Below are 57,671 nucleotides of genomic sequence, written 5' to 3' on the forward strand. Positions count from 1 at the left end.
CAGCCGCAATTTGACCCACTTCAGGATTGGCACCTGCACCCAAGCCACGGGTGCTTTGTTCACCTAACTGAATTTTAAACGGTGCATTCATGCTATCCAACGCTTGCTTATCTGTATTGGCACAGACAAACTTTACGCCCTTAATATCGGATTGCACCATGTGCTGTACGGCATTACCACCACCACCACCAACACCAAATACAGTGAAACGGGCTTGTCCGTTACTATCGCTTAGTTCATCTTCTATAAATTCAAATGATGCCATGACCTTTAAGGTTCCTAATTTCAATAAGTGGCAGTCACTTCAGCCCGTATACTGCCTTAATACTTCAAAAAACAATAGATTTTAGAATGCTGTGCAATACTTCCCTTGTCAAGTATGACAATTTTCTCTTACAACTTCCAAACAATATTCCCAATAAATATATACATCTTAAAAAATAGCTTTTAACTTGCTATTCAAAGTATTCCAGCCATTGACTACACGATCCACAAATGTGCGGTCATTGACTTCATCTGCTTCTTCAACTGCATCTTGCAATTCGCTTTGGCTAAAAAGCAAAAGTCCCGCTGCTGTTGCATACATTGAGCGGCGTAATGCGGCTTGATGTTGATCATCAGCATACACCTGTAAAGGTGGATTACCCAAATGTGCAGAAACACCAAGCATACGTCGTGCCAGACTCACCATGCCTTCGATTTGGCAGGCATCACCGGTCAGTACAACACCATGATATAAACCACTTAGCGCGCCTGTACGTTCAAGCTCTTCACGTATCTGGGTAAAAATCTCTTCATACCGTGCAATAATGATTTCAGCAAGCTCAATGCGACTAATGGTTTGCGGTCCATCAATGGCCTGTACCTGAATCATATGATCAGGTTTGACCACACTCAAATCGACGCAGCCATGTAAAATCTTGATTCGCTCGGCTTCTTCAGTCGTCGTTTGTAACACGGCAGCGATATCACGTGTGACATTTTCTCCACCGCGCTGTAATGTTCGCGCCAAAGCCAAACGACCATCCAGATAGACCGCAATATTGGTGGTTCCTGCTCCAATATCCAGCAAGCAGACGCCATATTCTTTTTCGTCTTTGAGTAAACTGGCTTCCGCAGTTGCCAAACTAGATACCACCATTTTTTCGACACCAATATTGGCGCCTTTCATGGCACGATCCAGATTTTGCATGGTACTAATCGGCATCATCATCAGTTGATAATGTCCCGTCATACTATGCGCTGACATATTAATCGGGTTTTGTACCCATTCAGGTTCATCATCCAGTTCAAAACCCAACGGCACGGCACTGGCCAGATAATAATCTGGCGTCACATGACTGGCTTTAGCCAATTCTAATGCGCGCACCACTTCATTGGTACTGATCGTATGGTCAGCTTTGGCAATGGGAGTGCGACCTGAGGCATAAAAACTCTGTAATTCTGTACTTGGAATCGATACCCATGCAGTATGTACACGACATTCCGCCATATTTTCTGCTTCGGCAACGGCATTTTTAATTGCAGCAATCACCTTATCCAAGCTAACAATTTTTCCTTTATTCATACCTCGGTTCGGCGCGTTTGCCATCCCGATGACCTGAATATTATCCGGTGCGTGAACTCTACCAATTAAAACTGAAACTTTATGTGTCCCAATATCAATCGCAACAATCGAGGGAACAGCTTCACTCATTACTCACTACCACTTGTTCGTTGTTTAGTATGGGCAAAAATGCCTGTTATTTTAAAACCACATATTATGGCTTCGTGGTTATTCCACCTGCAACATTTGTGTCATCATTGGTTACAACAAACTGACCATTGACAATTTTGGGTGGTATAGCGTTCTTCCATTGTAGTGATAATCCATTTCGGTATCGCAAATCAATGGCAGAGATTTTAGGCCATACGGGTTTTAGGTCAGTTTGCGCAAGATGACTCAGGCGCTGCAACTTACTCATGGTTTGATCCTGATCCACAATGACCCTTAAACCTGAATCAAACTGCATAAACCAAGTCATTCGTTCAGTTAAATATAACTCTTTTAACCTTAGATTGACCGGATGAAATAACTGGTTAATTTCGTTATAACGACGCATCATGGCTTTGGATTGACTGAGCGGACCATGCAACATCGGCAAATTTGGATGATTTTGTGGATCTGCTTCGCTAAACACATCCCCGCCATCACTCAACAATCGTCCAGTGCCCCAACGCGCAATCGCATGACGTGGCAATACACGGACTCGAATACTATTGGGCCAAGCACGTGATACAACCACACGATCTACCCATGAAATCTCAAGCGCTTTATCTCGGACTTGCTCAAGATCCGAAGTAAAGTAATTATCTTTAACAATAGGCTGAATGTGTTGAATGAGTTGTTGTTGTTCTGTTGTCGAGTGAGTACCGACGATACTTAATTCAGCAATTCGCGCATCGGTAATAACTTTATACAAGCCAAAGATACCTAAACCGAGCACCACAAATGCGACCAGCAACAATAACCACCCACCCGCATTGACTAACTTTTGCTTAGGCGAAGGCGGTTTTTCGTGGATGGAAGTAATGGCCGCACGACGACGGCGCATGGATGCTGGAAGTTGAGCCATAAGTTAGTGAGCCGTACCTTGAAGCGTTTGTTCTAAAATCGCAACACATAACTCATCAAACCCAACCCCCACCGCTTTGGCGGCTTTAGGCACCAATGAGTGACTGGTCATTCCCGGCACAGTATTAATTTCTAATAACCAGAAATTCCCTTGTTCATCCTGCATAGCATCAACACGCCCCCAACCACTTGCACCTACCGCCTGAAAGGCACGTAAGGTGAGTTGTTGCAGTTGCTTTTCGTCTGATTCGCTAAGGCCTGATGGAATACCATATTGCACATCATTGCGTTGGTATTTGGCATCGTAATCGTAAAATGCCACATCTTTTGGAGGTTCCAGACGAATCACAGGTAACGCCTCACCATTTAACACCACAATGGTGTATTCACACCCCGTAATCCACTTTTCTGCCATCACAATCGCATCATGTTCAGTGGCTTTGGCAATCGCCTGCGCAAAGTCTTCTTTCTTCTCGACCTTGCTCATACCAATACTTGACCCTTCATGGACTGGCTTGATAATTACCGGTAATCCCAAGCTATCTACAATCTCATCAATATTGGAGTCTTTGCTGATAATGCGATACGGGGCTGTCGGTAAATCAGTCCCTTGCCAGATTTGCTTGGTTTTGATTTTATCCATGCCAATGGCTGAACCCTGAACGCCTGTGCCAGTATAGGGCACATCTAACCATTCCAGTGTTCCCTGAATTTGACCATCTTCACCGCCACGACCATGCAACACGATGAAAGCGCGATCATAATTCACTAACTCAGTGACACTACGATGTTTAGGGTCAAATGCTTCTGCTTGTACACCTGAACGTAACAAGGCTTCAAGTACCGCGTTGCCACTATCTAAAGAGACCTCACGTTCAGCCGATTTCCCACCGAACAACACGGCAACTTTGCCGAATTTTGAAGCATTTGACACGTTTATATCCTTAAACTTTTAAAGCACAATATTGAAAAGGGTGAACTGCATTATTTTAAATACAAATGATGCTGAGCCAGTTCGACTGAAATTGCTCCCACGTTACCTGCACCCTGTGTTAATAACAAGTCATTCGGTTGTAACACTTTTTGTATCACGTTTTGCAGGTTGCCTTCTACGGGATCAACCAAAATCGGTTCAACTTCACCGCGTAAACGAATACTCCGTGCCAGTGAGCGGCTATCTGCACCAACAATTGGTTTTTCGCCCGCAGGATAAACTTCGAGCAATAACAGTTGATCCACTTGCGATAACACATCAACAAAATCATCAAAACAGTCACGGGTACGACTAAAACGATGCGGCTGGAACATCATCACCAAACGGCGATCTGGATGACTTTGACGCGCGGCTTTAATGGTCGCTTCCACTTCTTTAGGATGATGTCCATAATCATCCACCAATTTGACATTACCTTCGCCCAACTCAAATTCACCCTGAACCTGAAAACGACGTCCCACGCCACTAAAGCCTTCTAGCGCACGACTAATGGCAGCATCCGATACACCTTCATCGGTTGCTACACCAATCGCCGCAAGCGCATTTAAGACATTGTGTAAACCCGGCTGATTAATCGTTAAACGTAATGGCTCACGGTCTTTACGAAGCACGGTAAAATGTGAGCGCATACCATCCTGCTCGACCTCAACCGCACGAATATCATTATCTTCACCAAAACCATAGGTCAAGACTGGACGACCAATACGCGGCAAAATTTCCTGAATATTAGCATCATCACCACAGACCACAGCCAAACCATAAAACGGCAATTTATGCAAAAACTGCACAAAAGTATCTTTTAGCGTGTCGAAACTGCCACCATAAGTGTCCATATGGTCGGCATCGATATTGGTGACAATTGCTGCCATTGGCTCTAGATATAAAAATGAAGCATCTGACTCATCAGCTTCAGCCACAATAAAACGACTTGCACCTAAAGCTGCATTCACCCCTGTACGATTCAGCAAACCGCCAATGACATAAGTCGGATCAAGATTTTCTTCAGCCAACATCGTCGTCAGTAAACTGGTGGTTGTGGTTTTACCGTGTGTACCTGCAACCGCAATACCATGACGATAACGCATCAATTCACCAAGCATTTCAGCGCGACGTACTACAGGAGTTCGGCTTTCTATGGCCGCTTTCACTTCTGGATTTTCAGGATCAATTGCGGTCGACACCACTAAGACATTGGCATTTTGAATATTATCCGCCGTATGTCCGATATAAACCTTAATACCCTTCTCTTCTAACTGGGCTGTGGTATTTGAGGCTTTAATATCCGAACCCGAAACTTTATAGCCCTGATTTTTGAGTACTTCGGCGATGCCACACATGCCCGCACCCCCAATGCCCACAAAATGAATGTGTTTGATGCGGCGCATTTCAGGGACTTTAATCAGTTTTTTAGCTTGATCAGCTGGTGTTGATGGTGACATAGCGAACTCGAAATTATAAAGCTTGAATAAGATCAGCGACGGTTTGAGTCGCTTGAGGTTGAGCGTGTTGACGCGCCTTGACTGCCATTTCAGACAATAACTGACGATTCATCAATCCACTCAAAAGAGTATGTAAATATTCTGGGGTCATGGCAGATTGTTGGCAAATCTTTGCCGCGCCAATATCTGCCAGAAATTTAGCATTGGCAGTCTGGTGATCATCTACAGCTATCGGCAGCGGTACAAAAACAGCCGCCACACCTGCGGTCGCGACCTCAGTCACGGTCAAAGCCCCTGCACGGCAAATGATTAAATCTGCTTCACTATAGGCTTTTGCCATATCTTCAATAAACGGCATGACCTTCGCAGTTAAATGTGCGGGTGCATTCGCATAACGTGCTGTGGTTTCATCGAGCTGTTTTTGACCACATTGATGAAACACATTCAGCGGCATATCTAATTTTTTTAAGGCTTCTGGCAACCGTTCATTTAAGGCTTGCGCACCCAATGACCCACCCACAATGAGAATATTTAAGGGCTGATTGTCTTGCGCTCGGATGTCATAACGCCATTTTGGGCTGAGGATTTCTGCAATTTCTTTACGTACTGGATTGCCCGTGGTGACCACTTTTTCACTGGCAGTAAAAGTGTTTGCAAAGGCCTCACAGACTTTGCTGGCAATACGCGATAGTTGTGAATTGGTAAAACCAGCCACGGCATTTTGCTCATGGATCAAGATAGGAATCCCCAAAATACGCGCTGCCAAACCACCTGGCCCGGCCACATAACCGCCAAAGCCTGCGACTGCATCGATTTTGAGTTGTTTCATATAGCGCATCGCGCTCAAGGTAGCTTTTAAAATTTTAAACGGAGCCAATAATTTGCGTACAGCACCATTACCGCGTACACCTTGGATATCAATTTGATAAAGCGGAATATTTTGATCTTTGAGTAATCGGTTTTCCATGCCTGCTGGTGTGGCGAGCCAAGAAACCTGACAACCTTGTTGTTGTAGTTCTTTGGCCACGGCCAATGCAGGAAATACATGACCGCCCGTACCGGCCGCCATCATCATGACATGTTTAGGTGTGTGCTGTGGTGAATCGGTCACGGTGTAATTCTTCAACTCAAAAGAAAATAGGGAAATCACATCTATTATTTTAGCGATCCATTTTAATCCTAAAGCAAGCAGAACGGAAAGCAAATTTCACGTGTTTGCAACATAAAGCGCTGCTTTTTTGCCTTATTTTCATTTTGAGGATGTGGCAAATGAGAATAAATATAAATTGATGAATTTTTTAGGACAGCATGGATGATATTCGAAAGCTGATGTCGAATATCATCTTGATTTTGGGGGATTAACAACCTGTTTCTAGCACATCAAATAAGGTATCTGCAATCGATGTGCCATATTGCGCATCAATCTCACGGATACAGGTTGGACTGGTGACATTAATTTCAGTGACATAATTGCCAATCACATCTAACCCGACAAATACCAAGCCCTTTTCACGTAGGAATGGTCCGACTTTGGCAGCAATCATTTTGTCATTTTCAGTGAGTGGGCGTGCTTCACCCAAACCGCCTGCTGCCAAGTTCCCGCGCACTTCACCATTTTGAGGAATACGTGCCAAGCAATATGAAATCGGTTCGCCATTGACCATCAAGATGCGTTTATCGCCATCGACGATTTCTGGAATATAACGCTGCGCCACGATGGGACGTGTGCCCATTTCGGTCAACATTTCCAGTGTCGAACCAATATTCACACCATCTTGGTACAAACGAAAAATGCCCATACCGCCCATGCCATCCAGCGGTTTTACAATCACATCACCATGTGTTTTGATAAATTCACGAATCAGGCTTTGTTGAGACGTGACCAAAGTGGGTACTTGTAACTCTGGAAACTGCGTAGCAAATAGCTTTTCGTTACAGTCGCGCAAGGATTGCGGTTTATTAATAATCCATGCGCCTTCACGTTCTGCTTGTTCTAAAATATAAGTGGTATACACAAAGTTCATGTCGAATGGTGGGTCTTTACGCATTAAGACCACATCGTAATCAGCCAATGATTCTTTGAGCTTCTCACCTAATTCGTAATAATGGTTGTAATCTTCAAATACTTGAAGTGGTGAGATTAGACCAAAGGCTTTGCCTTGATCGATATATAAATCGTGCTGTAATGCATAGCCCAATTCATGTCCGCGACGGCTGGCTGCCCATAACATGGCCATCGTAGAATCTTTCTTGAGATTCACTGTTTCAATTGGGTCCATCACGACAAGTACACGCATCACCAGCTCACTCTTTATTTTCAATTGGACTGATTATAAACGAGCTTTGCGCGTGACGTTTAGTATTTGAGTGAATAAGTAGAGCATGCTTTAGTGCATACTGGAAATAAGACGAGCACTTTATCCAACATAGGCATCAACAGATCACACTATGGGTAGCAGCAACTGCAAAATGCATCTTCTAAAACTGGGCATTTTATTTTGGAGAAATCTGATATGTCTATTTGGGACTTATATGCGGAGTTCGTCACCGATGGACTATAATATAAATAGAAGCGTTGCCTTAAATTCAATATTGCTAAATTAGACATTACCAAACAATGACTTGACGAAAGCAAAATCAAAACAACTGCGATTTAATAAACATACCCTTGCATTAGACTTCTTTTATTATTGTTTAAACCCTATTTATTTTCTCCTATAAAGAGAAATAAAAGGCACTGATGAAAGATGGACTGATTCACTGAATTAAAAAAATCATTTGAGCAGTTTAAATGGGTTGAGTAGAAATCACCCTTTAAAATAAAAACATAGTATTGAATTAAATTATTTTTTATAAAAAATTGATTATTTATAAAAAAAATAAATATATATATTTAAAAACTTGATTATTTCTATTTTTAGTGTATAGTCAGCTTAACTAGAAAAAAAGTCTTGTTTCGGTAGATCTTCCTTAAGTATCGCAGTTTTAGTCATAATCCTTCGTTGTTTAGATTTTAAGTCTCATTCTTTATTATTTCGAAGTTATAATCGGTCAATAAAACGACTCAATTTTTTTTAAATTAGTAGGATATATTATGTCAAACTCAGCTATTGTTAAAGGTACTGTGAAGTGGTTTAACGAAACTAAAGGTTTTGGTTTTATTCAACAAGAATCAGGTCCAGACGTTTTTGCCCATTTCAGCGAAATCGCCAGTTCAGGTTTTAAAACCTTAGTTGAAGGTCAGCAAGTTGAATTCAGTATAGCTCAAGGTCAAAAAGGACCGACTGCTGTAAATATTGTGGCTATCTAAAATATTTATAGCTTCATAGTAAAGTAATAAAAAGTACTTATACGTATTTTTTATTACTTTAACTTCTATTTTCAAAATTAAAAATCTCTAAAAAAGGATATCAATTGTTAAAAATAAATAATTTAATTGCAAAATCTAAAAATGGCACTGAAATTATTGTTTCATTAATTCCCCTCAATAAAATGCAAAATACACGTCAAGGTTTTAAACAAATTGAAGTCGGTAAAAGAGTTTTGCTAGAATCTGGTATCGAAGTTGATTTAAATTTGGATGGTCGTACCTTTTACACCTCTCCAAATCAATTATTTAAATTAGACCAGAAAGTTTCTTACAGATAAAATTAATAAACATCAATCAATAAGTTTTTACCATTTTGATTTCATCATTTTTCAATCATTGTTAACCAAAATTCATGAACTAAACTCAATAAAAAAGGAAGCCCTCGCTTCCTCCCACCAGCATCCAAAAATTAGATGCCATACTTCACACGATAATCTTCCATATTTGCCAAAGCCTCTTTTTCGCCTTTGGCATCCAAAAAGTCCATCAAATCTCTCATGGTAATCAAAGCATGTACAGGGATTTCTAATTCTTTTTGTACTTCTTGAATCGCAGACAAATCACCTTGCCCTCGTTCCTGACGGTCTAAAGCGACCAAAACCCCTGCAATGGTTGCGCCCGCATTTTTTAAAATAGTCACCACTTCACGAATTGCAGTCCCTGCCGTGATCACATCATCAATGATCCAGACTTTTTGACCCGCCACCGCAGCACCGACCAACACACCACCTTCACCATGGTCTTTGGCTTCTTTACGGTTAAAACCCCATGGTACGCTTTTAGCATGCACTTGAGACAATGCCACAGCCGTTGCCGCCACAAATGGAATCCCTTTGTACGCAGGGCCAAAAATCACATCGACATTTTGACATTGTACAAGTTTATCGGCATAGCCTTGAGCCAATAGCGACAATGCTTCACCATCGTTTAACAAACCTGCGTTAAAAAAATACGGACTGACACGTCCTGATTTTAGGGTAAACTCACCAAATTTAAGCACACCGCGTGATAACGCGAGTTCAATAAAGGCTTGCGGGTTAAAAGACGATGGCGTTGTCATAGGTGCTCCAGATTCATCAATTGAGGTCAAACTTGCGCATGATACCAAAGGATCGCTATCCAAGTGATGTAAAAATTCTACGTGTGGTTTCAATTAACGTAAATGGCTTACGTTCATCTGTGACCAAAGGGCTACTTGAATGGCTCGAACAGTCTGAGGCAGACGTGGTGTGTATGCAAGAGAGTCGCATTACCCACGCACAGTGGACTGACAAATTTAAACCAGAGGGTTGGTACACCCACCTGTTTCCTGCCGAACGTGCAGGCTATGCAGGCACCGCAATTTATAGCCGTATTCCATTTAAATCTGTGCAGGATGGATTAGGGTTTGAACTGGCTGACTCACAAGGGCGTTTTATTGCTGCTGAATTTGATTTAGGACTCGATCAATCAGCCTATATCTGCTCACTCTATTTGCCATCGGGTTCTTCTGGTGATGAAGCTCAGGCACGTAAAGATGTGTTTTTAGAGCAATATGCCCATATTTTAAAACAATGGCGTACTGAGAATAAATCGATCATTGTCTGTGGTGACTATAACATCGTGCATAAACGCATCGATATTAAAAACTGGTCAGGCAATCAAAAATCCTCTGGCTGTTTACCCCATGAACGTGCATGGCTCGATCATATCTATGATGATTTAGGTTATGTCGATACATTCCGTGAAGTCCGTCAAGAAGCAGAACTGTACTCTTGGTGGTCAAATCGCGGGCAAGCCCGTGCTAAAAACGTCGGGTGGCGTATTGATTATCATGCCTGCTCACCTGACTGGAAAGAACGCACAGTCAATGCTTGGGTATATAAAGAACAATGGTTTAGCGACCATGCACCTGTGATTATTGACTATAAAATCGGCTAAAAATAAGTACACTTGTACACTCAATTAATGGTTATTACCTACAATTGTTGTGGAAATTGTATATTTTTCTTACAGCCGTTTAAGCGCATTATAGCTGCACGGCACAGGGACATGTCAGGATGACAAAAGGATAGGACGCCGTAGGAAGGAAAATATAACCTAGTTTGGTTATTCAGGGATGTGACAATGGACGTTGGACTGAGACCCGCATGATCAGGATGATTAAATGCGGGTTTTCTCTTTTTTGCATCCAATGCATTATTTATATTTTTTCTTAATTCTTTGATCACCATCATAGCCAAAACATATGTCAATATGATGACATTGGTTCTATTTTACAAGTCTTTGGGTTTTCACATTTTCTGATATTGTTATCTTCAATATTGACCAGCTTCAACACAGACTAGAGCTTTGTGTGTTTTTTGGGTAGGCTATGACGCATTGTCATTGATATAGTTCAAGTATATGTTCAAAATTTATGGAATCAAAAATTGCAACTCCATGAAAAAAGCCTTTGATGCACTGAATGAAAAAGGCTTAAGTTATGAATTTCATGATTATAAAAAGCAAGGTATTGACGCCGAAACACTTAAGGTCTGGCTGGAAAAAATTGGTGCAGACACCCTCTTGAATAAAAAAGGTACGACATGGCGCAAGTTATCTGCCGATGAACAACAAGTTGCGCTTAGCAGTGAAGCGAATTTGATTGAGACATTAATTGCCCATCCAAGCTTGATTAAACGTCCTGTTTTGCAAACCTCTACAGGTTATCTGGTCGGTTTTGATGAAAGCGCTTATCAACAACTTGCCACGTCTTAAAAACTGAAAAAAAAATAGCCGAATCTTAATTCGGCTATTTTAAATCATGTAGCGAAGATTGGATCAGTTAGCACGGATCCAAGTCTGATTACGACCAAGCGCTGAAATGCCGATATAACCACGAATATTCAGTTTTTTACCACCTTCAGCCAACTCACCTTTGAGCTTATAGGTTTTACCGGTTTTAGGATCAAGAATTGATCCACCATCATAGCTTGTACCGCCTGTATTTTTCAGGTTATGTACAATGGTGACGCCTTTAAGTGATTTGTTCTTGTATGGACCTTCACACTTGGTACAAGAATTTTCTTCACCTGGGGTTAATACATTTTGAATCGTCGCAGACAACGTGCCATTTTTTTGCTCAGTGAATTTCACAATCGCTTTTGGCTGTTTCGTTTGATCATCAATCGTCTTCCAAACCGTACCATTCAATGGATCAGCAGCATTTGCCAAAACTGTCGCACCAAGTAATCCAATTGCCAATGCAAATTTTTTCATTTTTGTTTAGTATCCCTAAGTCTTTATTGACCTCTTTAGTATTCAAAACTCACAACAATATTGCAATTTTTGTCTGTGACTAATTAGTGTAGCCTTGTAACTTGTTTAGTTAATTTCGCACGATTTTTAGAATTAGACCTCAACTATGAAAAAATGATGAAGATAAATACCATGTGGAAACAATATATTACCGAAGCTTTTTTAAAAACAGTCATTCGCACCCCAAGCCAGTTCAGTTTACCGCCCAGTACGACCAGAACAGCATTAGACCAACTCTGTCGAATTTTTCCAGTCAATAAAGAAGTACATATCCGTCCGATTCGTTTGGCAGGAATCAAAGCAGAGGAAATCAAACCGCAATCGTCTTCTACTCAACTTATTTTTCATATTCATGGTGGCGCGTTTTTTTTAGGTAGTTTAAACACACATCGCGCTTTTATGACGGATATCGCCGCTCGTACTCAAATGCAGGTGATCCATGTGGATTATCCTCTTGCACCTGAAAGTGGCTTTCCCGATGCTTTAGACGCACTGTATGATATTTATCAGTTGTTATTGGATCAAGGTATCCAAGCCAAAGATATTATTCTGTCCGGCGACTCCTGTGGCGCCAATCTGGCTTTGGCACTTTGTTTACGCCTGAAAGAAAATCAGGATGAACAGCCTAGTGGTTTGATTTTAATGTCGCCATTTTTGGATTTGACCCTGAGCAGCGAGTCATTACGTTTTAATCGAAAACATGATGCTCTACTCTCGATTGAAGCATTAGAAGCAGGTATTGATTATTATCTCGGTAATCGTATTGCGACCGACAATCCCCAAGTTTCTCCATTATTTGATGATTTATCAGGATTACCACCGACATTGGTACAAGTAGGTTCTAAGGAAATTTTACTGGATGATGCCAAGCGTTTTCGCGATCAGGCAAAACAAGCAGGGGTAGATGTAGAATTTAAGCTCTACACAGGGATGTGGCATAATTTTCAAATGTTTAGTGCTTGGTTTGATCAAGCCAAGCACGCTCTAACGGATATTTCTGAATTCGCCCATCAATTAGACAAAGATTAATGTGTAAAACATTTCATTGAATAAGGTCGTTTTATTCAATGAAATGTACTTTTTAAGATCTTATTATTTCAACCAAATGATCAAAATTAACATAATATAAGTCGCCATAAAATACATGAACAATAAAATATCAATATGAATTTTATCAATTTTTTTAGATAAAGATCAATTTTCATACAGATCTAAGTATGTTATCTTAAAATACAAAATCGAAGATACACCCAAAACATCACAATAATTAAAATTTTAACGACTTTAACACGGCACTTCATTTTTCGATGATATTGCCAAAGGTATATGCAAATGAAACAACGACTGATCAAAGCTGTTTTTGAAGATAATGTCGTCATGAACTGGTCGACTGTGCAAAAATGTAGCCTGATTTTAATCTTGGCATGTGGCATGCACCTCACCTGGATTATCTGGAAAATTTATATTCTTTTGCAGCCCCAATACTGGTTCATGATCAACATGTCATTGTTCAACATCAGCTTTTGGGTTGATGTGATTGGATTGGCTCTGTTTGTACTTCTGCTTTTTCCCACCCTTTATTACCGTGATCGGAATTGGGTGCAACGGTTCATCCCATGGTTAAGTATTGGTCTGTTTACCTTAAGCTTGTGCCATGCGAGTTATTTAGTCGGAACACTCAGTCCTGCAACCATGATTGGTTATGTGAGTATTGTTGGGGTAGGTTTGGTTCTTTTTCAGCGCCGTCTAATTTATGTGGCAATGATTCCTGCAAGTATTATGTTGTTCGGCTGTACCTATTTATCGAGTCAGGGTTTGATCCCCTATGCACCACTTTTCCATGTCGTGTCTTCTGGGGAGTCTATATTTATCCAGCCTTTCTGGGTCAATACCATGTTATTTTTTAGTGCTCCAGTGTTTCTGACATGTTTGTTGTTATTTGAAATTTTACTCACCCAATGGCGTAATCGTGAAGAGTATATTGAACGTCTCAGCCAAATTGATCCGTTAACCTGTGTACTCAATCGGCGCAGTATCAATCTTTGCCTGCAAACATTGCATCAGAACTTACTCGACTCGAAATCCTGCTATGCTGTTATTCTGCTCGATCTTGATCATTTTAAACAGGTGAATGACCGTCACGGTCATCACATCGGCGACGAGGTATTGGTCAAAGTTGCCAATTGTCTATCGAGTCATTTACGGCATCAGGATTATATTGGACGCTTCGGCGGAGAGGAATTCATTTTATTGCTGCCCAATACGCCTTTAGCACAAGTACAAAGTGTTGCAGAACGTTGCCGAGTCGCGATTCAAAAATTATCGATTCGCCTGAAAGACCAAAGCGAAATTCGTATCAGTGCAAGCTTCGGCATCGCCATGTCTCAGTTCAACGCCGACCCAAAAGAGATTTTAAAACAAGCAGATCAGGCGTTATATGCAGTCAAAGCGACAGGGCGTAATCAGGTACAATGCTTTTTTGATTTACCCCAACAGATCAGCTAAACATTAACCCCTGATAAATTGTTCGCCATGTTGGCGATATGGTTCCTGATTTTGTACAAATTGACGTTCTGCCTGAGCCTGCATAACCCATGCATTGACCGCAGAATTTGCCAATATATTCTGCATATATTGCTGGCTTTGCTCTGAAACAGGCAAACCATAACTGAGTAAACGCATGACCACAGGCGCATAAAAGGCATCTGCAATGCTAAACTCGCCACATAAAAAACCATTTATTTCAGGTCGCTCTGCCCATATTTCCTCTATACGCGCAACCTCAGCACGTAATGTAGGTAGATCGTTCCAGAGTTTAGTGCCAATAAAGCGTAGATCAGCTTCAATATTCATGCTGCAATATTGTCTTAACGTGGTAAAACTACTGTGCATCTCTGCACTGATGCTACGTGCGCGGGCACGTTGGGTTTTATCAATCGGCCACAAATGTTTTTCAGCAAAACTCTCTGCCAGATATTCACAAATCGCCAAAGAATCCCATACCACCATTTCCTGATCGATCAAGGTTGGCACTTTAGCGGTCGGACTCATGACGGACATGGTTTTTTTAAACTGCCCATCTGCGGCAAAATCATCAAATGCTACCAAATGTTCATCCATAGGCAAATCAAAATGTTTCATGACCAGCCAAGGACGCATCGACCAAGATGAATAGTTTTTATTGCCAATATAAAGTTCCATCAAGGTTGACTCCTTAAATTTTTTAAAGCCTGTAGATGATCGAGCAATTCCGTTTTACTAAAGGCACCCGTCAGACGTAAACGGCGTAATTCCTGTCGTTGCGGATTTAAAAACAGATAAGTTGGTGGCCCTAAAATCTGCCATTGATTCAGCAAAGCTTGATGAGAATGATCATACTGGCTTAAATCCAGTTTAATCAGATAATACGGTTGTAAAGCAGTTTGAACTTCCACATCTTTTAATATGCGATGTTCAATCGGTTGGCAAGCCACACACCAGTCTGCATATACATCAATGATCACGACACGATCATGCGGTGCATGATCCAATAATTGCTGAAACTCAGTTGCCGTATGTGCAACATGCCAAGTATTTTCGCCTTGTTGCTGATCAAGCTGATACCGTTGAAAATGCTGGTACTGATCGAATAGCACCGCAGGAATGGCAAGTATTAATAACACAAGATACAGCCAACGTAACCGATCATGATGTTTGATCAGACGATAGCCTGCATAACCAATAAAACTCAGCCCTAAAAGCAAACTTAAAATTTGTACCACGATAGCTGGCAATAAAGGCCGTATAAAATACAAACTCAGGCCAAGCATGATAAAGGCAAAAATCACCTTGATCTGATGCATCCATTGCCCTGCTTTGGGTAGCACTTTTGCACCTAAAATCGTCGCCAACAGCAAAGGAATACCCATCCCAAAGCCGAGACAGAATAACAATAATGCCCCTTGCCACTGATCTTGCGTTTGTGAAATAAACAGCAAAGTGCCTGCTAGCGGCGCGGTCATACACGGTCCAACCAATAGCGCAGAAACCATCCCCATGACCGCAGCACCGAGCAGCGTTCCACCACGCTGAACCGATTGAATTCGATCCAGATGATTCATGATACGTTGTGGAAGTTTGATCTCAAATAAACCAAATAGATTTAAAGCGAACAGCACAAAGAGCAAACTAAAGGCAATTAAAGTCGCGGGCTGCTGTAACCAGCGCTGAAAATTCAGCCCTGCCGATGATGCAATTAAACCCAAGATTGCATATACCATTGCCATACTACAGACAAAAGTCAGTGCCACCATCCACGCGCGTAGACCTTTACTGTCCCTGACGATGAGTGAGGTTAAAATAGGTAACATGGGCAATGAACACGGCGTAAAAGCCAACAACATACCTAAACCTAAAAATAGCAAAATACCATAGCCTAATGAATGTTGTTCAAGCTTCGAGCTCCAGAATTGATCCTGAGCAACTTGAGTATCTCGATTTGGTTGAGCAAGATTGTTAGGAGCCGTATTGAGTTGTGAGGTTTGAGCAGGTTCAGGAACAGAATCAAGCTGTGAATTTGAGTTTTCTGATGGATTGATGTCCTTTGCTTGATCAAAACTGGATGCTTTGGCGACATCCAAAAAGGTTTTTTTGCTCTGCCCTGTATTTTGGATATTGATCAGACCATCCAAATCCGTCTGAAATTCAATGCTTTGTGGAGGATAACAAATTCGGTCTTTGGCACAGCCTTGCCACGTCACCTGATAAGTTTGCGAGGGCTGAGTTTTAATCTGAAATTGAACCTGTTGATAATAAACCTGACTCTGACCAAAGTTATCATCAAATTGCTCTACAGCCTTCGGCAAATCTAAGGGCAAACGATGGATGCCCTGTTTGACCTCAAATTTATGCTGATATAAATAATAATGTGGCTGAATCGACCAGTGTAAAACTGCTGTTTTTTGATCAAGTGATTCAACAGAAAAAGAAAACGCATCTTCAGGACTCAACAATGCCTCATTTTTGGCATAAAGCTGTGTCGCAACAAAACAAAGTGACAGGATTAAAAAGTAAAAAAAGCCACTGCGACTTTGAAAATGCGTCATTACTTCCTCAACAACTTAGACTCAATCACTTAGAATAGGTAAGAGAAACCAAAACCACCCTTGTAGTTTTTATCATCTCCATTTAAACCGACACCGACACTGGCATCTAGCTGTGCACGATCATTGATAGCATAAATCACCCCTGTTCCCAGACCATACTCATAGTCCTGACTTTCTGCTTTGCGATAGACAAATTCAGAATAGCCTGACCATTTTCCAGTAATCTTATAACCAATCGTTGGAATTGCAGTCACTGCCCAGTCGCTATTTTGCACTTCGTATTTCATGGTAATCGAGGTTTGTAGCAAATCGCTGTATTGATAAGCCACAGCAGAACTTAAACTATAAATATCATCATGTTCTGTAAACTCATCATTGCCTGTTGCAATCAGCGCTTGTGCCAAAATTGCCATTGAAAGACGATCATCATCCAGATCGATGGCTTTTTTCAAACCTATACTGATATCCCCCAAGCCATTGTCATGGACTTTTTTACCATCGCGCTTGGTCTGATACCATGCTGGTCCTTGCCAACCTAACTGTAATTCTAAATCTTTGGTTAGACCTGTGCGTAATAACATATCTTCATTCAAAGTGACGGTTTTTTCTTTGACACCATCCACCGTCGTTTCGTTATAAGTCGCCGTCGGTAAACCTTGTTCCCACGCTAAGTGACCCACAGGGGTAATCCCTGTACCAAAACCTGAACCAGGACGATCAAAGGAAAAATCAGCAGCAAATGTAGGTACAGTTGCCCCCGCAGCCAAAATAAAAGTTAGTGTTTTAAACATGTTCATGGGTACACTCAAAATTCAGTTCATTTTTTAATTCATCTGATTTTTTACAAGATCAGATTTATTCTTTAGACATTTTTGCACCGCGACTGCGCAGTAGCTCAAGTGTCTGTTTCTCTTCTGGCAATGCTTCTGCCCAATTTATTTGATCAAACTCACAATCAAAAAATAAATCACTCACCGAAGATAAAATGGTAAGCCCTTCATCATCGCGAGTATTTGGATCAACTTTCGCATCGAGTAAGCGCTGCACCACAGGCACGCAGGCAGAGCTTGCGGCATCCCAAAGTGGGCCATACAGTTCTTCCGAATCCCATAGGTGTAAATTGGCTTTGGCTTTAATTAACTCATCCAAAATATCCAAGTGCACTTTTAAGGCTTGTTGTTTTTCTTCTTCGCTTAATGGTTGATTAGCTTCATAGGCTTCACAGACCATTTCCCACCATTTGAATAGACCATCACTAAACACTGAAATCGGTGGGCCTTTCTCAGGGTCAATAAAATTTGGATCAAGACCTGATGCTAACAGGCGCTGTACCTGTTCAAGGTCTAACTCTTCAATGGCCTGAACGAAGGCTTGTTGTTGGGCTGTTAGCATGGAGGATCTCACCACTTGAAAGGGATTTGGCTACTATTATGCCGAAAATCGAGCGCAAATTGATGTTATTTTGAGGTAAATTCATCTCATTTTTCAGATGAGTAGATCACTACTCATAAAAAAAGCCCCGAAGGGCTTGTTTTAGTACTTATTCTTCATCGGCAAATTCGACACGACTACCACGCGATGGTTCTTGTTTTTCAAAGGTGTGTTCCAAACTACGTTTCAGTTTTTCAATCGCACCATGAATGGCCAAATCGATATTGCCCGCTTTATGGCTGACTGCAATGGGTTTTAATCCTGCTGGACGTACTTCGATCATGCACCGAATATCATCTTCGCCATTCTTTTTTTCCCCGTTTTCATCACTCAAATGAACCGAGAAGTGAGTGATGCGTTCAGCATGGCGCTGAAAGGCATTTGCAAGTTCTGCACGAACATATTCAATTAAACGTTCACTATTATGGATGTTTTTATCTGTGCGGATTTCAATATTCATGATTCCATCCTCTTTGTATCAGTATTTCTATATAACAATCTATGCAAAACTTAATTGGCATACTTTGAGCATGCTGTAATTCAGTGTTGTTGTACATCTCAGTTATGTAATTGGTTGTTATCTCCTTTTACGCTTTATAAGTATTTTGAGTGAATGAAGATCTTCTCTATCTTCAATATCTGTCTATACTCAGAAATATGCAAGCTGATTTTTTAACTTTTCATGACATTTTGATCAAAAAGGATGCATCATTGTGAGTTCTTCATATTTACGCGGCCAAGATCTGATCGATCAAATCCAAAGTGCACCATATTCACGCGATTTGATTGGTTATCACGGTCAGCCGCCGCAGGTCGAGTGGCCCAATCAAGCACGTGTTGCTGTGCAGTTTGTATTAAATTATGAAGAAGGCGGCGAAAATCACATCGAACATGGTGACTTGGGTTCAGAGCAATTTTTGTCGGATATTATTGGCGCAGCCAGTTTTCCCGCCAAACATATGTCAATGGATTCGATGTATGAGTATGGCTCACGTGCAGGCTTTTGGCGTATTCATAATGAGTTTCAACGTCGTGGCTTACCCATGACGATTTTTGGGGTAGGAATGGCATTAGCTCGTAATCCCTATATTGTGGAGGCCATTAAATCTGCCAATTATGATGTAGTGTCTCATGGTCAGCGCTGGATCCATTATCAGGATATGGATATTGAAACAGAGCGCATGTATATGGATCAGGCGATTTCAGTACTTGAAGCCTTGTTTGGAGAAACTCCAATCGGTTGGTACACCGGACGCGATAGCCCGAATACTCGTCAACTTTTAGCCGAGTTTCCACAAATTAAATACGACTGCGACTACTATGGCGATGATTTACCCTTTTGGACAACGCTCACCAATATCGATGGTGAAACACGTCCTCATTTGATTATTCCTTACACCCTTGAATCCAATGATATGAAATTTTGCTCTCCGGGCGGTTTTAATAGCGGGGAACAATTTTATCAATACTTAAAAGACGCATTTGATGTACTTTATGCCGAAGGTGAAAGTGCACCAAAAATGATCTCCATCGGTATGCATTGCCGTCTTTTAGGGCGCCCAGGTCGTTTTAAGGCTTTGCAACGCTTTTTAGATTACATACAATCACACGATAAAGTCTGGATTTGTCGTCGTAATGATGTTGCCCAACACTGGTATCAACATCACCCATATGCAGGCTAGTTTTTTAAATTTTCACTTGTTGAAAGTTAAAATAAATGAATAGATATCTACATTATTTGATTTTGTAGATATCTATTTCTCTGGCATTGTAATTGCTCGATTTGTTTTATCTTTTGCTTTAAATACTGGATGAATATGGTGCATTTTTCCGAATTTAACCATGCCGCAGCCCATCAAGTAACGCCCTTATTGAGTGCATGTGTACATATTCCTTCTTGGATCGACACTTTGAGCCAGCAACGGCCATATGCCTCTGCGCAAAACCTTATGGATCTTGCTGCGCAACAAAGTCAAAACTGGACATGGACTGAAATTGAAACCGCATTGGCAACCCATCCACGTATTGGTGAAAAAAAAGCCAAAGTTGAATTGACGGAACAGGAAGCAAATTTTTCGGATCGTGAACAGTCTGGGGTCAAACAAGATGAATACACCCAACGCGCACTTTTCGAAGGCAATGTTGCTTACGAACAAAAATTTGGCTTTATCTTTTTGATTAAAGCGGCAGGACTGAGCAGTGAGCAAATTCTCTGTGCATTACAGCAACGTTTACAGCATGATCTGGAAACTGAGAAAAAAATTGTTCATGAACAACTGGCTGCCATCGCATTATTACGCTTGAGTCAAGGAATACAAGCATGATTAGTACCCATATTTTAGATACACATTTAGGCAAACCCGCCCCTCAGGTCGAAGTCCGTCTGTATGATGCCAAAACCCGTAATTTATTAGGCAATGGATATACCAATGATGATGGTCGCCTAAAAGATTTCGGCTTGGAAGAGTTACAAAGTGGCGCCTATTTACTCGAATACGATATTGCACCTTATTTTGCCAAACACGATTTAAAAACCTTTTTCCCACAGGTCACTATTCAATTTTTTATTGAAAATGCAGATGAGCACTATCATGTGCCTTTGTTGATTAGTCCATTTGCCTATTCAACCTATCGTGGCAGTTAACGCTATTTTGAGTTGAGAGAGTCTTTTTAAAATTCTTTCAACTCAAGCTTGATCGGATTGATCAGATCGATGGTTATCTGCATAAAATGAAATCAATCCAATTTAAATCTTTCACACAGCGCTACTACTCTTAGACTTCGAGACTTCTTTGATCAATTCCTTTTCTCCCTATGGAAAAAAAGAGGGTTTAAACCATGATGAAAGAAGTCTATTTTCCCCCAATTTATAACAAATAATTAAGTAATTTTTAACCTTTGATCAAATTTGACTTTATTTTTAGCAAAGAGCCTGTATGCTTTACTCGCTTTTTATCTGGGGAGATATTTGCGATGAAATTTCAATTTGGGGTACTTGCAGCCACACTCTTATCCGTTACCAGCATGGTTCAAGCGAAACCAGTCTGGCAAGATTTTAGTATCACGGGTTTATATGGTGAAAATTACGAAGTTGTGGATAAAGAAGAAACAACGGTTACTTTAGAATACGCCGCTAAAGTTAAATACGCGGATGTTTTCTTTTTCATGGATCGCATGCGCGGCGGTGATGATCATAAAGTCACGTATTTCGAGCTTTCACCACGTTTTAGTTTGAGTGAAATCTCAGGACAATCACTGTCTTATGGTCCGATTAAGGATGTCTTGATTTCAACCACTTGGGAAAGCAATAACGACGACTTTAGTAGTTTCGATAACTTCCTTTACGGTTTTGCAGTCGATTTAAATGTCCCGTATTTTCAGTATTTCAATTTGAACTTTTATCGTGCAAATAACGAAAATACGGATGATGACTACCAAATGACCGCAGCCTATGCATTGCCATTTAAAGTTTCATCAGAAGAATTTTTAGTCGATGGTTTTCTGGACTGGTCAACCGCAGAAGGTGATCACGCTAGCGAACTGAACTGGACGACACAATATAAATGGAATCTGGGTAAACATATTTCACCAGATACCCGCTTATATCTTGGTGTTGAGCATTCGGTCTGGAACAACAAATTTGGTATGAAAGGTCGTGATGAACACAATGTCAGCGCCCTGATTAAATATCATTTTTAAAAACTGGCTGATCGATATTCAGCGTTTATAAAGCAAGTCTTCGGACTTGCTTTTTTCATATCTGAAGTAAGCATTATCGCTGGTTTTCGACGTATAATTTTTATGATTTTATACTAGGTTATCAATATGGATTTTCAGTTGCGCCCCGCCACCCAAGATGATTTAGAACAGATTCTTGCGATTTATAATCACGAAATTATGACAGGTGTTGCCAATTGGAACGATCAAGCCAAATCGCTTGAAACCTATATGCACTGGTTTGAACAATTACAGCAGGACCAGTACCCAATGTGGATTGCCTATGATCCTGTGCAACAGCGTGTCGCAGGGTATGCTTATTATGCAGCGTTTCGCACGATTAGCGGCTATAAACACACCATTGAACATTCGGTCTTTATTTCACCTGATTACAAACGCCGCGGACTTGGGAAAACCTTAATGCACAAGCTGATTGAGCTGGCAACAGCACAAGGTTTTCACATCATGATCGGGGCGATTGATAGTGAAAATACGGCATCTTTGGTGCTGCATCAACATTTAGGTTTTGTCCAAACGGGCTATCTGCCACAGGTCGGACAAAAATTTGGACAATGGCGTGATCTGGTGTTGATGCAACGTCAGTTAGATGAAGCCTGAGTCATATAATATACATCTGACATAATTTGCTTACTTTGCAAGCTGATCACCGCATGATTATGTTGCTTTGCCAGCTCATAAAAATTTTTAAGCTGGCCAAATAACATCAGTAGTTCACGCTGCTCTTTATCGACATCTTTGCCCCATTGAAACGGGAAAAGCTTGTGTTGGTTTAACCACGCTGGATCATAACGATGTTTAAAATCATCCATCGAAATCTGCTCTAATGCTTTGGCAATCTCATCAACTTCAATCACAGGATTGTATCGTACATGAGCCACACTCAAAGAAGGATGAGAAAAAGCATATTCGGCTTCTATCGCAAATTGAAGCGCATGTTGTTGGTCTAGATCTTTGGTTAAGAGCGCATGGAGTGCCTGCCATGTTTCGCCCAGATTCAATTTTGAACGAATCGAGGTCGCATGATAAATCTCATCTAAGCTTTCAGCTTCAATCATTAAAATTTCGAGATCATTGGGTTCTATTGCAAGCAAGATCGCATTCATTATTATGTACTCATATCATCGTTATTTGTCTTTAGCTTAACGTGACTGAAATACGAAGTGCTTAACGATTTGTCATACGATAATTACCAAATGTAAAAAAGACAGCCGAGGCTGTCTTTAAAATTTATTTTAAAATGAATCTTCAAGAGACTTCTTTCATCAGCCCCTTTTATTTCTCCGTATCGAAGAGAAATCAACAGGATTTAAACACGGATGAAAGAAGTCGAATCACAGCGCATTAATCCAGCGGATTACCTACAATATTATTAATAATACCGCGCATGATATGTGGACCTTGTTCCTGACGCAGTTCTTCATACCAAGACAATGTCACCTGTTCATCTTTCATATGGGTTACATCACAACGCTTACGTGCACGCAAAACTAGCTCATTGGCACGTTCATTACGTTTGTCCTGATAACGGCGTAATGCATCGGTTACTCCCAATGTATTGATCTGGAGCGAACGCGCCAGATAAATCGCATCCTCCATCGCCTGACCCCCCCCCTGACCAATATCAGGCGTGGTGCTATGCGCGGCATCACCAACAATGACCACACGCCCTTTATGGTACTGGGTAAACGGTTCGATATCACAAATCTCAACGCGATTGGTTTTTTGCGGATCCAAACGTTCAATCAACTGTTGAACAGGTGCGCACCAGCCTGTGAAATAGCCCTTTAAAGTTTCTTGATATTGGGCTTTATTATTTTCAAGCCCCGCATCTAATGGCACATCTAAAAAGAAATAAAAACGATTATTTGCTACAGGCATTAAAGAGGCCCGTTTGCCTTCCCCTACAAAGGTGGTCCATTGATCAGCAGGGGCCAATTCTTCCGAAATTTCAACCAAGCCATTCCAATTGACATAACCTGCATAACGGCGTTCTACCTGATCACCCAGCACATGGGCACGGGTGATTGAATGCGTTCCATCAGCACCCACTAACAAGTCCGCGCTGATATTTGAACCATCGGCAAACTGGATCACGACCTGTTCGCCCTGATCCTCCAGTGCGACCATACGTTTGCCCAAATGAATGTCTTCACGACCAAATTCATCCATCAGCATATTTTGTAATTCGGCACGAGAAACGGGATAAGGACGCTGTCCGACTTCATCAATCAAAGGCTGCAAGCTAAACTGGGTCATCACTTCGCCAGTCAAACCATCGACATAAGCCAGTTGATCCATGACCCCACCAAGCTTGGCCACTTGCTCACCCAGCCCTAAATAGTTCAGGCATTTTACGCCATTTGACCACAATGAAATTGCAGCACCGACAGGAAGAATTTGCTCGGCTTGTTCATAAATCGTGACCTGATGCCCAAATTTTTTCAATGCGATTCCAGTCGTCAAACCGCCCATACCTGCACCGATAATAACAATATTCATTGTGTAATCCCCCTTATGTATCCTGCAACATTATCCGTGTTATAGCTAAAACCATGCCATGTGTAGGGAAATACAGCCTATTATTGGAATTGGCATATACCCTGCATAGCAAAGTGCAATGATGATGCACTTTTTCTCATTCTGAGGTAAAAATGCACCCGTATTCAATTAAACTTTTATCATCTCATTGCAAATAATGGTATATCACTTATGGCTACGCTTCTCGCTCCAGCATTTGAACTTCCAAATCAACTGCATTCCCTAACCAATCTGGCAGATAGCCGTATTGGCGCACAAATTGTTGAATGTTCAGATGAATTTTTTGCAGAAGCAAAACGTATGTTGCAATTTGAAGCACCTATTTTTGTCGAAGATAAATTCGATGATCATGGCAAATGGATGGATGGATGGGAAACCCGCCGTAAACGTCATTCTGGTTATGACTGGTGTATCGTAAAACTGGGCGTTGCAGGTAAAATCAAGGCAGTAGATGTCGATACCACGTTTTTTACAGGAAACTATCCTGCTTCTGCTTCATTAGAGGGCTGCTATGCACCAAATGATGACACTCAAAATGCACTATGGCAGCCCATTTTAGCCAACAGTATTTTGGGGCCGAGTCAGCATCATATTTTTGATATTGAAAACCAAACCGTGTTTACCCATATCCGTATTAATATTTTTCCAGATGGCGGTGTAGCACGTTTACGCATCTATGGTGAAGTACAAATTCAAAGCACGAATAGCACAGAAACGCTTGATTTGTTAGCTTTGCAAAATGGCGGACGAGTGATTGCCTACAGTGACGCACACTTTGGTCATCCCCGTAACCTGATCAATCCCGGACGTGGCATCAATATGGGTGATGGCTGGGAAACCAAACGTCGTCGTGCGCCAGGCTTTGACTGGTGTATTTTGGCGTTGGGACAAGCAGGAAAAATTGAGAAAATTGAAATTGATACCGCCCACTTTAAGGGCAACTATCCTGCGCAAGTATCGATTCAAGCAGTTTATATTGAAGATGCAACCGACCCGCAACTGATTCCACAAAGTATGTTCTGGCCATTCCTGCTCAATGCTCAGGATATGCAAATGGATCATATTCATGACTATATCAATGACATTTTAGCGCATGAAAAAATCTCTCATATCCGTGTCAATATGATTCCAGATGGCGGAATTAGTCGTATTCGTCTTTGGGGAAAACGGGCTTAAGCCGAGAACAATATGTCAAAAACTGTGATTAAAATTTTGTCGCTGACCAATGAAAACTTTGCCCCTTTCGGCGAAGTGATTGGCTGTACAGGGCATGAATTTTTCCATATCAATGATGCCCATACAGAACGTTATCATGGTCTGGTCGAAACTGAAATTCAGGGTGAAGCCAAGGCAGGGATTAGTATTTTCCGCAATATTAAAACCACCACGCTACCATTGACTATTCAGATGTTAGAGCGCCATCCCCACGGATCTCAAGCTTTTATTCCCATGCAGGGACAAGCATTTCTGATTGTTGTTGCGCCCAGTTTAAATGCACAGCAGCCCGATATTGATCAGATTCATGCTTTTATCAGCGATGGTTCTCAAGGTGTCAATTATCGTGCGGGAACTTGGCATCATCCATTGCTAACCCTTGAATCTCCGAGCGATTTTGCAGTGATTGATCGGATTGGCTCAGGACCCAATTGTGATGTTTATACTTTCCCTTATGCTGTGAAGATTGAGGCTTAATCTTCTCGCATGAAATCCTTATCCACTGCCTTGTACTGGTTTACAGAGCAGTGGTTTTCTTTATAAGCAAAGAATTTTAGAATAAATATTTAAACGACACTTGCTCAACAATGAAAATAAAATATTCTCTTTTTGCATGCTTAACCTGTGGCATTTTGGTTTCACCGCTTAGTTTTGCCGAACTCAGTTTTGAACAGGAATTACAGCAAGGCTGCGCCAAAGTCAAAAGTGATGCGCTTTTAGGTAAAAAATACTACGACCAAAAGCAATACGCCAAGGCTATTGAATATTTTGAATATCAGGCCGCATGGACACAATTTTGCCAGTTAAATGCTGAAGATGACAAAATCACATTTTCCGACCGTGATGTTGAACTCGCCAATAATAATGTTGGTCTGAGCTATGCCAAACTTGGTAAACCTTTATGGGCTAGAGCATGGTTTCTACGGACACCAGACTCCAAAGTCAGTCAATACAATTTAAAACAGCTCACCTTGCCAAAAGTCAGCAATACAATTGAAGGCGAATATGTTACATCGGCTGGCTTTGGACAATGGAGTAGCATCACTGTTTCAAAAACCGCCAAGACTTATCGCATTGCATTTGATGGTTATTATTTTGGTTTACGTGGTTTGATTTACGGCCCTAATATGGGTTCTTTTGAAACCCGTATGCCTTTGTCTGCTCATCAGGCTCAGTATCGTTATGAAGATTGTAAGATTGACCTCAAATTCGGTCAGGATCAATATGGTCGAAAAATAATTGTTGAGCAAAATGACAATAATTCTGGCTGCGGTTTTGGACACAATGTCTATGCAGGTGGCACTTATTATCAAGTTGAAAAATAAAAGCCATTTAAATTGTGACCTCGTTTTTAATCACTGAAATACGAGCTTGGCTCTTTAAAAAAAATAAATGAGCCAGTAAAAATGCGATGCTAGCAACAATATTCGTCTGAAACTGAGCGACAGTGAAGCGTATTTGTTGCATACTTTTTTCAAGTAGCTGACACAATCAAAATATGAAGCTGCGGTATTTATAACAATGACTCAAAATGAGAATAACGAGATGGATATACGCTTTATTCCAGTGCTAGATTTGGATGATCGTCAGCAAAGTTTGCAAGCTGATGGATTGAAGAATTCGTCTCAGCCTTTAGCAACTGATTGTTTGTTCTATGCCATTCAAGATATTTCTGATGCTTATCTGAGTAAAATTCTAAAAGAGACCGTTTTTAAAAATACCTCTTTGAACGGTGGCTATGTATTGCTTGATGCCGAACAGCGACCGATACTTTTACCGCGCTGTTGCTCAGATTTAAATGATATTCATGCTTGGGAGCAACTGGCTCAAGGTAATCTGAAACAGTTCTGGATTGGACATCCTCAAGTGTTATGTGAATATCAGGGAGATATGATCAAATTTAAACCAGATGCCAGTCAGGATCATACTGGCTTTGAAGTGCCTGTTACATCATTAAAACAGGCAGTACAGGCTTTAAAAGATGAACTTCAGCAGATTCATCATCGTTTTCAACGACTCGCACATCTGGAAAAACTGAAAGTTGAAAAAGTGTTAAAACTGATACCTCAGCTGCTTTAACCAGCTTTAGAACCCCTATATGCATGCACATATAGGGGTTCTAAGAAGTGGTGTTTAAACTCAATCTTAGATAGGAATATCCGCCAAATTACCTTTTTGCTCTAACCAATGTTTTCGGTCGCCAGAACGTTTTTTGGCAAGAAGTTTATCCAGTAAACCTGCGGTCAAATGGGTATCGTCCAGATCAAGCTGTACCAAGCGGCGCGTATTCGGGTCCATCGTGGTTTCACGTAATTGACCTGCATTCATCTCACCCAATCCTTTAAATCGGGTAATTTGCGGATTTTTGCTTTTAACTTTAGACAGAATCGCCTCTAACTCAGCTTCATCCAGTGCGTAAAATACATCTTTGCCTGCATCAATACGAAACAGTGGTGGCATCGCCACAAACAAATGTCCTTCTTCGACCAATGCAGGAAAATGCTTGACGAATAAAGCACATAGCAACGTCGCAATATGTAAACCATCCGAATCGGCATCGGCCAGAATACAGATTTTGCCATAACGAAGTTCTGACAAATCATCACTGCCCGGATCAACGCCAATCGCAATCGCAATGTCATGTACCTCTTGTGAAGCCAAAACCTCATCGGAGGACACTTCCCAGGTATTCAAAATTTTACCGCGAATCGGCATGATGGCCTGAAAGTTCTTGTCGCGTGCCTGTTTGGCACTCCCCCCCGCAGAATCACCCTCGACAATAAATAGCTCAGATTCTTCACGAGTTTGTCCAACACAATCAGCCAGTTTTCCAGGCAAAGCTGGCCCCGACACAATCTTTTTACGCTCAACTTTTTTGGCGGCTTTTAAACGTCGTCCCGCTTTAGAAATCGCCATTTCTGCCAGTTGCATGGCAATTTCAGAGTTTTGATTGAGCCACAAAGCAAACGCATCTTTGGCAATATTAAGCACGATCCCTGAGGCTTCACGGCTGGAAAGTCGTTCTTTGGTTTGACCTGAAAATTGCGGTTCCTGAAATTTAAGCGACAGAATGAAATTGACACCATCCCAGACATCTTCGGCAGACAGCTTTAAATTACGCGGCAATAAATTGCGAAGTTCACAAAACTCACGCAGTGCTTCGGTGACACCAGAACGCAAGCCATTAACATGGGTTCCGCCTTGCGCAGTTGGAATCAGGTTGACATAACTTTCCTGAATTTGCTCACCACCTTCGACATTCCAGCAGATTGCAAACTCACAACTGGCGCGTTCGGCTTGACCCTGACTGACAAAAGCAGGCATCGGGACAATCTCACGGTCTTCCAATTCATCCATCAAATAGTCGACCAAACCATTTTCAAATTGCCATTCGATTTTTTCATCATTGATTTGATCGATGTAGCTAATTTTAAGTCCAGCCGCCAAAACTGCTTTGGCTTTTAGATTATGCTTAAGTGCTTTTAAGGCAAATTTTGGACTGTCAAAATATTTGGTTTCTGGCCAAAAATGTACGGTAGTGCCTGTTGCTCGTTTTGCGACTTTTCCTTCAAGCACCTCAAGCGGTGCGACAGGTTCACCCTGCTCAAAAGCCATCTTATAAAGATTGCCCTGACGCTGAACTTCAACCTCAACCCGACTGGACAAGGCATTCACCACCGAAATCCCGACCCCATGTAAGCCGCCCGAAAACTGATAGTTATCGGTGCTGAATTTACCACCTGCATGTAATTTGGTTAGGATAATCTCAATGCCGCTTTGACCATATTCAGGATGAATATCCACTGGCATCCCGCGACCATTGTCTTCAACTGACAATGAGCCGTCTTTATAAACCGTCACACAGATTTTATTGGCATGTCCCGCCAGCGCCTCATCCACGGCATTATCAATCACTTCCTGTGCAAGATGGTTTGGACGTGTCGTATCGGTGTACATGCCTGGACGACGACGTACAGGATCTAAACCCGATAAAACTTCAAGTGATTGAGCCGTATATTGTGACACCTTGTACGATTTCCTTATTTAAGCGAATAGGTTAAAAATTCAAGAATCAACGGTATTTTTTGTTCAAAATCATCCATTGCATGGTTACCATGCGCATCCGATAAAATCAAGGCGCGATGTGATGGCTGACTATAATAACGCTGTGCCTCACGATAATCCAAAGTTTCATCGCCCTGCTGAAGCAACACGAGTATTTTCTCGGCAGGATCAGCATAGGGTACAGCCATCTGCTCAAGCTGATCCAAATGCTGTTCGGTGAGTGTCCAACGATCACCCACCCAGTAAGGAATCTGATTGATACCAAATAAATCGCGAAACAGTTGCCATGGTCGCACAGCAGGATTGATCAATACAGCAGGCAAAGCATATTTGGCGACAAACTGAGTCGCATAAAACCCACCAAAGCTACTACCTACTAACACCACCTGATCCAACTCCTCTATCAACTGCTGAATCACGTCTACCACGACCAACGGCGGTAAATTTAAATCAGGTAAATGTACCTGAATTTCAGGATGGTGAATTTGACAATAGTGTTTAAGCTGTTGCCCTTTGATCGAGAAAGGGCTACTTTGAAAGCCATGTAAATAGACCAGATTCATGCGCAGAAGCACCATTAATAATGTGATATTCATCACAACTATGTTTTAATTTGTACCTATGCCTAAATTGTTAGACAAAAAAATAAAAATAACTGGTCATTCATCAGTATTTTTAAATAGTTGTGAATGCAACACCTAATAAGATGAATATAATCGTTTTATCGCCTGAAGCAAATGAAAAATAAAGTAACAGGTGCGTGCATGAATCAAGGATTTGGATATGCCAAGTTTAACGCCTTTACACGAGACCTATTGTAAATGGGATCGTACGCCACCGAGTCAGGCCGATGTGCTTGAGGGTTTGGCACAACTGGTGAGTACCAGTTTATTGGGGGTTCACGATGTTGTTCAGATTATCCATCGTGAAGTATTACAAACGACCTTTGGGATGAGTGACCAGCAATCCCGTCGTTTTTTAAAAATTCCACGAATTGAACGTTTGCAGCAATGGTCATATAACACCTTACAAAAATATGGTCGTTATTTTCTTGCCCCGAGTTTACGTCGTATTATTGAACAATTTCCAACCCTACACGACAAACCCTTAACTCCTACCCTGCACTTTTTGGTCGGTGCATTAAATGGGGTGTTAGGCGATTATCTGCTCAAACATCAAAATCCAATGGCATTACCTATGGTGTTATATGACCATTATGGTGCATTGCAACAAGGCGACATTGCAGGTCGTGTGGTGATTTTTGTACATGGATTATGTATGAATCATACGGACTGGACCAATCGTAATTTTGGTGGCATTGGAGAACGTTTACTGGCGCAGCGTGATCACAATATTATGCTGTATCTCAACTACAATACTGGACGTCGAATTTCAGCCAATGGCCGCAGCTTGGCCAATACACTTGAAGATTTGATCACCCGTAATCCTCGCATTACTAGTATCGATTTGATTGGGCATAGCATGGGCGGATTGGTATCACGTAGTTCGTTGTTTTATGGCAAACAAAATATGCACCAGTGGACACATATGGTGGGCAATCTGGTCTGTATCGGTTCGCCACATCATGGAGCAGTGTTGGAGCGTTTTGGATTCGCGCTACAAGATCGACTAGGCAGTTTTCCTTTCGTGAAATTGATTGGCCATTTGGTCAATATCCGCAGCAACGGTATTTTGGACTTACGTCATGGCAGTGTGCGTGATGATGACTGGGAACATTTGGAAGCCCGAATTGGACTAATGGATGATAACCGTAAACCTGCTCCACTACCTTCACATATCAGTACGTTCTTTGTTGCTGGTACGGTTGAACATGAAAATCAGAAAAAAAGTCTCAAAGCCTTGTCGATTATTGGCGATTATCTGGTCAGTGTAAAAAGTGCCTTAGGAGAGCATCCAAATCCACGTTTTCAACTCAAACTCCCAGATTCGCATAAAGCCGTTTTTCATGGGTTAAATCATTTTGAAATTCAGTATCATTCCAGCGTTTCTGAACAAATTACCCGCTGGTTTTATCCTGAACATGATGACTATGCATGTTTGGGTGTGCAAACTCATATGATTAACATGCAAAATTATGATCCTACTGATCTTACTGGGATTGTGGAGACTTGATTTATTTTGTCCGCGGTCAAGTCATCATGCTCTTGTCTAGTTCTGAAATAAATAAAGCCAGCAATTGCTGGCTTTATTTTTGGTTCTTACATTATTTCTTGTAAGCTTTTTTCGCAACGGGATATGTTCTGAAAAGTTGCCATAGACAGATCAGCAATAACACACTAAAGAAAACCAACGACCAGACAGGTAGCGATTGCCCCAAGAAAGTCCAGTCAATTGCGGCACATTCACCAGAACCAGTCAGCACTTCGTTCAATACTGTTTTGAGAGGCAGCGCATCAATTAAATAATTCAGTCCAGGACCACAACTTGGCACTTGATCAGGTGGCAAAGTCTGTAACCAGACATGACGTGCCGCTACACCGACAGACCAACCAATCGACAAGGTTGCCAGTAAAGCATACATACGCTTCATAAGATTTGAAGCAGGATTATGCAAAAAAGCAATCAAGGCGAAAATCCCCATCGCCATCAGCCCAACACGCTGAAACACACATAATGGACAAGGGTCCAGACCTTTTACATGTTCCAGATAAAGTGCAAATGACATGCCGACAATACTGGCCAGTACCAATAATCCATTGATAAAGCGATAATTACGCCATTGCATGGATATACCTCTTGTTTTTATCGAAATTGGGCAAGATAGCCATCAAAACTCATCACGCTTTCTTGTTCCAGTTGATGTTGTTGTTGCAAGGATTGTTGAGCCAACTGCTCAAAATAAGCGGTTTTTTCAACACTTAATTCATATTGATCGTACATCTTGGCATAGTCATGTGCCAATACACTGCCAAAACTCCAGGTACCCCCATGTGCCAACGTATCCGCGACTACTTGAGCTGAAAGTGTCTGCTCAATCTGTTGCGCACGTTGTTGCATCACCTTCAAAGCATCACTGTACAAATTGCTCTGATAAAGTTCATCCAGTAGCTCTGCACATTTTTGTATCTGCTCAAGATGCTGTATGACCCAGCTTTGCACCGACTGCTCACCTGTTAGGCTCATGATTTTGGCGACGGTGGAACGCCCTTCATTCACAACCGTATTTTGATTGCGTTCTATGAGATCCTGTTCATCATCATGAATTTCAGGGCTTTCTGATAATAAGCAATATAAAGCCAACGCTTCTAAAAAACCTGCTGTCGTTTCATCAATACCAATCGGACTATAAGGATTGACATCTACTGCGCGTAATTCCACATAGCCGACCCCACGATTTTGCAAAGCCTGTGAAGGCGTTTCGTCATTTTGGGGAACTTGTTTGGGGCGAACCAGACTGTAGTATTCATTTTCAATTTGTAGGACATGGTCATTAATCTGAATCGGTTCACCCTGTTCATCATTTAAACCAAGCTGGGTAAAGGGTGGATACGGCGTTTTCACTGCCTTTTGCAAACCTTCGAGATAGGCCTGAATATCGTTATAATGAATACCCAGTTGTTTCTGTGCCGAGTTCTGATACCCCAAACGTCCCATGCGTAATGCGGTGGCATCAGGTAAATACATGGTGCCTTTAACTAAAGGCTGTAGATGATGCTCACGCCCTGTTAGAAAACAACGACATACCGATGGACTGGCACCGACCAGAAAAATCACCAAAGGCGTTAAACGAATAAAATTACGAATTAGACCAAAATAGCGATGGCTACGATAATCCTGCGCATTGAGTTGTTGTAATGCAGGATCGGTTTCGTGTTGCTGTAGTGCGGCAAACAGCGTCTCAGGAAACGATAAATTATAATGAACCCCTGAAATGGTTTGCATCCGACGACCATAACGGACTCCCAGACCACGGCGATACAGCGTCTTAAAACGCCCAATATTGGATGTACCATAATAGGCTAAAGGAATATTTTCTTCCTGATCATCCAGCATACAGGGCATCGACAGCGGCCACAGTTTTTCACCGGGATTTAAATGACGATGCACCACTGCATGAATATCTTTTAAATCTTCTAAAACCGCAGGAATGCTGTCTTTCGGCGGGGTGATAAACTCCATCAAAGCTTCAGAATAATCTGTCGTAATCCGCGGATGAGTTAAAGCAGAACCTAATGCTTGAGGATGCGGATTTTGCGATAAAAAGCCATTGCTCTGCATACGCAGACTTTCGCGTTCAATTCCCCGCAACATCCCTTGTAAGAGTGAAGAATCTACCCACGTCGGCACGACAGTTGGAGAAGCTGATTTGGGTTGACTCATGTACACCTGCTCGCTGATTTAAAGAACGATGAAAAAAATCATGACTTTAGTATAACGCGAAATCTGCCAGACCGCGCAGGACTTGATAGGATTTGCACAAACTGGCCGTTTCACTTTGACAATTTTTTATCACAAACTTGGTCTATAAGACATGTTTGATTTGTGATTTTATTGAAGAATAAATTAAAAGAGTGAAAATAAATGAATCCACAAGATGTCCTGAATTTTTGGTTTGCTCCTGAACAAGAACCGTTATGGTTTAAAAAAAGTGATGATTTTGACGCAAAAATTCATCGCCAATTTGCCGAAGTTCACCATCAAGCCACACAGGCAGAGCTATGGTCATGGCGTCAGGATGCCGAAGGCCGTCTTGCGGAAATTATTGTATTGGATCAATTTTCCAGAAATCTATATCGGGATCAAGCACAGGCTTTTGCCCATGACGCAATGGCGTTGGCACTGGCGCAGGAAGCCATTAGTCTGCAACTGGATGCAGAACTGAGCCCACCACAGCGTTCTTTTCTCTACATGCCGTTTATGCATAGCGAATCCAAACTGATTCATGAGTTTGCGCTTAAACTCTTCCAACGCTTAGGCAATCCAGTCAATCTGGATTTTGAGAAAAAACATAAAGCGATTATTGATCGTTTTGGACGCTATCCACATCGTAATGACGTGCTAGGTCGTGAATCAACAGCTGAAGAACGTGAATTTTTAACTCAACCCAACAGCAGTTTTTAAGTAATCTTTGTTTTACTCCGTGTATGTCTGATAAAAGGAGTTCGCGATGAAATATCTCTCACTCGGTGCCGCGCTTGCAAGTGTCTTGATCCTTGCGGGATGTGCCACAACACCACAAAAACCCAAAACCTTTGATCAATTAGGGCAATTTGCCACTTATCCGTTAAATAATCAGATTTACCGCATCAGCTTTAAAGCTGATCCCAATATGAGTTATGGTACAGCTGAAGAAATCACACTGGTTAAAGCCGCACAGACCACGATTCAGAACGGTTTTCGCTATTTTAAAGTGATGGATGATCCAAGTAATCAAACCCAAAAGCCGCCTCGTCAAGCGGTGGTGTATTCATCACCGAATTATTATCCGTATGGTTATTATCGACGTTATCCTGGTTTTTGGCCGGATCCCTTCTATGATTCACCACGTGTGGTCAATATCGATCCTGTCGAAGTATCGTATAGTATAGAATGTTATAAAGATCAAAAAACTGCATCCAAAGATGCCTTTGATGCAAGCTTGATCTTACAGTCATTAGGGAAAAAATATGGCTTAAGTCCGTCTGGTGCAGTGTTATTGCCTCAACCAGTCAACGCTCAACCCGCGGGCAGCAGCAACAACAAAAATTAAGACAGGATGCTTGCATGCAGGTTGAAGATACATCTCATTCTCCAAGTTTAAGTCGCAGTAAACGCTATGCCACGATTGCGCTACTCAGCGCAGTGGTGGCATGGATTATCCTCATGGTTCTGGCAAAATTCTGGCCTGAATATGCATGGATCATTCACATTTTGATGCTTTCTGCCGAAGCTGGCGTGGTGGGGGGACTGGCGGATTGGTACGCCATTACCGTGTTATTTCGTAATCCTTTTGGCAAGATCCCCATTCCCAAATTTTTACTGGATCACACTGAAATTATTCCGCGTAATAAGACCCGTATTGCCGAATCCATGGGGCGTTTTGTACAGGAAAATTTCCTGTCACCACAGGTGGTCGAGCGCAGTTTAAACAATACTGATCTCAGTCTGGCGATTGGACAATGGCTGGCCAATCCTAAAAATAGCAATCAGATTGTACAATTGATTCAGCAAACCGTTCCCAAACTATTTGAGTTTGTCAGTCAGGAACAAATTGCACGTTTTATACAGACCAATAGTGTGCAATGGGTCAAAAACACCCAAATCAATTCTCTTGCCAGTGAAATGTTACGCGCTGTACTGGAAAATGATTTTCATCAGGATGTATTGCAACGTGGACTGGATCTGGCGCATGAATGGATTGTGACTCATCCTGATCAGGCACGAGAATTAACCCGTACCTTGTTTAAGGAACTTGGTGTGTGGAAACTGGCCAAAGGTGCAAGCTGGATCGGGATTGATGTGCAACAACGCACCATTGATTCACTGATTGAGAAAGTCGAGTCGATGCTCGCCGACCCAGAACATCCGTGGCGACAAGGCATCGAGCAAGGTGCACAAAGCATGATGTTACAACTGGCAGATTCAAACAGTGAAGCCAGTCGTCGTTTAAATGAAGGTAAAAATGCCCTACTCGATAGTCCGCAAGTGCTAAACTTTATCAGTGGCGCAGTGGTGATCTTTTGTAATGCGATTAAGCAGGATTTACTTAAAGAAGATTCAGGCATTGCCCAAAATTTACGTATTGCGATTGAACAAATCGGCCAGAGTCTGATACAAAATCGTGCAGTGCGTGAAGTGCTCAACGAAAAAATGACGGGACTCGCGATTAGCTTTAGCGATCAATATAGCGATAAAATTATTCGTTATATCAGTGAGCGAATTCATGAATGGGATTCACGTGAAATGATTGCCAAAATTGAAAATGAAGTTGGCGGCGACTTGCACATGATCCGCGTCAATGGCGTGGTGGTAGGTGCGTTTATTGGTCTGGTATTAGGCATCATCCGCGCATTGGTCGATTATATGCTATAAGATTATTTTTCCAGATGAGAACCGATTGAGCCATGCAACTGTTATCCAAATTGCCTGATCAGGGCGTGACTATTTTCAGTACCATGTCTGCGTTGGCTCAACGTCTCAATGCGCTCAATCTCTCACAGGGTTTTCCAGATTTTGCGGCACCGCCAGATTTGATTGAAGCATTATGTGAAGCCACTCGAAATGGACATAATCAATATGCCGCAGGCGATGGCTATTTACCGTTACGCCAACAAGTCGCGCTACAATTTCAACAACGTGATCAGATTACACTTGATCCATTCACTGAGATCACCATTACCCCTGGCGCAACCATTGCCTTATTTGCCGCGATTCAAGCCACCATTCATCCGGGCGATGAAGTCATTATTTTTGACCCAAGTTACGACAGTTATGATCCTGCGGTACGGGTTGCAGGCGGTGTTCCTGTGCATATTGCGTTAGATGCCCCTGAGTTTAAGGTCGATTGGGACAAGGTTGCAGCGCAGATTAGCTCACGCACCCGTATGATTATCGTCAATACCCCACATAATCCAACAGGGACGATCTGGTCATATCAGGACTGGCAACAGTTAATTGCGCTGGTGGAAAAATATGATTTGCTGGTTTTGTCAGATGAGGTCTATGAACACCTGATTTTTGAGGGTGCTCGACATTGGAGTGCATTACATTTTCCTGAGTTACGTGAACGTAGCTTCGTGGTGGGTTCTTTTGGTAAAACCTTTCATGTGACCGGCTGGAAAACAGGCTATTGCGCTGCCAGTCCAACACTGATGCAATTATTTCGGCAGATTTATCAATATGCCAACTTTTGTGGCAATACCCCTGCACAAATCGCATTAACCCAATACATGCAGCAGCATCCCGAACACATTGCTGAACTGGCCGATTTTTATCAACACAAACGAGATACGTTTAATCTGGGTCTACAACAATCCCTGTTTGGCTTTACTCCTTGTCAGGGAACCTATTTCCAGACCGTCGACTACACTGAGATTCGCCCTGACCTGAATGATGTCGAGATGTGTTACTTTTTAGCCGAGGAAAAAGGGATTGTGGCCATTCCACTGTCTGTGTTTTATCAACATCCGCCTAAGGATTTGCGTTTAATCCGTTTCTGTTTTGCTAAAACAGAACAAACTCTACAACGTGCTGTACAGTTACTGAATGCTTGTTAACTCAGGTCAAGTCTTCGCGTAAAATAACAATCTTTTTTAAAGCAGCATGTTATTTTGTTAGTCAAGGATATCCATCACAATAACACTGACAAATTCATGGAGAATGAATGCCCCCTCACCGTCCACTGATTCAGCAACAAAAGCTCTGGAAGACCTTTCTGGTGTTTTTACTGCCGTTGATTGCCACCAATATCCTGCAAAATCTTTCAGGTACGATTAATACCGTTTTTGTCGGACAAATGATGGGGGTCAATGCGATTGCTGCGGTTGCTGTATTTTTTCCCATTCTATTTTGTTTGATGGCATTTGTGATTGGATTATCGGCAGGTTCTACTGTTTTGGTTGGACAGGCATGGGGCGCGCAAAATTTTGAAAAAGTGCGCAGTGTAGTCGGTTCAACCCTATTTATGACCCTGATTGGCGGCAGTATTATTGCCGCCTTGGGTGTATTTTTTGCGCCTCATATTTTATTGGCTTTAGGTACAGATCCAAGTGTTTTACACCTTTCTTTGCCCTATGCCCGCTGCATGCTCGCAGGTAGCCCTTTATTATTTGTGTATATTATTTACACCTCTATTTTACGTGGTGTCGGCGATAGTATTACACCGTTGGTGGCGTTATCTTTAACCAGTTTGATTGGTTTGGTGATTACGCCTGTGCTGATTGCAGGCTATTTTGGTTTTCCCAAACTCGGCATTATTGCGCCTGCCATTGCGACCATTACAGGTAATGCATTGGTTATTTTGTTTTTAATCATTTATTTGAATAAAAAAAATCACCCACTCAAACCCGACTTGGCTTTGCTCAAACATATCCGTTATGACGCGGAACTCACACGACTCATTTTACGTTTGGGGATTCCAACAGGTATTCAAATGGTCACCACCTCTGTAGCTGGACTGGTCGTAGTGGGACTAGTCAATCGTTTTGGCGCACATGCAACGGCGGCCTATGGTGCAGTCAATCAGGTCTTGAACTATATTCAATTTCCCGCTTTATCGATTGCGATTGCGGCTTCAATTTTTGGTGCTCAAGCGATTGGAATGGGTAAATCAGATCTACTGGCGCGCGTCACTCGTACAGCTTTGTGGATGAATATCATCATTACTGGAACCTTGGTGATATTGGCGTATTTATTTTCAAAATATCTAATGGCGTTATTTATTACAGATGACAGTGTGGTACAACTGGGACAGCAGCTCTTATTTATTGTGTTATGGTCCATTTTATTTTTTGGCGCCAGTGCTATTTTCGCCTCGATTATGCGCTCAAGCGGTGCCGTGACTATGCCTATGTTGATTAATATTGCCGCAATTTTATGTATTGAAGTGCCGTGCGCCTATTGGTTTAGTAGTCTCTGGGGATTAAAAGGCATCTGGTATGCTTATGCTCTGGCTTTTGTCAGTCTGTGCATTTTACAAGCTGGCTATTATCAATTTTTCTGGAAGAAAAAAGCCATTAAAGCGCTCATTTAGTGGCATAAAAAAAGCCCACTTTTTTTGGTGGGCTTTAGAGCATCTTTGTATTACATTTTATTGGTCAATTTGGTACCAAATTCGCTAACACGTTGATATCCTGTCGGTAGGAAACGCTGCATCAGATCCAGTACTTTTGCATCATTACCAATTAATAAACGGCGTTTATCTTTACGCACTGCCGCTAAAATTTGACGTGCCGCTTCTTCTGGCGGACAACGCAATAATTTATTAAATGCCTTGATTGATTTTTCAGGATGCATTCCCAGTGTTTTTAGGCTTTCATTCATTTTTGCTGAATTGGCAATATTGGTACGAATACCACCTGGGTGTACACAAAGTGCGCTCACCCCACAATTTTGCATATCCAGTTCTTGACGCAAAGATTCAGTAAAACCGCGTACCGCAAATTTGGTAGCGTTGTATGCCGACTGAGTAGGCTGCGCAATGAGCCCAAACAGACTGGAAATATTTACAATATGTCCATCTTTGCTTTGTTTGATAAAAGGTAAAAATTCTTTGGTGCCATACACCACACCCCAGAAATTAATATTCACAATCCATTCCAGTTCTTCATAGCTCGCACCCTCTACAGTCGAGCCCAATGCCACACCAGCATTGTTAAAAATCATATTGACTGAGCCATGATTTTGAACGGTTTGTTCAGCCCATGCTTTTACAGCATGACGATCCGATACATCCAGTTTTTGTGTAGTGACACGAATATTATAAGGTTTAAGCAGTTCTACTGTAGCTGCAAGTCCTTGTTCATTGATATCACTCAGTGACAAATGGCAACCTTCTTTTGCCAATAAAACAGCAAGTTGCTGGCCTATACCTGAACCTGCTCCCGTAACCGCAGCGACTTTATTTTTAAAATTTTTCATTGCCTGACCTTTTCCCTTAAATAGGTGTACACAAACCCATGCTGATGTACCTGATTCAATCACTATATTTTTGACAATACGTATTGTCAATACAATCTATCCGATCTAGAGTAAATACTCAAACAAATGACTGACGCGGTTATTTTGTTTAAAACTTGCTACACTCTGCATAACCAACGAGGATGCCTGTGATCAATGACCACCCCCGAAACTGATTCAAATACGAGACCAAAGCCGACAAAGGTCAATAAAGAACGTCAATTTAAAGGACTGTCTTTAACCGAACGTAAGCATGCGCGTCGTGAAAAACTCATTGAAGCAGGCATTGAAACTTATGGCATACAGGGTTTTTTTTCGGTCACAGTCAAAGACGTCTGTAATGAAGCCAAGCTGACCGAGCGTTATTTTTATGAATCCTTCAAAAAAAGTGAGGATTTATTTCAAACTATTTTCTTAAAACTGATTGAAACCTTACAACAGAATGTCATGCAAAGTGTCATGCAAGCGGCTCCCGATCCAGCCAAAATGATCGATGCAGGTCTGGGCGCATTGTTACGTACCTTGAAAGATGATCCTCGTTTGGCCCGCATTATTTATATTGATGCCATGCTGGTACAAGAGCTGCATAATCAGGCCACGATTCAGGAAACCATGCTGCGTTTTGACCGTATGATTCAAGCTTTTGTCATGCTGATGATGCCGAATTTACAACGTTCAGAACAGGAAGTTTCGTTAATTGCAACGGGATTAAACGGTTATGTTACCCAGATTGCAATTCGCTGGGTGATGGGTGGTTTTAAACAGTCTCAGGAAGATGTTCTATTTGCTTGCCGCACGGTATTTTTATCCCTTGTACAAACATTTTCCCAGAAACAAAAATAAATTTACTGTTCATTAAAGCCATTAAAAATTGAGTCTTTGTCATGAATTGGTCATCAGCCACGCAATTTTTTGTCACAATTCATGTTAAAAAAACCCGTTCTGATGAATTTTGCAATGATACTGTCATAATTAATCTTTGTAATAAGCCTGTCATAAATAAAACGGTCCGCCGTTCAATAAACTAAATAGGGTAATTGCGTTGTGAAAGATGACTATATTTTAATCGTCGATGACGAACTTCCCATCCGTGAAATGATTCATACTTCACTGGATATGGCGGGCTTTCAATGTTTACAGGCTGAAGATGCCAAACAAGCACACCAAATGATTGTTGATCAGCGCCCTGCCCTGATTTTACTGGACTGGATGTTACCGGGTGGCGTAAGTGGTGTTGATTTGTGCCGCCGTTTAAAACGCGATGAAACCTTGTCTGAAATTCCTGTGATTATGCTCACTGCACGCGGTGAAGAAGACCATAAAGTACAAGGTCTGGATGCCGGCGCAGATGACTATATGACCAAACCTTTTTCGACACGTGAATTGGTCTCCCGAATCAAAGCTGTATTACGCCGTGCCAATGCATTAAATGGTGAAAAAGCTATTGACGCCAATGGATTGATTTTAGATCCTGTCAGTCAGCGTGTCAGCTTTGGAACTCATATTTTAGAGATGGGGCCAACCGAATACCGCTTACTGGCTTTCTTCATGACCCATCCTGAACGTGCCTATACTCGTGCGCAATTGCTGGATCAGGTCTGGGGCGGTAATGTTTATATTGAAGATCGTACCATTGATGTACATATTCGTCGTTTACGGAAAGTCTTAGAACCTTTTGGCGCAGATCGATTTGTACAAACCGTGCGTGGTACAGGTTATCGTTTTTCAACACGTGCAGATTTAGCACTAGGTTAAAATACCCTTTATGTACGAACCCTATCCCGTCCCCGATCTTGCCCGTGAACATAAACGTTTTCGCTACAGTAGTTTATGGACATTTGCCAAACAGGATTTAAGACTGCTGGCTTTTTTGCTGATCATTGCAGCGTTTGTGGGATTTGGTCTCGACCTTTTAGGTATTTGTATTCTGATCGCCTTTTTGATCTTTTTTGTGCTGCAACTACGTTCACTGTACATCGTCAACGAATGGATTTCCAATCGTCCTTACGACACGCCACCTAACCTGAATGGGATTTGGGGTGCCTTATTATTTAACGTATATCGTGCCCAACGGCAGGAACGCGTAGTTCAAGCAGAAATGGTGGGACTCATCGATCGCGCTCAGTCTTCATTGGTTGCTTTAAATGAAGCTGTGGTTTTGATTGATGATTTACAACAAATCGAATGGTGTAACCCTGCGGCGCAGCATTTGCTGGGCATCAGTCTGTTGGATCGCGGCACCAATGTGTTAGGGATTTTAAGACAGCCCAGTTTCATTGAATACTTTAATCATATTGATCAGGCACCTGATGGTATCAAGCTTAAATCCTCGATACTGGACGATCATTACGTACAAATTAAATTGACGCCTTTTGGGGGCGATAGTGTATTGCTGGTCGCTTACGATATTACGCGTATGCATAATCTGGAGCAAATGCGTAAAGATTTTGTCGATAATATTTCACATGAGCTACGCACACCACTGACAGTCTTGAGTGGCTACATTGAAACCTTTACCGATCAGGAAGATTTAAATCCGCGCTGGAAACGTGCCTTTGATCAGATGCAATCACAGACCAAACGGATGAATGCTTTGGTCAATGATTTGCTCTTGCTTTCAAATCTGGAAAATAACAAAAAAATTGCTAAAAACCAGATTATTGAGATGCCAAGTCTGATGAATCAACTGTTTGACGATGCACAGGCGTATAATGCCGATTATGGACATACGCTCAATCTGGATATCGATAGTCACTGTGATTTGATTGGTTCAGATATGGAAATTGCCAGTGCCTTTAGCAATCTGATTACCAATGCGATTAAATATACCCCCAAAGGTGGCATCATTACCATTGGTTGGCATGATGATGGTGAACATGGTTATTTTACCGTTCAGGACAATGGTATCGGTATCGATCCCAAACATTTACCACGTTTAACCGAACGGTTTTATCGGGTGGATAGTGCACGAAGCCGTGCCACAGGCGGAACGGGACTCGGACTTGCGATTGTTAAACATGTCTTGATGCAACATGGTGCTTATCTGGATGTAGTATCCAAAGAAAATAATGGTTCTTTATTTAAAGCTGTTTTCCCTAAAGAACGCTTGTATCAAATGGTTTAAATTTGGCTCAAAAACAAGATTACAATGAACTTAACGCATCGACACCAAAAGCATTCAAACAAATAAGAATGTACCTGAAACCGACTACATAATAACTGCCCATTGTTTTTTATATTAAAACTCCAATCTAATAAAACAAATCGTAAAGTCCATATGAATACGATTAAAACGGTGAATCTGGATATTGCACAGCAATTACTGGATATCGGCATATCTAAAGCAAAAGAGCTTCAATCTCCATCTAATATCGCAATTGCGGATGCTTATGGCTATCTTCTCGCACATGTCCGTATGGATCAGGCTCAACTCCCGAGCATCGAGCATAGTATTAATAAAGCTTATACAAGTGCTTTATTTCAAAAGCCAACCCAAGAATTAAAAGAACCGAGTGAACCCAACGGTGAGCTTTATGGCTTAAATAATACGCTGAATCAAAGAGTGATTGTTTTCGCAGGTGGTGTTCCACTCTTTTTGGATGAACACGTAGTGGGGGCTGTCGGTGTCAGTGGCGGTACAGCCGAGCAAGATCAAAGCATTGCTCAGGCGATTGCAGATCATTTTAATCAAACCAAAGAAAAATCCATTTAAAAGGTGATAAACACATGAGTAAAAAGATATTAATTACAGGCGCAGGTTCAGGTTTTGGCAAATCAGTTGCTTTTAAATTAGCAGAACTTGGTTATGAGGTGATCGCAACTGTTGAAGCCGTTGCACAGATTCAGACCTTAAAAGACGAAGCACATCAACAAGGGTTAAATATCCAGTTTGAAAAACTGGATATCACCAATGATATTGATCGTGAGTTTATTTCTAATTTTGAAATTGACATTTTACTCAACAATGCAGGAATTTCAGAAGGTGGTGCTGTGGTTGATATTCCTGAATACCGATTGCGTGAGCAGTTCGAGGTGAATGTATTTGGGACAATTTTACTGACCCAAAAATTTGCCAAACAGTTTGTTGAACGTAAATCAGGAAAAATTATTTTTATTTCCTCAGTCGCTGGCTTGACCACTGATCCATTTACAGGTGCATATTCTGCGTCTAAACATGCCATTGAGGCTTTTGCAGAAGCGCTAAATAAAGAATTGCATGAATACAATGTCAAAATTGCCACAGTAAATCCTGGCCCTATCTTAACCGGATTCAATGACCGTATGTTCGAGACATGGAAGCATTGGTACCCAGAAGATCAAGCCAATACTGTATTTAACTATAGCCAACTTGCCTTTCCGCATAAACAATACGATCCAGAGCAAGTCTCTGACATTATTGTCAAGGTAGTAACAGAAGAGCAAAAAACCTATCGTAATTTAGCACCCAAAGAGATTGAAGCAGATGCAAAAAAACAAATGGCTGAAAAATGGGATCGACTCATCCACACAGATGCAAAACGTGATCCTTTGGTTGAAGACGCCTATACGCTAGAGCCTGAAACACCCAATGGAAAGTAGTCTAATCTGAGATCATCATCAAAAAGCCGATGAAGTATCATCGGCTTTTGAGCTAAATCAATCAGGCTATTATTGGGTTTTATGATGAAGTTGCATTAAATGCCTCGTGATAACTCACGCTTCCTTTCGGAATAGTATTCACAAAACTGATCGCCTGAAAATACATCGGAGGCACATCTGGCAAAACAAGATCTGGATAAGATTTAAAGCCAAAACGATGGTAATACGCTGGATCACCTAATAACACACAGCCATTGGCACCTAATTGTTTGAGTTGTTCAAGCGCAGCACCCATCAGTTGTGAACCAATACCTTGTCCTTGCTGTTCAGGCCAGGCCGAGATCGGCCCTAAACCATACCAATCGGTTTCACCCGATGAAATACGCACAGGTGAAACCGCAACATGGCCAACCACAACTCCCTGCTCAAGTGCCACCAAAGAAATGGTGAGTTGACCATCTTTACGTAACTGATTCACAATAAATTGTTCAGTATGGCTCGAATGTTGTTCATTTAAAAACGCAGCCTGAGTTAACGCTTCAATCGTCTGGATGTCTTGCTGTTGTTCATGTCGAATTTCAATACTCATTCAAACTTTCCTGATTTTATTGCTCTGCTGCAAATGCCAGTAAATTCTTTTAATTTAATTTTTGCAGCTTCATTTAGTTGATAGCCGTGATTTATAAAAATATAACAATTTCAATTATTAAAAAATGAACCTCTCAATGCATTAAAAGCCCTAAATCTAGAGCTTTTAATGTTCATTCTAACTTAGAGCGAATGTCCCAGTTTTTCACCCATCACCACGACGGAATTGGCTTTAAACTGCTTTTCCCATGCCATTTTATCTTTTTCAAATAATACAACAGCGGTGGAACCTAAATAAAAACGTCCCAATTCAGCGCCTTTTTCAAGTTTCATTTGGTGTTGCTCTAACTCTAAACGCCCAGTCGGTTTGACTTTACCGGTTGCTACCGTTTCAATTCCCGCCACAATCATGGCACCGACTAAAACCACTGCCATGCGACCGAGTTCAGTATCAAATAAACACACCATGCGTTCATTACGGGCAAATAATCCTGGAATATTTTCAGCCGTGACTTGATTGACAGAAAATAATTCACCTGGCACATACAATGTTTCGGTTAATGTCCCCGAAAATGGCATATGCACACGATGGTAATCTCGTGGCGATAAATACACCGTGGCAAATTGACCATTTTTAAATGGTTCTGCCAATTGCGGATCACCGATCAATTTTTCAACAGAGAAACTTTGACCTTTCGCCTGAAAAATATCGCCATCGTTAATTGTTCCAAGCTGAGAAATTGCTCCATCTGCTGGTGATACGATACTCGTCGCGGAATCATCAACCACACGTACTCCATCTTTTAAGGCACGCGTAAAAAACTCGTTAAAAGATTTGTACTTTAGGGCATCGCCCTGCTGAGCAATCGAAAGATCAATGCCATATTTCGCTTTAAAGGCCTGAATCACTGCGGTTCTAACGACCACATTTTCACTAGCAGCGACTTTACCCACTACTCGGCTGAGCTGATGCTGAGGAACAAGCGATTGAGCTTTAATAAATAAGTCTTTTTTTAATCGTGATGTAAAACTCAAAGCGGATTCTCTCCAGTAATAATTGGACTATCGAGGCGATTGCCCCATTCACTCCACGCCCCATCATAAGCACGAATTGGCCACTGCAGTAAACGACCAATAATATAAGCCAGACCCGAACGATGATGCGATTGACAATACACCACCACAGGTTGATCAAACTGAAAACCAAGTTGTTGCAATCGGGCTTGGGTACGTTCAAGCGGGTGCAATTTTAGATGATTTTGCCGATCAAGGGCAGTGCTCCATTCAAAATGAAGTGCGGCAGGAATGTGACCACCTCGACGTGCGGCTAGACGTAAGCCCGTGTATTCATCTGTGGTTCGACAGTCCCATAATTGGATATTATTGGAGTCCACCTGCTGTTTTAGCTCATCATATTCAATTTTATATTGGGCCACTTTGGACAAATCAACCTGCACCAGATTTTCAACAGGCGCTATCGGTTCGATCTCTGAAGTGGTTGGAAACCCAGCACCCAACCATGCATGAATCCCTCCATTTAATAAACTGGTTCGGGTGAAACCGAGACAATGTAAATTCCAGATCAGACGCCCTGCCCATGCCCCCCCTTCATCGTCATAGACCACGACATGGTGGTCAGGCGAGAGATTAAGATACTCCACCAATTGCTGAAGCTGCTCGATCGATGGCAAAACACCTGTGGCGTCTTCATGCTGTGCCACCAATTGCTTAGGCTTCAGTTGAATCGCGTGGGGAATATGCAATTGTTCATAGACTGAGCTACGACTCAAATCAACAATGCGTAGATGTTCATTTCCCAGATAAGGAACTAAATCTTCCGCCTCAATCAATAGGCCAAAGTTAAATTCAGGTGCCGTCATTGCAAATCATCGCGTTGCATTAATAGGTAGCTCGATCTTAACATAAGCATTTTCACGGTTTTGCTGATTTTTTACCAATGTTTAGCAGAAAATCAGCTAAATAAAATCATTCAACTTCTTCAGGAATTTCAAAAACCTGACGTAAATAAGCCAAAAATGTATCATTATCAGTCATGGTTTTACCTGGGCTATCTGAGATTTTGGCCACAGATTGACCATTACATTCGACCAGTTTCAGCACAATATTCAGTGGTGTTTGTCCCATATCATTGGTGAGATTAGTGCCGATCCCGAAACTGACTTTAAAACGATCCTTAAAGTATTGATGCAATTGCCATGCCTTTTCCAGATTCAATCCATCACTAAAAGTTAGCATTTTAGTCTGGGTGTCAATTTTGAGATGACGATAATGCGCATAGGCTTTATCCCCCCATTCATAAGGATCACCACTATCATGACGCAAGCCATCAAACAGCTTGGCAAAATACAAATCGAAATCACGCAGAAACGCATCCATTCCAACCACATCCGTGAGTGCAATCCCCAAGTCACCACGATATTCCTGTACCCACATTTCCAGTGCTGCTTTTTGAAAATCACGCAACCGCACATCTAAAGCCTGGAAAGCCTGTAAAAACTCATGTGCCATGGTCCCAATTGGGGTAATTCCCAACTCTTTGGCGAGCAAAACATTACTGGTTCCACGGAAAATATCAGGTGTGGCTTGATGGAACTCTTCAACCACATGTTTTTGCCATTCAAAACTATAACGGCGACGAGTACCAAAGTCTGAGACCAGAAATGGTGGATCATTTGGATGTTGCTGCGACGAATATTGTTTTAAAAGCGCAAGTTTGGCTTGTAAACGGCGCTCACCCTCAGCCAAAACAGCATCAGTACGGATACGGCGAAAATACAATTCGTTGACGATTGCCAAGACAAAAATTTCAAACATCATCGCTTGAACCATCGGACCTTCGACCCAAATGTCCAGACGACCTTCTTCATCGATGCCTGTTTTGATAAAGCGGCGTTTTAATTGAAACAGTTCCAGATAGTCCACAAAGTCACTTTTGATGAAACGAAAACTGCGCAAATATTTCAGTTCATCGTCCTTAAATTTCAAAGTGCATAAATGGTCTAATTGTTCGTCCATTTCAGACAAAATATCCGTTAATGGATACACCGTATCTTCTAAATTTCGACAGCGAAAATGATAAACACTATGGGTTTGCGGAAACTTATGTAATACCACCTGTAACATGGTGAATTTATATAAATCTGTATCTAGTAATGAGTGAATAATTGGTGACATAAAGGTGTCAGTAATTTGGATAAACTTATTGCATTAAAGCATATTTTGGTCGTTAAAATCGCAAGGATTTGTATAAAGCATTGCCACTTTAGTGGAACATGAATTTTATTAAGCAAAAAGTATTTCTGTTAAAATCACCGCGGTTTAAATCAATGATGATGTTTATGCGTGCATTAATACAACGAGTTTTACAGGCTAAGGTGGTCGTCGATGGGCAAACCACGGGTGAAATTCAACAAGGTCTATTGGTTTTTTTAGGACTAGGCCGCGAAGATACCTTGCAAAAGGGCCAAAAACTGATTGATAAAATTTTAAAATATCGCATTTTCGATGATGAAAATGGCAAGATGGGCTGGAATTTATCTCAAGCTCAAGGGGGACTGTTGCTGGTTTCCCAGTTTACCCTGATGGCGCAAACCCAAAAAGGCTTACGACCCGATTTTGGTCCTGCCATGCCGCCGAGCGAAGCAAAAGAGCTGTATGAGCAACTCGTTATCTACGCGCAAAGTCAGTTTGCAAATGTGCAAACAGGTATTTTTGCCGCAGATATGAAAGTGCATTTAGTTAATGATGGGCCCGTGACCTTCCAGTTGGAAGTCGAATAAAAAAATCCTCACCCTAAGGGATGAGGATTTTCTACAAGCGCGATTTACTTGCCTGTTTTTTGCTTAATAAACAAACGTGCTTGCTTTAACTTTTCTTTAACTGGTTTTGGAAGCTTGGGTGGAATCAGTTTTGCCGCCTGATTAAACCAAACCAATAGACCAAAATCACCTTCCATTTTGATACTACCGTTTTGCATACCAGTCATAAATGCCGTCGGATCGCCTTTCATCAAGGTTTTTACTGCTTGTTCGCTATCTGCAAATTGCAAAATAAAATCAGCCTGCTCTGGGTGGCCTGCCACTGTTTCAATTTGACCACGATTGACAATAATCTGACGCGCAAAGCCTAAGTCCGTTCCAATCTGGATCCGAAATGCACGATCATGTGTCATTTCAATAAACTTGGGACTAGTCCGTGCCAATTGCTTCATCCGCAAAGCCAAACCTACAACCAGCAAATCCAATGGATCTGTGCTGACATCAACCAATGGTAACTTTACAACAGGTAGAGCAGAAAGTTTCATGACAATTCAAGCCTATTCGTATTCTTATGGAACTAAACGCGATCATCCTAGCATAAATGTAAGCCCTAAAATAAAAGCTTTGTATTACAAAACATAATAAAACGTAAAAAGCGCAGGTTAACCCACGCTTCTTCATTTCACCTATCAGCCGATGTTAGCGACTAGAGCATTGTTGCTGATCATCCTCATACACTGGTGTATGTTCAATGTATTGACGATTTGCCAATGCTTTTTGCGCCAAACGGTCTTCTCTTAACAACACCAAGGTAACAGCAACCATCGCTAGACTTAAGGCAGTTAAATAACTATAGGTGACAGGCATCTCAAAAAGTGTTTGTACGCCATAACGGACGACTTCCAAAAGTCCCCAAAAAAACATGCCTGCCAACATAAAACCAAGCCAGCGACGGTAAGGTGAGAAGAAAACAATAGCTAGTGCAAGTGCAATCAAACCAAACCCTGAGAGTGTGGCGAAATTCGCTGTTACCATACTAAACCTCCGTCTAAGATCATTCTCTGGGTCATAAGACCTTGAGTTCATCCCCGAAACCGTAATCAAATCAACACAGATCTGTGTTGACGAAAATATCTGTTTAATCGTGTTAGATGCATTATGGAGAGTTTTTGCAAGAAAAAAAGTCCTGATTTTTTCTTATACGACACATATTGTCGCAACATTATTTTGTCATTACATTCTGCATGTTTCAAAAACCTACGAAGTGCCTGATCCTTTCATCGCTCGCGTGTCATTACAAAAAACTATCGCTAAAATTTGATGCTTTTTAAAAATTTTTATACAGAGTTATTTCAAAATTTAACAGCCGACAAACGGTGCAAAAGCACTTGATTCCAGTTAATTTATTGATTAAAAAACGCGGCATTTAAATGCCGCATTTTTTTGAACATCTAAGCAGATTAAGCACGATTTAAATCTTTATCATGCATACCAAGCAAATACAGTACGCCATCCAAACCTACACTGGAAATGGCTTGATTAGCATTTTGACGTACCAACGGTTTAGCACGGAAAGCCACGCCTAATCCCGCAATCGACAGCATGGGTAAGTCATTGGCGCCATCGCCCACAGCCATGGCTTGTTCGAGTGAAATGCCCATTTTATCCGCCAGTTGGGTCAACAATTCTGCTTTACGTGCTCCATCGACGATCGCGCCTTTGACTTCACCAGTTACAAAGCCATCTTGTACATCCAGAATATTGGCATGTACTTCATCAATACCCAGTTTTTGCTGTAAATATTCAGCAAAATATTGAAAACCACCCGATAAAATCACGGTTTTATAGCCAAGTGCTTTGAGCGTTGAAATCAAACGCTCTGCACCTTCGGTAATGGTCAGCCGTTCCGCAATTTTTGGTAAAACCAAGGCATCCAGACCTTTCAGCAAAGCCACACGCGCACGAAAACTTTGCTGGAAATCAAGTTCACCTTGCATGGCACGTTCGGTAATCTCAGCGACTTGCTCACCTACACCTGCCTCAAGTGCCAACTCATCAATGACTTCTTGTTCAATCAGGGTCGAGTCCATATCAAAACAAACCAGACGGCGGTTACGACGATAGGCATTGTCTTCTTGAACTGCAACATCGATATTGAGTTCACCCGACAAGCTTAAACAGGCGGCGCGCATCGCTTGCGCATCCAGCATTTGTCCACTTAAACCAAACTGCACACAGGCGCGGCGTGGCGCGTTATCTTCCAGATCTCGCGCTAAACGCCCTGACAGGCGCGTCACGGTTTCAATATTAAAACCTTGATTAGAGACAATTTTGGTAACCGCCTGTAGATGTGAAGCGGTTAATTCTGGTGCCAGCGCTGTCACGATGTAACGGGTTCGTCCACCTTCACTCACCCATTGATCGTATTCTGCACTTGAAATCGGTTTAAAGCGCACAGTCAAACCAATATCATGTGCTAAAATCAGGATTTCCTTCATGGCAAGTGCGGTTGCGGTTTCATCATCCGATGCCACCACGATGCCGAGGGTCAATTGGTTATGAATCACCGCTTGCCCTACATCCAGTATTTGCAATGAATGTACAGATAAAACCTGCATTAATCGGGTAAACTGATTCGGTTGATCAGGTCCTAAAAAAGAGATAAGAATGATTTCTCGCATGAATTGACTCGGGTCTGAGCTGCAACTATTGTTAGAATGATAATCGAATTTGAATCTATTTGCCTTGGAAGTTTACGTTGAACGCACCTAGACAGGGGCTATTTGCTAGCCTATTAATCGTAAGTTTTGCTTTGCATACCTTTTTACTGGTGATTGCAACGACGCATCAGCTCAATGAAAACCGTGCCAGTCAGGGTCAACTCATAACCAGTCAACTGGTTACTGACAGTTTGACCGAACTGGAACCAGCCAACACGGTTTCTCTGGCACTTCTGGCAAATCGCTATGCAACCAATCCAAGTGTTGCCTCGATTCGAATTTTAGATGCAAACAAACAGGTATTGGCCACGAGCGGTATGTCACAAACCCGTCAGGGCGAAGTATTTGTGCGTGATGCCCTGCAAAATGAAAAGAAAGTCGGAAGTATTGAAATCACCCTGATTCAACCGAGTATTGGTGAAATTCTAAGAACCCAATGGTTAGCAATCTTGGTGTCATTTCTGATTCATGGCTTATTGTGGCTGGCTTACCGTGCCATTGCCCGCCCAAGCCGCAGTGAATATCTGGCACGTATCAATAACGAATCACGCCTGAAACATGAGATTCAACAACTCACCCAAGCCCTTGAGCTTGAAAAACAAAATACTGTGACCTTGGTTGCACAAGCTAAACAACAAGCCAAACCAAAAGTCACCGCTGTAAGTGAAACATTGGAGCAAGATGCTCAAGTCGATCATACTCTGGCACTAAATATTCAGTTTTATGACCCTAAACAATTATTGAACAGTGTCAACCAATCGGTTTCTGTGCCTTATTTTAAACTGTGCCAGATTTTCCTGAATAAAAGCATTGAACTGTGCGCTAAACATTATCAACTCAGTCCATCGAGTATCAATGTCATCCATGAGTTTAATGCCAATGGTGCAGATTTAAGTATTTCAGATCAGGACGCACATGCGGTTGAATGTTTACTGATGATTGGCTCAGTATTCCAGCTATTGTCAGATGTTCTATATAAGCGTTATCGTGAAGACAAGCGTTTTGCCTTGCAAACCCGTTCCGCGACTTCAACCGCAGTGGCTGCCATGCAACTCGATGCTGTACAGGCAGCGCAACGTCTCACCAGCCATTTACATGCCAAAGAGTCAGCTTTACATTTAAATAATGAACAGCTTAAGGCGATTAGTGAATGCTATCAGTTAGTCGCAATGCCAAATCCATCCAGTGTTTTGACCCGTCACGCCTTCATGCAAAATGGCATGAATACTGAATGCGCAGAAGTTGCCCAACAGATTCGTACAGAAATTTTGATGGGTAAAAAAGCCAAAGCATCGATTGAAAATCAGACAGACCCACAATCGGAAGCCTAAGAACAATTTTTTTGCAAGACTCCCCAATTTGGGGAGTTTTTTATTTTTAAACGCTAAGTCTTTGAAATTATATTTTTATCTGAATATCTGAAAAGTCTTTGATTAAACAATCAGCAAAACCAGCCTATTTCATAATTAGAATACTTTTCAAATGAATTCACTTATGTGTATAAAGAGAACCCTAGAACTAAATGATAGAAGCATAGGCAATTCTGACCAAAACACGGTAGACTATGCAACACATTGTGAACGTAACTGTCTTTTGGACAGCATCAAAAGGTGAAGGCTCATGCCGTTGAGTAATGTTGAGGAACTGGTCGCGGATATCCGTGCGGGTAAAATGGTCATCTTGATGGATGATGAAGATCGCGAGAATGAAGGTGATTTGGTCATTGCCGCGACCCACGTGCGCCCAGAAGATATCAACTTTATGATTACCCATGCGCGCGGTCTGGTGTGTTTAACCTTAAGTCGTGAGCGTTGCCAACAACTGAATTTACCGCTGATGGTCGATCATAACGGTGCACAACACGCAACCAATTTTACCTTGTCAATTGAAGCCGCTGAAGGCATTACCACGGGGATTTCTGCGGCTGAACGTGCGCATACCATTCATGCCGCAGTTGCTGCGCATGCCAAACCTGCGGATATTGTTCAACCCGGTCATATTTTTCCGCTTATGGCTCAACCAGGTGGAGTTCTTCACCGCGCAGGTCATACGGAAGCGGGCTGCGACTTGACTCGTCTTGCGGGGTTGGAACCTGCGTCTGTGATTTGTGAAATTATTAATGAAGATGGCACGATGGCACGTCGTCCAGATTTAGAGGTGTTTGCTGAAAAACATGGTTTAAAGATTGGAACCATTGCCGACCTCATTCACTACCGCATGACCAATGAACAAACGGTTGAACGTTTGGGTCAACAAACCATTGAAACCGAATATGGTTCATTTGAACTGTATCGTTACCGTGAAATTGGCAATCCCGATATTCATTTGGCCTTGGTCAAAGGTGAACCTAAAGATGGCGTGACCACGGTTCGTGTCCATGGTTTTAATCCCGTCCGTGATTTACTTAAACTGAATAAGCAAGATGGCGAACCTGCATGGAATTTAGATCGTGCACTCAGCACCATCGCTGCGGCTGAACGTGGAGTTTTGGTCTGGATTGGACAGGATCATTTACAGGATTTAGGCCCAGCGCTTGAGAGCATGAATAAGCCAAAACCCGTAAAATCCAATGCAGCACTATCCCACCAATATCAAACTATTGGCGTTGGCGCGCAGATTTTACGTGATTTGGGAGTAGAGAAAATGAAGCTCCTTAGCTCACCTTTACGCTTTAATGCACTGTCAGGCTTTAATTTAGAAGTGGTAGAATATATTTCTGCTGATCAAACGATAGAAAATTAATCGAGGTTATTATGGCAATTCGCCGAATTGAAGGTTTATTACATCTCGCGAGCGAAGGTCGTTACGCGATTTTAGTGGGTCGTTTTAACAGCTTTGTGGTTGAGCATTTGCTTGAAGGTGCAATTGACACCTTAAAACGTCATGGTGTGAGTGAAGACAATATTACTGTGGCTTATGCACCAGGTGCATGGGAACTTCCGATTGTTGCAAAAAAACTGGCAGCATCTGACAAATTTGATGCCATCATTGCACTAGGCGCAGTGATTCGTGGCAGCACACCACATTTTGACTTTGTCGCTGGTGAATGTGCCAAAGGCTTGGGCGTGGTTGCACTTGAAAGCACACTTCCTGTCATCAATGGCGTACTAACCACTGATAGCATTGAACAGGCGATTGAACGCTCTGGTACAAAAGCAGGCAATAAAGGCTCAGAAGCTGCATTGACTGCAATTGAAATGGTTAATTTGTTAAAGGCAATCTAAGGCATGTCTCAAACACTTCAAGCCGTATATGCGGCAAAACGTAAAGCACGTCGTTTTGCGGTACAAGGTATTTATGAATGGCAAATGAGCCACAATCCTGTACATGAAATTGAAGCGCGTACTCGTGCCGAAAATGCCATGCATAAGGTTGATCTTGGTTATTACCATGAGCTGTTGACTCAAGTCATTGCAGATCGTGACAATCTGGATACTTTGCTGATTCCTGTACTGGATCGCGAGCTTAAAGCACTGGATGGTGTCGAGTTGGCAACTTTGCGTTTAGGTGCATATGAACTGCGCGATCATCTGGAAATTCCTTACCGCGTGGTGCTGGATGAAGCCATCGAACTTGCCAAACATTTTGGTGGTGCAGACAGCCATAAGTACATCAATGGTGTATTGGATCGTTTAGCTTCCACACTGCGTGAAGCTGAAAAACAGCAAGCTCAATAAGCTACTATTAAGTCATGGCTGAGTTTTCGATTATCGAGCAATACTTTACTCGTCCCTTTACGCAACAGGACGATATTGGCATCGGTGATGACTCAGCTATTTTGACCCCTCCTACCAATCAACAATTGGTGATTTGTACCGACACACTGGTTGCAGGTCGACATTTTCCACTTGAAACCTCTGCCCATGCCGTTGGCTGGAAAAGTGTGGCGGTGAATTTGTCTGACATAGCGGCTATGGGGGCAAAACCTCATAGTATTTTATTAGCATTGAGTCTACCCAACATCGACCATGACTGGCTACAAGGCTTTAGTCAGGGACTTTTCGATTGTTGCGATCGATTTGGTGTCGCACTGATTGGTGGTGATACCACGCAAAGTGCACACCTCACCATTACCGTCACAGCACTCGGTTATATTGAATCAGGTCAGGCGATTTGTCGCTCAGGCGCTCGGGCAGGCGATTATATTGTGGTGAGTGGGCAGGTGGGCGATGCAGCCTACGGTTTGCAACATTTAGGTGGAGCGTTACAATCCAGATTAGACTATCCAACCCCACGTTGTGAACTCGGTCAAACCCTTAAGGGATTAGCCTCTAGCATGATCGATGTTTCAGATGGCTTGGCACAGGATTTAGATCACATTCTCAAAGCGTCCAATGTCGGCGCTAAAATCTTTTTGGATCAATTGCCACTTGACCCGGCCGTTCAAGCACTGCCAAATCAACAAAAATGGCAATATGCACTGGCGGGTGGTGATGACTATGAACTTTGTTTTACAATAAGTCCGCAAAACTACGAAAAACTTTTGCAACAACAATTAAATGTCAAGATTACAATGATTGGCCTGATTACACAGACCACAGACTTAATATTTGAACACGATGGTCAAAATCATCCTGTTCAATTTCATGGATATCAACACTTTGCCTAAACCCTCCATTCCTTTTCAAACGATGCGTTGGTCAGATCGACTGATTACCTTTTGTGGTGTTGGCTTTGGTTCAGGGCTTCTGCCTAAAGCGCCAGGAACCTTTGGTTCTGCGTTTGCTTTGTTATTTATTCCGATTTGGATATGGCTCGGTTTTTATCCGTCTGTTTTTGTGATCATTCTCATGAGTCTGGTTGGGATTTATATTTGTGGAAAAACCGCAGATTTGATGGGGGTACATGATGATGGGCGCATCGTTTGGGACGAATTTTCAGGTCAATCCATTACTGTTCTGCCTTTAATCTTTTTTAATCTAATGAATATACAATGGGCACTCATCAGCTTCTTGTTGTTTCGCCTGTTTGATGTCTGGAAACCGTGGCCGATTCGCGTGATTGATCGACGCGTAGAGGGTGGTTTTGGTATCATGTTGGACGATATTATCGCAGGGCTTTGGGCTGCGCTCTGTATCGTCATTTATTTATTGTTTGGTCTAAGCCGTTAAGTAGGTTATTCATGTCAACGACCGTTATTATTCTTGCAGCAGGTAAAGGAACGCGGATGCGCTCCCAACTTCCAAAAGTATTACAACCCCTTGCTGGACAACCTTTATTGGGTCATGTCATCAATACTGCAAAAAAACTCAATGCCAGTAATATTATTACAATTTATGGTCACGGCGGTGATCAAGTTCAACAACAATTTGCCCAAGAACAGATTCAATGGGTGGAACAAGCCGAACAATTGGGTACAGGTCATGCCGTACAAATGACCTTATCTGTTTTGCCAAAAGACGGTATATCCCTGATTTTATATGGTGATGTGCCTTTAGTCCGTGAGCAAACATTGCAACAATTGCTTGAAGTGTCTATACCTTCCGACATTGGCATGATCACTTTAAATGTCGATAATCCAACAGGTTATGGCCGTATTGTACGCAAAAACAATCTGATTCAGGCGATTGTAGAACATAAAGATGCCAGCGAAGAACAGCGCCAGATTCAGGAAATTAATAC

62 protein-coding genes (2 of these 62 cut by a window edge) are annotated in these 57,671 nt (G+C 41.9%); 34 read left to right on the plus strand and 28 right to left on the minus strand.

The features are described 5' to 3' along the window. The 7 genes from ftsZ to gshB form a co-directional block, all read right to left on the minus strand. Window positions 1-265, minus strand: partial view of a cell division protein FtsZ gene (gene ftsZ / locus F944_RS01725; protein WP_004985870.1) — the start only. The gene continues 917 nt to the left of window position 1, outside the view; the window shows 265 of its 1,182 coding nt (coding positions 1-265); the start codon lies at window positions 263-265; its stop codon lies beyond the left edge, outside the window. Window positions 266-433: 168 nt separating this feature from the next. Beyond that, window positions 434-1,696 (minus strand): cell division protein FtsA, encoded by a 1,263-nt coding sequence (gene ftsA / locus F944_RS01730; RefSeq protein ID WP_004985871.1) that lies wholly within the window; start codon window positions 1,694-1,696, stop codon window positions 434-436. A gap of 64 nt (window positions 1,697-1,760) precedes the next feature. After that, window positions 1,761-2,615 carry a cell division protein FtsQ/DivIB gene (locus F944_RS01735; RefSeq protein WP_004985872.1) on the minus strand — a complete coding sequence of 285 codons (855 nt, stop codon included), beginning with the start codon at window positions 2,613-2,615 and terminating at the stop codon, window positions 1,761-1,763. Window positions 2,616-2,618: 3 nt separating this feature from the next. Next, window positions 2,619-3,548: a D-alanine--D-alanine ligase gene (locus F944_RS01740; RefSeq protein ID WP_004985873.1), complete on the minus strand. Its 930-nt coding sequence runs from the start codon at window positions 3,546-3,548 to the stop codon at window positions 2,619-2,621. A 50-nt stretch (window positions 3,549-3,598) separates the two neighbouring features. After that, window positions 3,599-5,047: a UDP-N-acetylmuramate--L-alanine ligase gene (gene murC, locus F944_RS01745; protein ID WP_004985875.1), complete on the minus strand. Its 1,449-nt coding sequence runs from the start codon at window positions 5,045-5,047 to the stop codon at window positions 3,599-3,601. Between the two features lie 13 nt (window positions 5,048-5,060). Next, entirely contained in the window at window positions 5,061-6,158 is a 1,098-nt protein-coding gene (gene murG, locus F944_RS01750) for an undecaprenyldiphospho-muramoylpentapeptide beta-N-acetylglucosaminyltransferase (RefSeq protein WP_004985882.1), read from the minus strand. A 247-nt stretch (window positions 6,159-6,405) separates the two neighbouring features. Continuing rightward, complete coding sequence (gene gshB, locus F944_RS01760; RefSeq protein WP_004985886.1) at window positions 6,406-7,344, minus strand: glutathione synthase; 939 nt, start codon at window positions 7,342-7,344, stop codon at window positions 6,406-6,408. A 797-nt stretch (window positions 7,345-8,141) separates the two neighbouring features. Between gshB and F944_RS01765 the strand changes: the two genes are divergently transcribed. Next, window positions 8,142-8,357: a cold-shock protein gene (locus tag F944_RS01765; protein ID WP_004985890.1), complete on the plus strand. Its 216-nt coding sequence runs from the start codon at window positions 8,142-8,144 to the stop codon at window positions 8,355-8,357. A 104-nt stretch (window positions 8,358-8,461) separates the two neighbouring features. Beyond that, the gene (locus F944_RS01770; RefSeq protein WP_004985891.1) at window positions 8,462-8,695 is read left to right on the plus strand and encodes a hypothetical protein; all 234 of its coding nucleotides are present in this window, start codon (window positions 8,462-8,464) and stop codon (window positions 8,693-8,695) included. A gap of 131 nt (window positions 8,696-8,826) precedes the next feature. Here F944_RS01770 and pyrE read toward each other — a convergent pair whose 3' ends face one another. Beyond that, window positions 8,827-9,477, minus strand: coding sequence for an orotate phosphoribosyltransferase (gene pyrE, locus F944_RS01775; RefSeq protein ID WP_004985893.1), 651 nt, complete (start codon window positions 9,475-9,477; stop codon window positions 8,827-8,829). Window positions 9,478-9,515: 38 nt separating this feature from the next. Here pyrE and F944_RS01780 point away from each other — a divergent pair, with 38 nt between their 5' ends. Beyond that, complete coding sequence (locus F944_RS01780; RefSeq protein ID WP_004985895.1) at window positions 9,516-10,337, plus strand: exodeoxyribonuclease III; 822 nt, start codon at window positions 9,516-9,518, stop codon at window positions 10,335-10,337. A gap of 465 nt (window positions 10,338-10,802) precedes the next feature. After that, window positions 10,803-11,156, plus strand: coding sequence for an arsenate reductase (locus tag F944_RS01785; RefSeq protein WP_010588674.1), 354 nt, complete (start codon window positions 10,803-10,805; stop codon window positions 11,154-11,156). A gap of 63 nt (window positions 11,157-11,219) precedes the next feature. Here the strand turns inward: F944_RS01785 and F944_RS01790 are convergent, their stop codons facing one another. Next, window positions 11,220-11,657, minus strand: a complete 438-nt coding sequence (locus F944_RS01790) for a DUF2147 domain-containing protein (RefSeq protein WP_004985898.1) — start codon at window positions 11,655-11,657, stop codon at window positions 11,220-11,222. A gap of 156 nt (window positions 11,658-11,813) precedes the next feature. Between F944_RS01790 and F944_RS01795 the strand changes: the two genes are divergently transcribed. Both F944_RS01795 and F944_RS01800 read left to right on the plus strand, forming a co-directional pair. Further along, window positions 11,814-12,725: an alpha/beta hydrolase gene (locus F944_RS01795; protein WP_026039892.1), complete on the plus strand. Its 912-nt coding sequence runs from the start codon at window positions 11,814-11,816 to the stop codon at window positions 12,723-12,725. A gap of 303 nt (window positions 12,726-13,028) precedes the next feature. Then, on the plus strand, window positions 13,029-14,201 hold the full coding sequence (locus F944_RS01800) for a GGDEF domain-containing protein (RefSeq protein WP_004985904.1): 1,173 nt from the start codon (window positions 13,029-13,031) through the stop codon (window positions 14,199-14,201). 3 nt (window positions 14,202-14,204) lie between these two features. Here F944_RS01800 and F944_RS01805 read toward each other — a convergent pair whose 3' ends face one another. From F944_RS01805 to F944_RS01825, 5 genes are all read right to left on the minus strand, one after another. Continuing rightward, window positions 14,205-14,897, minus strand: a complete 693-nt coding sequence (locus F944_RS01805) for a glutathione S-transferase family protein (RefSeq protein ID WP_004985907.1) — start codon at window positions 14,895-14,897, stop codon at window positions 14,205-14,207. Beyond that, on the minus strand, window positions 14,897-16,780 hold the full coding sequence (gene dsbD, locus F944_RS01810; protein ID WP_004985910.1) for a protein-disulfide reductase DsbD: 1,884 nt from the start codon (window positions 16,778-16,780) through the stop codon (window positions 14,897-14,899). Before dsbD ends, F944_RS01805 begins: the two co-directional genes overlap by 1 nt. Before the next feature lie 29 nt (window positions 16,781-16,809). Further along, window positions 16,810-17,577, minus strand: coding sequence for a transporter (locus F944_RS01815; RefSeq protein WP_004985912.1), 768 nt, complete (start codon window positions 17,575-17,577; stop codon window positions 16,810-16,812). Between the two features lie 58 nt (window positions 17,578-17,635). After that, window positions 17,636-18,172 (minus strand): ankyrin repeat domain-containing protein, encoded by a 537-nt coding sequence (locus F944_RS01820; RefSeq protein ID WP_004985915.1) that lies wholly within the window; start codon window positions 18,170-18,172, stop codon window positions 17,636-17,638. Window positions 18,173-18,320: 148 nt separating this feature from the next. After that, entirely contained in the window at window positions 18,321-18,671 is a 351-nt protein-coding gene (locus F944_RS01825; protein WP_004985919.1) for an HPF/RaiA family ribosome-associated protein, read from the minus strand. Window positions 18,672-18,924: 253 nt separating this feature from the next. On the opposite strand from F944_RS01825, the gene puuE reads away from it, so the two are divergent. The 5 genes from puuE (at window position 18,925) to F944_RS01850 (ending at window position 22,546) form a co-directional block, all read left to right on the plus strand. Then, entirely contained in the window at window positions 18,925-19,893 is a 969-nt protein-coding gene (gene puuE, locus F944_RS01830) for an allantoinase PuuE (protein ID WP_004985921.1), read from the plus strand. A 138-nt stretch (window positions 19,894-20,031) separates the two neighbouring features. Beyond that, entirely contained in the window at window positions 20,032-20,535 is a 504-nt protein-coding gene (uraD, locus tag F944_RS01835) for a 2-oxo-4-hydroxy-4-carboxy-5-ureidoimidazoline decarboxylase (RefSeq protein WP_171063245.1), read from the plus strand. Beyond that, entirely contained in the window at window positions 20,532-20,855 is a 324-nt protein-coding gene (uraH, locus tag F944_RS01840) for a hydroxyisourate hydrolase (RefSeq protein ID WP_004985925.1), read from the plus strand. The genes uraD and uraH overlap by 4 nt, the downstream gene beginning before the upstream one ends. A gap of 329 nt (window positions 20,856-21,184) precedes the next feature. Then, the gene (locus F944_RS01845; RefSeq protein ID WP_004985927.1) at window positions 21,185-21,910 is read left to right on the plus strand and encodes an outer membrane protein OmpK; all 726 of its coding nucleotides are present in this window, start codon (window positions 21,185-21,187) and stop codon (window positions 21,908-21,910) included. 126 nt (window positions 21,911-22,036) lie between these two features. Next, a complete protein-coding gene (locus F944_RS01850) occupies window positions 22,037-22,546 on the plus strand; it encodes a GNAT family N-acetyltransferase (RefSeq protein WP_004985929.1) in 510 nt (169 codons plus the stop codon). Here F944_RS01850 and F944_RS01855 read toward each other — a convergent pair. Both F944_RS01855 and hpxO read right to left on the minus strand, forming a co-directional pair. Beyond that, window positions 22,528-23,052: a DUF1877 family protein gene (locus F944_RS01855; RefSeq protein ID WP_004985931.1), complete on the minus strand. Its 525-nt coding sequence runs from the start codon at window positions 23,050-23,052 to the stop codon at window positions 22,528-22,530. The two genes, F944_RS01850 and F944_RS01855, sit on opposite strands and share 19 nt — an antisense overlap. Window positions 23,053-23,290: 238 nt before the next feature. Further along, window positions 23,291-24,448 (minus strand): FAD-dependent urate hydroxylase HpxO, encoded by a 1,158-nt coding sequence (gene hpxO, locus F944_RS01860; protein WP_004985936.1) that lies wholly within the window; start codon window positions 24,446-24,448, stop codon window positions 23,291-23,293. Between the two features lie 210 nt (window positions 24,449-24,658). On the opposite strand from hpxO, the gene alc reads away from it, so the two are divergent. The 4 genes from alc (at window position 24,659) to F944_RS01880 (ending at window position 27,781) form a co-directional block, all read left to right on the plus strand. Then, window positions 24,659-25,663 carry an allantoicase gene (gene alc / locus F944_RS01865; protein WP_004985937.1) on the plus strand — a complete coding sequence of 335 codons (1,005 nt, stop codon included), beginning with the start codon at window positions 24,659-24,661 and terminating at the stop codon, window positions 25,661-25,663. Between the two features lie 12 nt (window positions 25,664-25,675). Beyond that, entirely contained in the window at window positions 25,676-26,179 is a 504-nt protein-coding gene (locus F944_RS01870) for an ureidoglycolate lyase (RefSeq protein ID WP_004985938.1), read from the plus strand. A 110-nt stretch (window positions 26,180-26,289) separates the two neighbouring features. Then, on the plus strand, window positions 26,290-27,027 hold the full coding sequence (locus F944_RS01875; protein WP_004985939.1) for a hypothetical protein: 738 nt from the start codon (window positions 26,290-26,292) through the stop codon (window positions 27,025-27,027). Between the two features lie 220 nt (window positions 27,028-27,247). Next, complete coding sequence (locus tag F944_RS01880) at window positions 27,248-27,781, plus strand: hypothetical protein (protein WP_004985942.1); 534 nt, start codon at window positions 27,248-27,250, stop codon at window positions 27,779-27,781. Window positions 27,782-27,847: 66 nt separating this feature from the next. Here the strand turns inward: F944_RS01880 and parE are convergent, their stop codons facing one another. Next, window positions 27,848-29,728: a DNA topoisomerase IV subunit B gene (gene parE / locus F944_RS01885; RefSeq protein ID WP_004985945.1), complete on the minus strand. Its 1,881-nt coding sequence runs from the start codon at window positions 29,726-29,728 to the stop codon at window positions 27,848-27,850. Between the two features lie 14 nt (window positions 29,729-29,742). Next, window positions 29,743-30,330 (minus strand): YqiA/YcfP family alpha/beta fold hydrolase, encoded by a 588-nt coding sequence (locus tag F944_RS01890; RefSeq protein WP_004985955.1) that lies wholly within the window; start codon window positions 30,328-30,330, stop codon window positions 29,743-29,745. Between the two features lie 220 nt (window positions 30,331-30,550). Here F944_RS01890 and F944_RS01895 point away from each other — a divergent pair, with 220 nt between their 5' ends. Then, window positions 30,551-31,900: an alpha/beta fold hydrolase gene (locus tag F944_RS01895; RefSeq protein WP_004985957.1), complete on the plus strand. Its 1,350-nt coding sequence runs from the start codon at window positions 30,551-30,553 to the stop codon at window positions 31,898-31,900. Window positions 31,901-31,991: 91 nt separating this feature from the next. Here F944_RS01895 and F944_RS01900 read toward each other — a convergent pair whose 3' ends face one another. Together F944_RS01900 and gshA are read right to left on the minus strand one after the other, a co-directional pair. After that, window positions 31,992-32,513: a disulfide bond formation protein B gene (locus F944_RS01900; RefSeq protein ID WP_004985960.1), complete on the minus strand. Its 522-nt coding sequence runs from the start codon at window positions 32,511-32,513 to the stop codon at window positions 31,992-31,994. A 17-nt stretch (window positions 32,514-32,530) separates the two neighbouring features. After that, a complete protein-coding gene (gene gshA, locus F944_RS01905; protein WP_004985962.1) occupies window positions 32,531-34,108 on the minus strand; it encodes a glutamate--cysteine ligase in 1,578 nt (525 codons plus the stop codon). Window positions 34,109-34,309: 201 nt separating this feature from the next. On the opposite strand from gshA, the gene F944_RS01910 reads away from it, so the two are divergent. The 5 genes from F944_RS01910 to F944_RS01930 all read left to right on the plus strand — a co-directional run bounded on the left by F944_RS01910 (window position 34,310) and on the right by F944_RS01930 (window position 39,458). Further along, window positions 34,310-34,849, plus strand: a complete 540-nt coding sequence (locus F944_RS01910) for a DUF924 family protein (RefSeq protein ID WP_004985964.1) — start codon at window positions 34,310-34,312, stop codon at window positions 34,847-34,849. 46 nt (window positions 34,850-34,895) lie between these two features. After that, window positions 34,896-35,477, plus strand: coding sequence for a CC0125/CC1285 family lipoprotein (locus tag F944_RS01915; RefSeq protein ID WP_004985966.1), 582 nt, complete (start codon window positions 34,896-34,898; stop codon window positions 35,475-35,477). Between the two features lie 14 nt (window positions 35,478-35,491). Beyond that, on the plus strand, window positions 35,492-36,799 hold the full coding sequence (locus tag F944_RS01920) for a DUF445 domain-containing protein (RefSeq protein ID WP_004985969.1): 1,308 nt from the start codon (window positions 35,492-35,494) through the stop codon (window positions 36,797-36,799). Window positions 36,800-36,831: 32 nt separating this feature from the next. Further along, window positions 36,832-37,983 carry a methionine aminotransferase gene (locus tag F944_RS01925; protein WP_004985971.1) on the plus strand — a complete coding sequence of 384 codons (1,152 nt, stop codon included), beginning with the start codon at window positions 36,832-36,834 and terminating at the stop codon, window positions 37,981-37,983. 107 nt (window positions 37,984-38,090) lie between these two features. Beyond that, window positions 38,091-39,458: an MATE family efflux transporter gene (locus F944_RS01930; protein WP_004985975.1), complete on the plus strand. Its 1,368-nt coding sequence runs from the start codon at window positions 38,091-38,093 to the stop codon at window positions 39,456-39,458. Window positions 39,459-39,508: 50 nt separating this feature from the next. Here the strand turns inward: F944_RS01930 and F944_RS01935 are convergent, their stop codons facing one another. Continuing rightward, window positions 39,509-40,345, minus strand: coding sequence for an SDR family NAD(P)-dependent oxidoreductase (locus F944_RS01935; RefSeq protein ID WP_004985978.1), 837 nt, complete (start codon window positions 40,343-40,345; stop codon window positions 39,509-39,511). A gap of 195 nt (window positions 40,346-40,540) precedes the next feature. Between F944_RS01935 and F944_RS01940 the strand changes: the two genes are divergently transcribed. From F944_RS01940 to F944_RS01960, 5 genes are all read left to right on the plus strand, one after another. Beyond that, window positions 40,541-41,227 carry a TetR/AcrR family transcriptional regulator gene (locus F944_RS01940; RefSeq protein ID WP_004985980.1) on the plus strand — a complete coding sequence of 229 codons (687 nt, stop codon included), beginning with the start codon at window positions 40,541-40,543 and terminating at the stop codon, window positions 41,225-41,227. Window positions 41,228-41,428: 201 nt separating this feature from the next. After that, a complete protein-coding gene (phoB, locus tag F944_RS01945) occupies window positions 41,429-42,139 on the plus strand; it encodes a phosphate regulon transcriptional regulator PhoB (RefSeq protein WP_004985981.1) in 711 nt (236 codons plus the stop codon). A 10-nt stretch (window positions 42,140-42,149) separates the two neighbouring features. After that, window positions 42,150-43,508 (plus strand): phosphate regulon sensor histidine kinase PhoR, encoded by a 1,359-nt coding sequence (phoR, locus tag F944_RS01950; RefSeq protein ID WP_004985986.1) that lies wholly within the window; start codon window positions 42,150-42,152, stop codon window positions 43,506-43,508. A 153-nt stretch (window positions 43,509-43,661) separates the two neighbouring features. Continuing rightward, window positions 43,662-44,096 (plus strand): GlcG/HbpS family heme-binding protein, encoded by a 435-nt coding sequence (locus F944_RS01955; RefSeq protein WP_004985987.1) that lies wholly within the window; start codon window positions 43,662-43,664, stop codon window positions 44,094-44,096. Between the two features lie 14 nt (window positions 44,097-44,110). Continuing rightward, window positions 44,111-44,962, plus strand: coding sequence for an SDR family oxidoreductase (locus F944_RS01960; RefSeq protein WP_004985989.1), 852 nt, complete (start codon window positions 44,111-44,113; stop codon window positions 44,960-44,962). Window positions 44,963-45,041: 79 nt separating this feature from the next. Here F944_RS01960 and F944_RS01965 read toward each other — a convergent pair whose 3' ends face one another. From F944_RS01965 to pncB, 4 genes are all read right to left on the minus strand, one after another. Then, window positions 45,042-45,551: a GNAT family N-acetyltransferase gene (locus F944_RS01965; RefSeq protein ID WP_004985992.1), complete on the minus strand. Its 510-nt coding sequence runs from the start codon at window positions 45,549-45,551 to the stop codon at window positions 45,042-45,044. A gap of 182 nt (window positions 45,552-45,733) precedes the next feature. Next, the gene (asd, locus tag F944_RS01970) at window positions 45,734-46,585 is read right to left on the minus strand and encodes an archaetidylserine decarboxylase (RefSeq protein WP_004985994.1); all 852 of its coding nucleotides are present in this window, start codon (window positions 46,583-46,585) and stop codon (window positions 45,734-45,736) included. Next, window positions 46,582-47,430, minus strand: a complete 849-nt coding sequence (locus F944_RS01975; protein ID WP_004985995.1) for a sulfurtransferase — start codon at window positions 47,428-47,430, stop codon at window positions 46,582-46,584. The genes asd and F944_RS01975 overlap by 4 nt, the downstream gene beginning before the upstream one ends. A 106-nt stretch (window positions 47,431-47,536) precedes the next feature. Continuing rightward, complete coding sequence (gene pncB, locus F944_RS01980) at window positions 47,537-48,745, minus strand: nicotinate phosphoribosyltransferase (protein ID WP_004985997.1); 1,209 nt, start codon at window positions 48,743-48,745, stop codon at window positions 47,537-47,539. 164 nt (window positions 48,746-48,909) lie between these two features. Here pncB and dtd point away from each other — a divergent pair, with 164 nt between their 5' ends. Then, window positions 48,910-49,350 carry a D-aminoacyl-tRNA deacylase gene (gene dtd, locus F944_RS01985; RefSeq protein WP_010588672.1) on the plus strand — a complete coding sequence of 147 codons (441 nt, stop codon included), beginning with the start codon at window positions 48,910-48,912 and terminating at the stop codon, window positions 49,348-49,350. Window positions 49,351-49,394: 44 nt separating this feature from the next. On the opposite strand, the gene F944_RS01990 is transcribed toward dtd, so the two are convergent. The 3 genes from F944_RS01990 to serB form a co-directional block, all read right to left on the minus strand. Beyond that, a complete protein-coding gene (locus F944_RS01990; RefSeq protein WP_004986003.1) occupies window positions 49,395-49,874 on the minus strand; it encodes a hypothetical protein in 480 nt (159 codons plus the stop codon). Window positions 49,875-50,028: 154 nt separating this feature from the next. Next, the gene (gene aciT / locus F944_RS01995) at window positions 50,029-50,364 is read right to left on the minus strand and encodes a ciprofloxacin tolerance protein AciT (protein WP_004986004.1); all 336 of its coding nucleotides are present in this window, start codon (window positions 50,362-50,364) and stop codon (window positions 50,029-50,031) included. Window positions 50,365-50,789: 425 nt separating this feature from the next. Further along, the gene (gene serB, locus F944_RS02000) at window positions 50,790-52,010 is read right to left on the minus strand and encodes a phosphoserine phosphatase SerB (RefSeq protein ID WP_004986013.1); all 1,221 of its coding nucleotides are present in this window, start codon (window positions 52,008-52,010) and stop codon (window positions 50,790-50,792) included. Window positions 52,011-52,069: 59 nt separating this feature from the next. Between serB and F944_RS02005 the strand changes: the two genes are divergently transcribed. The 7 genes from F944_RS02005 to glmU form a co-directional block, all read left to right on the plus strand. Next, a complete protein-coding gene (locus tag F944_RS02005; RefSeq protein WP_104794652.1) occupies window positions 52,070-53,380 on the plus strand; it encodes a hypothetical protein in 1,311 nt (436 codons plus the stop codon). 289 nt (window positions 53,381-53,669) lie between these two features. After that, a complete protein-coding gene (gene ribBA, locus F944_RS02010) occupies window positions 53,670-54,791 on the plus strand; it encodes a bifunctional 3,4-dihydroxy-2-butanone-4-phosphate synthase/GTP cyclohydrolase II (RefSeq protein WP_004986032.1) in 1,122 nt (373 codons plus the stop codon). 11 nt (window positions 54,792-54,802) lie between these two features. Then, complete coding sequence (gene ribH / locus F944_RS02015) at window positions 54,803-55,273, plus strand: 6,7-dimethyl-8-ribityllumazine synthase (protein ID WP_004986034.1); 471 nt, start codon at window positions 54,803-54,805, stop codon at window positions 55,271-55,273. A 3-nt stretch (window positions 55,274-55,276) separates the two neighbouring features. After that, on the plus strand, window positions 55,277-55,726 hold the full coding sequence (gene nusB, locus F944_RS02020; protein WP_004986036.1) for a transcription antitermination factor NusB: 450 nt from the start codon (window positions 55,277-55,279) through the stop codon (window positions 55,724-55,726). A gap of 14 nt (window positions 55,727-55,740) precedes the next feature. Beyond that, complete coding sequence (gene thiL, locus F944_RS02025) at window positions 55,741-56,658, plus strand: thiamine-phosphate kinase (RefSeq protein ID WP_004986037.1); 918 nt, start codon at window positions 55,741-55,743, stop codon at window positions 56,656-56,658. Next, window positions 56,636-57,160 carry a phosphatidylglycerophosphatase A family protein gene (locus F944_RS02030; RefSeq protein WP_004986040.1) on the plus strand — a complete coding sequence of 175 codons (525 nt, stop codon included), beginning with the start codon at window positions 56,636-56,638 and terminating at the stop codon, window positions 57,158-57,160. The genes thiL and F944_RS02030 overlap by 23 nt, the downstream gene beginning before the upstream one ends. A gap of 11 nt (window positions 57,161-57,171) precedes the next feature. Beyond that, on the plus strand, window positions 57,172-57,671 hold the beginning of the coding sequence (gene glmU, locus F944_RS02035) for a bifunctional UDP-N-acetylglucosamine diphosphorylase/glucosamine-1-phosphate N-acetyltransferase GlmU (protein ID WP_004986049.1). The gene runs 865 nt beyond the window's last position; 500 of the gene's 1,365 nt are visible here — the first part of the coding sequence; its start codon is at window positions 57,172-57,174; the stop codon falls past the right edge of the window.

Origin of the sequence: Acinetobacter ursingii DSM 16037 = CIP 107286, from assembly GCF_000368825.1 — a bacterium.
GTDB lineage: Bacteria > Pseudomonadota > Gammaproteobacteria > Pseudomonadales > Moraxellaceae > Acinetobacter > Acinetobacter ursingii.

Coding starts and splice junctions, on each gene's coding strand:
- pncB (WP_004985997.1), bottom strand. CDS start 48,745: ATGTCACCAATTATTCACTCATTACTAGATACAGATTTATATAAATTC.
- F944_RS02030 (WP_004986040.1), top strand. CDS start 56,636: ATGGATATCAACACTTTGCCTAAACCCTCCATTCCTTTTCAAACGATG.
- aciT (WP_004986004.1), bottom strand. CDS start 50,364: ATGGTAACAGCGAATTTCGCCACACTCTCAGGGTTTGGTTTGATTGCA.
- F944_RS01735 (WP_004985872.1), bottom strand. CDS start 2,615: ATGGCTCAACTTCCAGCATCCATGCGCCGTCGTCGTGCGGCCATTACT.
- F944_RS01785 (WP_010588674.1), top strand. CDS start 10,803: ATGTTCAAAATTTATGGAATCAAAAATTGCAACTCCATGAAAAAAGCC.
- serB (WP_004986013.1), bottom strand. CDS start 52,010: ATGCGAGAAATCATTCTTATCTCTTTTTTAGGACCTGATCAACCGAAT.
- F944_RS01955 (WP_004985987.1), top strand. CDS start 43,662: ATGAATACGATTAAAACGGTGAATCTGGATATTGCACAGCAATTACTG.
- F944_RS01890 (WP_004985955.1), bottom strand. CDS start 30,330: ATGAATCTGGTCTATTTACATGGCTTTCAAAGTAGCCCTTTCTCGATC.
- F944_RS01940 (WP_004985980.1), top strand. CDS start 40,541: ATGACCACCCCCGAAACTGATTCAAATACGAGACCAAAGCCGACAAAG.
- F944_RS01845 (WP_004985927.1), top strand. CDS start 21,185: ATGAAATTTCAATTTGGGGTACTTGCAGCCACACTCTTATCCGTTACC.
- F944_RS01825 (WP_004985919.1), bottom strand. CDS start 18,671: ATGAATATTGAAATCCGCACAGATAAAAACATCCATAATAGTGAACGT.
- F944_RS01880 (WP_004985942.1), top strand. CDS start 27,248: ATGGATATACGCTTTATTCCAGTGCTAGATTTGGATGATCGTCAGCAA.
- F944_RS01875 (WP_004985939.1), top strand. CDS start 26,290: ATGAAAATAAAATATTCTCTTTTTGCATGCTTAACCTGTGGCATTTTG.
- F944_RS01915 (WP_004985966.1), top strand. CDS start 34,896: ATGAAATATCTCTCACTCGGTGCCGCGCTTGCAAGTGTCTTGATCCTT.
- alc (WP_004985937.1), top strand. CDS start 24,659: ATGGCTACGCTTCTCGCTCCAGCATTTGAACTTCCAAATCAACTGCAT.
- F944_RS01925 (WP_004985971.1), top strand. CDS start 36,832: ATGCAACTGTTATCCAAATTGCCTGATCAGGGCGTGACTATTTTCAGT.
- F944_RS01900 (WP_004985960.1), bottom strand. CDS start 32,513: ATGCAATGGCGTAATTATCGCTTTATCAATGGATTATTGGTACTGGCC.
- F944_RS01800 (WP_004985904.1), top strand. CDS start 13,029: ATGAAACAACGACTGATCAAAGCTGTTTTTGAAGATAATGTCGTCATG.
- F944_RS01870 (WP_004985938.1), top strand. CDS start 25,676: ATGTCAAAAACTGTGATTAAAATTTTGTCGCTGACCAATGAAAACTTT.
- F944_RS01820 (WP_004985915.1), bottom strand. CDS start 18,172: ATGCTAACAGCCCAACAACAAGCCTTCGTTCAGGCCATTGAAGAGTTA.
- gshB (WP_004985886.1), bottom strand. CDS start 7,344: ATGCGTGTACTTGTCGTGATGGACCCAATTGAAACAGTGAATCTCAAG.
- F944_RS01790 (WP_004985898.1), bottom strand. CDS start 11,657: ATGAAAAAATTTGCATTGGCAATTGGATTACTTGGTGCGACAGTTTTG.
- murC (WP_004985875.1), bottom strand. CDS start 5,047: ATGTCACCATCAACACCAGCTGATCAAGCTAAAAAACTGATTAAAGTC.
- F944_RS01815 (WP_004985912.1), bottom strand. CDS start 17,577: ATGAACATGTTTAAAACACTAACTTTTATTTTGGCTGCGGGGGCAACT.
- thiL (WP_004986037.1), top strand. CDS start 55,741: ATGGCTGAGTTTTCGATTATCGAGCAATACTTTACTCGTCCCTTTACG.
- uraH (WP_004985925.1), top strand. CDS start 20,532: ATGATTAGTACCCATATTTTAGATACACATTTAGGCAAACCCGCCCCT.
- F944_RS01780 (WP_004985895.1), top strand. CDS start 9,516: ATGATACCAAAGGATCGCTATCCAAGTGATGTAAAAATTCTACGTGTG.
- F944_RS01765 (WP_004985890.1), top strand. CDS start 8,142: ATGTCAAACTCAGCTATTGTTAAAGGTACTGTGAAGTGGTTTAACGAA.
- phoR (WP_004985986.1), top strand. CDS start 42,150: ATGTACGAACCCTATCCCGTCCCCGATCTTGCCCGTGAACATAAACGT.
- F944_RS01795 (WP_026039892.1), top strand. CDS start 11,814: ATGAAGATAAATACCATGTGGAAACAATATATTACCGAAGCTTTTTTA.
- F944_RS01895 (WP_004985957.1), top strand. CDS start 30,551: ATGCCAAGTTTAACGCCTTTACACGAGACCTATTGTAAATGGGATCGT.
- F944_RS01855 (WP_004985931.1), bottom strand. CDS start 23,052: ATGAATGCGATCTTGCTTGCAATAGAACCCAATGATCTCGAAATTTTA.
- F944_RS01910 (WP_004985964.1), top strand. CDS start 34,310: ATGAATCCACAAGATGTCCTGAATTTTTGGTTTGCTCCTGAACAAGAA.
- gshA (WP_004985962.1), bottom strand. CDS start 34,108: ATGAGTCAACCCAAATCAGCTTCTCCAACTGTCGTGCCGACGTGGGTA.
- pyrE (WP_004985893.1), bottom strand. CDS start 9,477: ATGACAACGCCATCGTCTTTTAACCCGCAAGCCTTTATTGAACTCGCG.
- dtd (WP_010588672.1), top strand. CDS start 48,910: ATGCGTGCATTAATACAACGAGTTTTACAGGCTAAGGTGGTCGTCGAT.
- ftsA (WP_004985871.1), bottom strand. CDS start 1,696: ATGAGTGAAGCTGTTCCCTCGATTGTTGCGATTGATATTGGGACACAT.
- F944_RS01965 (WP_004985992.1), bottom strand. CDS start 45,551: ATGAGTATTGAAATTCGACATGAACAACAGCAAGACATCCAGACGATT.
- F944_RS01990 (WP_004986003.1), bottom strand. CDS start 49,874: ATGAAACTTTCTGCTCTACCTGTTGTAAAGTTACCATTGGTTGATGTC.
- F944_RS01930 (WP_004985975.1), top strand. CDS start 38,091: ATGCCCCCTCACCGTCCACTGATTCAGCAACAAAAGCTCTGGAAGACC.
- F944_RS01805 (WP_004985907.1), bottom strand. CDS start 14,897: ATGGAACTTTATATTGGCAATAAAAACTATTCATCTTGGTCGATGCGT.
- F944_RS01920 (WP_004985969.1), top strand. CDS start 35,492: ATGCAGGTTGAAGATACATCTCATTCTCCAAGTTTAAGTCGCAGTAAA.
- ribH (WP_004986034.1), top strand. CDS start 54,803: ATGGCAATTCGCCGAATTGAAGGTTTATTACATCTCGCGAGCGAAGGT.
- dsbD (WP_004985910.1), bottom strand. CDS start 16,780: ATGACGCATTTTCAAAGTCGCAGTGGCTTTTTTTACTTTTTAATCCTG.
- F944_RS01850 (WP_004985929.1), top strand. CDS start 22,037: ATGGATTTTCAGTTGCGCCCCGCCACCCAAGATGATTTAGAACAGATT.
- nusB (WP_004986036.1), top strand. CDS start 55,277: ATGTCTCAAACACTTCAAGCCGTATATGCGGCAAAACGTAAAGCACGT.
- F944_RS01960 (WP_004985989.1), top strand. CDS start 44,111: ATGAGTAAAAAGATATTAATTACAGGCGCAGGTTCAGGTTTTGGCAAA.
- F944_RS01975 (WP_004985995.1), bottom strand. CDS start 47,430: ATGACGGCACCTGAATTTAACTTTGGCCTATTGATTGAGGCGGAAGAT.
- hpxO (WP_004985936.1), bottom strand. CDS start 24,448: ATGAATATTGTTATTATCGGTGCAGGTATGGGCGGTTTGACGACTGGA.
- ribBA (WP_004986032.1), top strand. CDS start 53,670: ATGCCGTTGAGTAATGTTGAGGAACTGGTCGCGGATATCCGTGCGGGT.
- F944_RS01935 (WP_004985978.1), bottom strand. CDS start 40,345: ATGAAAAATTTTAAAAATAAAGTCGCTGCGGTTACGGGAGCAGGTTCA.